61 protein-coding genes, 1 tRNA gene and 1 pseudogene are annotated in these 53,590 nt (G+C 62.0%); 28 read left to right on the plus strand and 35 right to left on the minus strand.

What is annotated here, in order from left to right; genetic code table 11:
- Nucleotides 1-277 (minus strand): ABC transporter permease subunit (locus NR193_RS30770; protein WP_256754434.1); only part of this gene is annotated, 277 nt, incomplete at its 3' end.
- A gap of 13 nt (nucleotides 278-290) precedes the next feature.
- Nucleotides 291-950 carry an ABC transporter permease gene (locus tag NR193_RS30775; RefSeq protein WP_256754435.1) on the minus strand — a complete coding sequence of 220 codons (660 nt, stop codon included), beginning with the start codon at nucleotides 948-950 and terminating at the stop codon, nucleotides 291-293.
- A gap of 272 nt (nucleotides 951-1,222) precedes the next feature.
- Here NR193_RS30775 and NR193_RS30780 point away from each other — a divergent pair, with 272 nt between their 5' ends.
- From NR193_RS30780 to NR193_RS30790, 3 genes are all read left to right on the plus strand, one after another.
- Nucleotides 1,223-2,143: a LysR family transcriptional regulator gene (locus NR193_RS30780; RefSeq protein WP_256754436.1), complete on the plus strand. Its 921-nt coding sequence runs from the start codon at nucleotides 1,223-1,225 to the stop codon at nucleotides 2,141-2,143.
- Nucleotides 2,144-2,338: 195 nt separating this feature from the next.
- Nucleotides 2,339-2,800 carry an Hsp20 family protein gene (locus NR193_RS30785; protein ID WP_256754437.1) on the plus strand — a complete coding sequence of 154 codons (462 nt, stop codon included), beginning with the start codon at nucleotides 2,339-2,341 and terminating at the stop codon, nucleotides 2,798-2,800.
- 634 nt (nucleotides 2,801-3,434) lie between these two features.
- On the plus strand, nucleotides 3,435-3,647 hold the full coding sequence (locus NR193_RS30790; protein ID WP_256754438.1) for a hypothetical protein: 213 nt from the start codon (nucleotides 3,435-3,437) through the stop codon (nucleotides 3,645-3,647).
- Between the two features lie 22 nt (nucleotides 3,648-3,669).
- Here NR193_RS30790 and NR193_RS30795 read toward each other — a convergent pair whose 3' ends face one another.
- Complete coding sequence (locus tag NR193_RS30795; RefSeq protein ID WP_256754439.1) at nucleotides 3,670-3,849, minus strand: hypothetical protein; 180 nt, start codon at nucleotides 3,847-3,849, stop codon at nucleotides 3,670-3,672.
- 287 nt (nucleotides 3,850-4,136) lie between these two features.
- Here NR193_RS30795 and NR193_RS30800 point away from each other — a divergent pair, with 287 nt between their 5' ends.
- Complete coding sequence (locus NR193_RS30800; protein WP_256754440.1) at nucleotides 4,137-4,352, plus strand: hypothetical protein; 216 nt, start codon at nucleotides 4,137-4,139, stop codon at nucleotides 4,350-4,352.
- Between the two features lie 27 nt (nucleotides 4,353-4,379).
- On the opposite strand, the gene NR193_RS30805 is transcribed toward NR193_RS30800, so the two are convergent.
- The 3 genes and pseudogenes from NR193_RS30805 to NR193_RS30820 form a co-directional block, all read right to left on the minus strand.
- Complete coding sequence (locus tag NR193_RS30805; RefSeq protein WP_256754441.1) at nucleotides 4,380-4,502, minus strand: hypothetical protein; 123 nt, start codon at nucleotides 4,500-4,502, stop codon at nucleotides 4,380-4,382.
- Nucleotides 4,503-5,016: 514 nt separating this feature from the next.
- Nucleotides 5,017-5,159: pseudogene (locus NR193_RS30815) on the minus strand (zinc-binding alcohol dehydrogenase family protein); the annotation flags it as partial.
- Nucleotides 5,125-6,213, minus strand: a complete 1,089-nt coding sequence (locus NR193_RS30820) for a site-specific integrase (RefSeq protein ID WP_256754443.1) — start codon at nucleotides 6,211-6,213, stop codon at nucleotides 5,125-5,127. The gene NR193_RS30820 and the pseudogene NR193_RS30815, both read right to left, overlap by 35 nt.
- A 128-nt stretch (nucleotides 6,214-6,341) precedes the next feature.
- Between NR193_RS30820 and dusA the strand changes: the two genes are divergently transcribed.
- Nucleotides 6,342-7,337: a tRNA dihydrouridine(20/20a) synthase DusA gene (gene dusA, locus NR193_RS30825; RefSeq protein WP_256754444.1), complete on the plus strand. Its 996-nt coding sequence runs from the start codon at nucleotides 6,342-6,344 to the stop codon at nucleotides 7,335-7,337.
- 16 nt (nucleotides 7,338-7,353) lie between these two features.
- On the opposite strand, the gene NR193_RS30830 is transcribed toward dusA, so the two are convergent.
- Nucleotides 7,354-8,058, minus strand: a complete 705-nt coding sequence (locus NR193_RS30830) for a TIGR02281 family clan AA aspartic protease (RefSeq protein ID WP_256754445.1) — start codon at nucleotides 8,056-8,058, stop codon at nucleotides 7,354-7,356.
- Nucleotides 8,059-8,071: 13 nt separating this feature from the next.
- Nucleotides 8,072-8,305: a DUF1289 domain-containing protein gene (locus NR193_RS30835; RefSeq protein WP_256754446.1), complete on the minus strand. Its 234-nt coding sequence runs from the start codon at nucleotides 8,303-8,305 to the stop codon at nucleotides 8,072-8,074.
- Nucleotides 8,306-8,504: 199 nt separating this feature from the next.
- On the opposite strand from NR193_RS30835, the gene NR193_RS30840 reads away from it, so the two are divergent.
- Nucleotides 8,505-9,503: a nicotinate-nucleotide--dimethylbenzimidazole phosphoribosyltransferase gene (locus NR193_RS30840; RefSeq protein ID WP_256754493.1), complete on the plus strand. Its 999-nt coding sequence runs from the start codon at nucleotides 8,505-8,507 to the stop codon at nucleotides 9,501-9,503.
- Nucleotides 9,504-9,535: 32 nt separating this feature from the next.
- Here NR193_RS30840 and NR193_RS30845 read toward each other — a convergent pair whose 3' ends face one another.
- A complete protein-coding gene (locus NR193_RS30845) occupies nucleotides 9,536-11,056 on the minus strand; it encodes a HAMP domain-containing sensor histidine kinase (RefSeq protein ID WP_256754447.1) in 1,521 nt (506 codons plus the stop codon).
- Between the two features lie 75 nt (nucleotides 11,057-11,131).
- Here NR193_RS30845 and NR193_RS30850 point away from each other — a divergent pair, with 75 nt between their 5' ends.
- The 4 genes from NR193_RS30850 (at nucleotide 11,132) to NR193_RS30865 (ending at nucleotide 13,675) form a co-directional block, all read left to right on the plus strand.
- Complete coding sequence (locus tag NR193_RS30850; protein WP_256754448.1) at nucleotides 11,132-11,755, plus strand: thermonuclease family protein; 624 nt, start codon at nucleotides 11,132-11,134, stop codon at nucleotides 11,753-11,755.
- A gap of 43 nt (nucleotides 11,756-11,798) precedes the next feature.
- On the plus strand, nucleotides 11,799-12,410 hold the full coding sequence (locus NR193_RS30855; RefSeq protein WP_256754449.1) for a glutathione S-transferase: 612 nt from the start codon (nucleotides 11,799-11,801) through the stop codon (nucleotides 12,408-12,410).
- Nucleotides 12,350-13,075, plus strand: a complete 726-nt coding sequence (locus NR193_RS30860) for a uracil-DNA glycosylase family protein (protein WP_256754450.1) — start codon at nucleotides 12,350-12,352, stop codon at nucleotides 13,073-13,075. The genes NR193_RS30855 and NR193_RS30860 overlap by 61 nt, the downstream gene beginning before the upstream one ends.
- Before the next feature lie 108 nt (nucleotides 13,076-13,183).
- Nucleotides 13,184-13,675 (plus strand): Lrp/AsnC family transcriptional regulator, encoded by a 492-nt coding sequence (locus NR193_RS30865; protein ID WP_006205209.1) that lies wholly within the window; start codon nucleotides 13,184-13,186, stop codon nucleotides 13,673-13,675.
- 27 nt (nucleotides 13,676-13,702) lie between these two features.
- Here the strand turns inward: NR193_RS30865 and NR193_RS30870 are convergent, their stop codons facing one another.
- The 13 genes from NR193_RS30870 to moaA form a co-directional block, all read right to left on the minus strand.
- The gene (locus tag NR193_RS30870) at nucleotides 13,703-14,275 is read right to left on the minus strand and encodes a DUF3299 domain-containing protein (RefSeq protein WP_256754451.1); all 573 of its coding nucleotides are present in this window, start codon (nucleotides 14,273-14,275) and stop codon (nucleotides 13,703-13,705) included.
- Nucleotides 14,276-14,337: 62 nt separating this feature from the next.
- Nucleotides 14,338-14,877: a GNAT family N-acetyltransferase gene (locus NR193_RS30875; RefSeq protein WP_256754452.1), complete on the minus strand. Its 540-nt coding sequence runs from the start codon at nucleotides 14,875-14,877 to the stop codon at nucleotides 14,338-14,340.
- Entirely contained in the window at nucleotides 14,874-15,587 is a 714-nt protein-coding gene (locus NR193_RS30880; protein ID WP_256754494.1) for a DNA alkylation repair protein, read from the minus strand. Before NR193_RS30880 ends, NR193_RS30875 begins: the two co-directional genes overlap by 4 nt.
- Nucleotides 15,588-15,599: 12 nt before the next feature.
- Nucleotides 15,600-16,469, minus strand: coding sequence for an NAD(P)-dependent oxidoreductase (locus tag NR193_RS30885; RefSeq protein WP_256754453.1), 870 nt, complete (start codon nucleotides 16,467-16,469; stop codon nucleotides 15,600-15,602).
- A 108-nt stretch (nucleotides 16,470-16,577) separates the two neighbouring features.
- The gene (locus NR193_RS30890; protein ID WP_256754454.1) at nucleotides 16,578-17,399 is read right to left on the minus strand and encodes an ABC transporter permease; all 822 of its coding nucleotides are present in this window, start codon (nucleotides 17,397-17,399) and stop codon (nucleotides 16,578-16,580) included.
- Nucleotides 17,396-18,115 (minus strand): ABC transporter permease, encoded by a 720-nt coding sequence (locus tag NR193_RS30895; protein ID WP_256754455.1) that lies wholly within the window; start codon nucleotides 18,113-18,115, stop codon nucleotides 17,396-17,398. Before NR193_RS30895 ends, NR193_RS30890 begins: the two co-directional genes overlap by 4 nt.
- An 80-nt stretch (nucleotides 18,116-18,195) precedes the next feature.
- Nucleotides 18,196-18,981 (minus strand): ABC transporter substrate-binding protein, encoded by a 786-nt coding sequence (locus NR193_RS30900; RefSeq protein ID WP_256754456.1) that lies wholly within the window; start codon nucleotides 18,979-18,981, stop codon nucleotides 18,196-18,198.
- 157 nt (nucleotides 18,982-19,138) lie between these two features.
- Entirely contained in the window at nucleotides 19,139-19,648 is a 510-nt protein-coding gene (mobB, locus tag NR193_RS30905; protein ID WP_256754457.1) for a molybdopterin-guanine dinucleotide biosynthesis protein B, read from the minus strand.
- The gene (mobA, locus tag NR193_RS30910; protein WP_256754458.1) at nucleotides 19,645-20,277 is read right to left on the minus strand and encodes a molybdenum cofactor guanylyltransferase MobA; all 633 of its coding nucleotides are present in this window, start codon (nucleotides 20,275-20,277) and stop codon (nucleotides 19,645-19,647) included. The genes mobB and mobA overlap by 4 nt, the downstream gene beginning before the upstream one ends.
- Before the next feature lie 56 nt (nucleotides 20,278-20,333).
- Nucleotides 20,334-21,254, minus strand: coding sequence for a DMT family transporter (locus NR193_RS30915; RefSeq protein ID WP_256754459.1), 921 nt, complete (start codon nucleotides 21,252-21,254; stop codon nucleotides 20,334-20,336).
- A 119-nt stretch (nucleotides 21,255-21,373) separates the two neighbouring features.
- The gene (locus tag NR193_RS30920) at nucleotides 21,374-21,733 is read right to left on the minus strand and encodes a hypothetical protein (RefSeq protein ID WP_256754460.1); all 360 of its coding nucleotides are present in this window, start codon (nucleotides 21,731-21,733) and stop codon (nucleotides 21,374-21,376) included.
- Between the two features lie 116 nt (nucleotides 21,734-21,849).
- Complete coding sequence (locus NR193_RS30925; RefSeq protein ID WP_256754461.1) at nucleotides 21,850-22,323, minus strand: hypothetical protein; 474 nt, start codon at nucleotides 22,321-22,323, stop codon at nucleotides 21,850-21,852.
- A 56-nt stretch (nucleotides 22,324-22,379) separates the two neighbouring features.
- On the minus strand, nucleotides 22,380-23,375 hold the full coding sequence (gene moaA, locus NR193_RS30930) for a GTP 3',8-cyclase MoaA (RefSeq protein WP_256754462.1): 996 nt from the start codon (nucleotides 23,373-23,375) through the stop codon (nucleotides 22,380-22,382).
- 200 nt (nucleotides 23,376-23,575) lie between these two features.
- Here moaA and NR193_RS30935 point away from each other — a divergent pair, with 200 nt between their 5' ends.
- Together NR193_RS30935 and NR193_RS30940 are read left to right on the plus strand one after the other, a co-directional pair.
- Nucleotides 23,576-23,929, plus strand: coding sequence for a gamma-butyrobetaine hydroxylase-like domain-containing protein (locus NR193_RS30935; RefSeq protein WP_256754463.1), 354 nt, complete (start codon nucleotides 23,576-23,578; stop codon nucleotides 23,927-23,929).
- 70 nt (nucleotides 23,930-23,999) lie between these two features.
- Nucleotides 24,000-24,611, plus strand: a complete 612-nt coding sequence (locus NR193_RS30940) for a pyridoxamine 5'-phosphate oxidase family protein (RefSeq protein WP_256754464.1) — start codon at nucleotides 24,000-24,002, stop codon at nucleotides 24,609-24,611.
- A gap of 25 nt (nucleotides 24,612-24,636) precedes the next feature.
- Here the strand turns inward: NR193_RS30940 and NR193_RS30945 are convergent, their stop codons facing one another.
- Nucleotides 24,637-25,089 (minus strand): MarR family winged helix-turn-helix transcriptional regulator, encoded by a 453-nt coding sequence (locus NR193_RS30945; protein WP_256754465.1) that lies wholly within the window; start codon nucleotides 25,087-25,089, stop codon nucleotides 24,637-24,639.
- A 47-nt stretch (nucleotides 25,090-25,136) separates the two neighbouring features.
- Between NR193_RS30945 and NR193_RS30950 the strand changes: the two genes are divergently transcribed.
- Nucleotides 25,137-26,048: an alpha/beta hydrolase gene (locus tag NR193_RS30950; protein WP_256754466.1), complete on the plus strand. Its 912-nt coding sequence runs from the start codon at nucleotides 25,137-25,139 to the stop codon at nucleotides 26,046-26,048.
- 12 nt (nucleotides 26,049-26,060) lie between these two features.
- Here the strand turns inward: NR193_RS30950 and NR193_RS30955 are convergent, their stop codons facing one another.
- A complete protein-coding gene (locus tag NR193_RS30955) occupies nucleotides 26,061-26,456 on the minus strand; it encodes a rhodanese-like domain-containing protein (protein ID WP_256754467.1) in 396 nt (131 codons plus the stop codon).
- A gap of 344 nt (nucleotides 26,457-26,800) precedes the next feature.
- On the opposite strand from NR193_RS30955, the gene NR193_RS30960 reads away from it, so the two are divergent.
- Complete coding sequence (locus tag NR193_RS30960) at nucleotides 26,801-28,681, plus strand: murein L,D-transpeptidase (protein WP_256754468.1); 1,881 nt, start codon at nucleotides 26,801-26,803, stop codon at nucleotides 28,679-28,681.
- A 63-nt stretch (nucleotides 28,682-28,744) separates the two neighbouring features.
- On the opposite strand, the gene NR193_RS30965 is transcribed toward NR193_RS30960, so the two are convergent.
- The 5 genes from NR193_RS30965 to NR193_RS30985 all read right to left on the minus strand — a co-directional run bounded on the left by NR193_RS30965 (nucleotide 28,745) and on the right by NR193_RS30985 (nucleotide 31,507).
- On the minus strand, nucleotides 28,745-29,230 hold the full coding sequence (locus tag NR193_RS30965) for a hypothetical protein (RefSeq protein ID WP_256754469.1): 486 nt from the start codon (nucleotides 29,228-29,230) through the stop codon (nucleotides 28,745-28,747).
- Between the two features lie 90 nt (nucleotides 29,231-29,320).
- Nucleotides 29,321-30,061 carry a lysozyme inhibitor LprI family protein gene (locus tag NR193_RS30970; protein WP_256754470.1) on the minus strand — a complete coding sequence of 247 codons (741 nt, stop codon included), beginning with the start codon at nucleotides 30,059-30,061 and terminating at the stop codon, nucleotides 29,321-29,323.
- Nucleotides 30,062-30,193: 132 nt separating this feature from the next.
- Nucleotides 30,194-30,451 (minus strand): PepSY domain-containing protein, encoded by a 258-nt coding sequence (locus NR193_RS30975; RefSeq protein ID WP_091585792.1) that lies wholly within the window; start codon nucleotides 30,449-30,451, stop codon nucleotides 30,194-30,196.
- Between the two features lie 158 nt (nucleotides 30,452-30,609).
- A tRNA-Val gene (locus NR193_RS30980) sits at nucleotides 30,610-30,684 on the minus strand.
- A gap of 136 nt (nucleotides 30,685-30,820) precedes the next feature.
- Nucleotides 30,821-31,507 carry a phosphoglycolate phosphatase gene (locus tag NR193_RS30985; RefSeq protein ID WP_256754471.1) on the minus strand — a complete coding sequence of 229 codons (687 nt, stop codon included), beginning with the start codon at nucleotides 31,505-31,507 and terminating at the stop codon, nucleotides 30,821-30,823.
- Nucleotides 31,508-31,657: 150 nt separating this feature from the next.
- On the opposite strand from NR193_RS30985, the gene rpiA reads away from it, so the two are divergent.
- The 4 genes from rpiA (at nucleotide 31,658) to NR193_RS31005 (ending at nucleotide 35,704) form a co-directional block, all read left to right on the plus strand.
- Nucleotides 31,658-32,389: a ribose-5-phosphate isomerase RpiA gene (gene rpiA, locus NR193_RS30990; RefSeq protein WP_256754472.1), complete on the plus strand. Its 732-nt coding sequence runs from the start codon at nucleotides 31,658-31,660 to the stop codon at nucleotides 32,387-32,389.
- Nucleotides 32,376-32,990, plus strand: a complete 615-nt coding sequence (locus NR193_RS30995; RefSeq protein ID WP_256754473.1) for a DUF2059 domain-containing protein — start codon at nucleotides 32,376-32,378, stop codon at nucleotides 32,988-32,990. Before rpiA ends, NR193_RS30995 begins: the two co-directional genes overlap by 14 nt.
- Nucleotides 32,991-33,108: 118 nt before the next feature.
- On the plus strand, nucleotides 33,109-34,497 hold the full coding sequence (gor, locus tag NR193_RS31000) for a glutathione-disulfide reductase (RefSeq protein WP_256754474.1): 1,389 nt from the start codon (nucleotides 33,109-33,111) through the stop codon (nucleotides 34,495-34,497).
- A gap of 43 nt (nucleotides 34,498-34,540) precedes the next feature.
- On the plus strand, nucleotides 34,541-35,704 hold the full coding sequence (locus NR193_RS31005) for a serine hydrolase (protein WP_256754475.1): 1,164 nt from the start codon (nucleotides 34,541-34,543) through the stop codon (nucleotides 35,702-35,704).
- Nucleotides 35,705-35,767: 63 nt separating this feature from the next.
- Here the strand turns inward: NR193_RS31005 and mgtE are convergent, their stop codons facing one another.
- Both mgtE and NR193_RS31015 read right to left on the minus strand, forming a co-directional pair.
- Nucleotides 35,768-37,132 (minus strand): magnesium transporter, encoded by a 1,365-nt coding sequence (gene mgtE / locus NR193_RS31010; RefSeq protein ID WP_256754476.1) that lies wholly within the window; start codon nucleotides 37,130-37,132, stop codon nucleotides 35,768-35,770.
- Between the two features lie 272 nt (nucleotides 37,133-37,404).
- A complete protein-coding gene (locus NR193_RS31015) occupies nucleotides 37,405-39,297 on the minus strand; it encodes an ABC transporter ATP-binding protein/permease (RefSeq protein ID WP_256754477.1) in 1,893 nt (630 codons plus the stop codon).
- Between the two features lie 66 nt (nucleotides 39,298-39,363).
- Between NR193_RS31015 and NR193_RS31020 the strand changes: the two genes are divergently transcribed.
- Nucleotides 39,364-39,714 (plus strand): hypothetical protein, encoded by a 351-nt coding sequence (locus tag NR193_RS31020; RefSeq protein ID WP_256754478.1) that lies wholly within the window; start codon nucleotides 39,364-39,366, stop codon nucleotides 39,712-39,714.
- 345 nt (nucleotides 39,715-40,059) lie between these two features.
- Here NR193_RS31020 and NR193_RS31025 read toward each other — a convergent pair whose 3' ends face one another.
- Nucleotides 40,060-40,737, minus strand: coding sequence for a DsbA family oxidoreductase (locus NR193_RS31025; RefSeq protein ID WP_256754479.1), 678 nt, complete (start codon nucleotides 40,735-40,737; stop codon nucleotides 40,060-40,062).
- Between the two features lie 16 nt (nucleotides 40,738-40,753).
- Complete coding sequence (locus tag NR193_RS31030; protein WP_256754480.1) at nucleotides 40,754-42,574, minus strand: extracellular solute-binding protein; 1,821 nt, start codon at nucleotides 42,572-42,574, stop codon at nucleotides 40,754-40,756.
- Nucleotides 42,575-42,806: 232 nt separating this feature from the next.
- On the opposite strand from NR193_RS31030, the gene NR193_RS31035 reads away from it, so the two are divergent.
- Nucleotides 42,807-43,436: an invasion associated locus B family protein gene (locus NR193_RS31035; RefSeq protein ID WP_091585775.1), complete on the plus strand. Its 630-nt coding sequence runs from the start codon at nucleotides 42,807-42,809 to the stop codon at nucleotides 43,434-43,436.
- Between the two features lie 92 nt (nucleotides 43,437-43,528).
- Here the strand turns inward: NR193_RS31035 and hspQ are convergent, their stop codons facing one another.
- Together hspQ and NR193_RS31045 are read right to left on the minus strand one after the other, a co-directional pair.
- Entirely contained in the window at nucleotides 43,529-43,852 is a 324-nt protein-coding gene (hspQ, locus tag NR193_RS31040) for a heat shock protein HspQ (protein WP_167392389.1), read from the minus strand.
- A 173-nt stretch (nucleotides 43,853-44,025) separates the two neighbouring features.
- Nucleotides 44,026-45,237 (minus strand): UbiH/UbiF family hydroxylase, encoded by a 1,212-nt coding sequence (locus NR193_RS31045; protein WP_256754495.1) that lies wholly within the window; start codon nucleotides 45,235-45,237, stop codon nucleotides 44,026-44,028.
- Nucleotides 45,238-45,348: 111 nt separating this feature from the next.
- Here NR193_RS31045 and NR193_RS31050 point away from each other — a divergent pair, with 111 nt between their 5' ends.
- The 8 genes from NR193_RS31050 (at nucleotide 45,349) to NR193_RS31085 (ending at nucleotide 53,563) form a co-directional block, all read left to right on the plus strand.
- A complete protein-coding gene (locus NR193_RS31050; RefSeq protein WP_256754481.1) occupies nucleotides 45,349-46,245 on the plus strand; it encodes a DUF2182 domain-containing protein in 897 nt (298 codons plus the stop codon).
- 14 nt (nucleotides 46,246-46,259) lie between these two features.
- Nucleotides 46,260-46,874 carry a DUF1326 domain-containing protein gene (locus NR193_RS31055; RefSeq protein ID WP_256754482.1) on the plus strand — a complete coding sequence of 205 codons (615 nt, stop codon included), beginning with the start codon at nucleotides 46,260-46,262 and terminating at the stop codon, nucleotides 46,872-46,874.
- Entirely contained in the window at nucleotides 46,871-47,689 is an 819-nt protein-coding gene (gene pcsA / locus NR193_RS31060) for a phosphatidylcholine synthase (RefSeq protein ID WP_309145406.1), read from the plus strand. The genes NR193_RS31055 and pcsA overlap by 4 nt, the downstream gene beginning before the upstream one ends.
- 22 nt (nucleotides 47,690-47,711) lie before the next feature.
- Nucleotides 47,712-48,689 carry a quinone oxidoreductase gene (locus NR193_RS31065; protein ID WP_256754484.1) on the plus strand — a complete coding sequence of 326 codons (978 nt, stop codon included), beginning with the start codon at nucleotides 47,712-47,714 and terminating at the stop codon, nucleotides 48,687-48,689.
- A 133-nt stretch (nucleotides 48,690-48,822) separates the two neighbouring features.
- Nucleotides 48,823-50,400, plus strand: a complete 1,578-nt coding sequence (locus NR193_RS31070) for an ABC transporter ATP-binding protein (protein WP_256754485.1) — start codon at nucleotides 48,823-48,825, stop codon at nucleotides 50,398-50,400.
- Complete coding sequence (locus NR193_RS31075; protein ID WP_256754486.1) at nucleotides 50,397-51,527, plus strand: ABC transporter permease; 1,131 nt, start codon at nucleotides 50,397-50,399, stop codon at nucleotides 51,525-51,527. Before NR193_RS31070 ends, NR193_RS31075 begins: the two co-directional genes overlap by 4 nt.
- Entirely contained in the window at nucleotides 51,527-52,447 is a 921-nt protein-coding gene (locus NR193_RS31080) for an ABC transporter permease (RefSeq protein WP_091585761.1), read from the plus strand. The genes NR193_RS31075 and NR193_RS31080 overlap by 1 nt, the downstream gene beginning before the upstream one ends.
- Before the next feature lie 48 nt (nucleotides 52,448-52,495).
- Complete coding sequence (locus NR193_RS31085) at nucleotides 52,496-53,563, plus strand: BMP family ABC transporter substrate-binding protein (protein WP_256754487.1); 1,068 nt, start codon at nucleotides 52,496-52,498, stop codon at nucleotides 53,561-53,563.
- The last annotated feature ends 27 nt before the right edge of the window (nucleotides 53,564-53,590 follow it).

Raw genomic sequence — 53,590 nt, forward strand, 5'->3', positions numbered from 1 at the left:
CGCGCAGGATGACCCAGAAGATGCTGGCTCGCACCGCCTCGATCTGAGCGAGGCCATAATAGAGCAGGAACAGTTGAACGAGCATCGGCGTGCCGCGTATGACATAGGTGTATGCCAGCACCGCGAGCGAGAGGCCGGGGCGTCCGAACGCGCGGATGAAAGCCAGCGGCACGGACAAAAGAAATCCGGCCGTCAGCGACAAGACCGTCAGGGTCAATGTGAGACCAACGCCCGAAGGCAGGACAACCATTGCGTCAAGCATCAAGCCGAGGTTCATGGGTCGCTCCCTCCTACCGGCCGAGTGCCGGATAGCGCCGCTCAGCCAGCCGGATCGACAGCAGCGTGACGGTGGTCAGCGAGAGATAGAGAGCGGAGGCCGCAAGGTAGAAGGTCAATGGCGCGCGCAAGGATCCGGCTCCCACATACGCAACGCGCATGATGTCGGTCAGGCCGACGATCGAGACCAGCGCGGTATCCTTGAAGAGCGAAATCCAGAGATTGCCGTAGGCAGGCAGCGCCAGCCGCAGCATCTGTGGTCCGATGACGAACATCCAGCGCTGCCAGGCGTTCAGGCCAAGCGACTTTGCCGCTTCGGTTTGACCCGCTGGCACTGCTGCAATCGCGCCGCGAAACACTTCGGTAGCATAACCGCTGAAAACAACCGAGAGCGCGACAACGCCTGCGGTGAACGCGTTCACTTCCACATACCGGCCGGCGATCTTGCTGGCGAGCGTGGTTCCGCCGAAGTACGTGAGCAGGATAATGAGAAGTTCTGGTACACCCCGGACAACCGTGGTGTAGGCCGTCACGACACGGTTGAGGCGCGGTTGTGCCGTGCCCTTCGAAATCGCCAAAAACAAACCAAATGCCGTACCCAGGCAGCCACTGACAAGGGCCAGGCCTATGGTCACGGTGAGGGCGACAACAAACTGAGTAGCAAAACCACCCATGGGGCGCGTTCCTCGACTCGCAATACCGCAAGATACGCCGGCCTTTGTCACTGAGACCGGGGCGTATAACCCAAGGTTGCGAATTGTTTTATTTGTAATTTGGAGTTAATTGGAGATATTGCCTAATTCTAGCGCTGGAAATTATACACTCAATCTATAATTTTTATTATTTTATCTATAACGCACCGTTATATACTGAGGCGGTTCGTTGCTCCCCAGGTTGGCGTTGTCTGCTTCCAGGGTGGGCGTTATCAGGGAAAGGAGCGCAGGGAATGGAGTTGCTGCAGAGCGACCTGAAGCTCCGTCAACTGAAGGTCTTCCGAGAAGTGTTGCGGGCCGGTTCGACAAGGCGAGCAGCGGTTGCGCTCGGGATAAGCCAGCCGGCCGTCAGTCAACATGTGAAGCAACTCGAGACCACGCTTGGCATCACACTCTTCAAGAGATCAGCCAACCGCATCGTCCCCTTGCAGGAAGCTTGGGAACTCCTGCGAAACGTAGAACTTGCCCTGACGTCGCTGGATCGCCTGGAAGCGTCGATCTTCGCGATGAAGAACGAGGAAAAGCAACGGATTGCGATTGCCGCGCCTTCTGTTTTCGGTTTCGTCACCTTGCCCAAGGTCGTGGCGATCATCCACTCAAAGACCGCTTCGAATGTCCGGTCAATTTCGGGAAGTTACGAGCAGATTGGCGAACACGTCCTGGCTGGCCGCGCAGATCTTGGAATCTCGAGACTGCCGCTGGACCCAAGTCTGTTTGAATGGGCGCCGCTTGGATCAGCGCGCAACGTATGCATTTTCCATCCCGATCATCGGTTCTCAAAACAGACCTGTATCGAGGCCCAAGACCTGGCAGGCGAAACGATCATCGATATCGATCCCCAGTTCGCCGCCCACCAAATGAACTTCAATGCCTTGCGCTTCGCCGGCGTTGAGCCGGACATCCTGGTGGAATTCGATTGCAATGGTCACGAAGCCGGATACGTTTCGGCTGGCCTAGGCATTTCGATAACCAATGAGATCATTGCGCGTGAATATGCTGCGTTTCACTTGGGAATAAAGCCAGTGGAGCCTTCCGCGCTCTATCACTACGTTGCGATTTGGCAGAAGGGCAGGACCTTTTCCAACGCATTAAATGTATCGCTCGAGGCGATCATCACTGCGTTTTCCACGGGGCCGTCAGGAGGGAGCGCGTAGCCTCAAGAAGCGTCGGCAAGAATGAGTAGAAATAGCGATTTCAGGATCCTCGAAATTTTTTGTAATTGGCCTCTTGAAGCCGTTTTAGTCGCCGCCTAACTCATTTGCCGTCGAGGCCGTATGGCTCGGCAAGATCGGCGGCGCCGCATGGGGCGGCGTCCCTTGTACCCATGTTGCTTCAAGGAGAATGTGGCTATGAGAACCTTTGACTCTCTGTATCGCACCACTGTTGGTTTCGACCGTCTGTTTGACATGCTCGACAGCGGCACGCGGACCGACTGGCCGCCCTACAACATCGAGAAGGTCGGTGAGAACGACTACCGCATCGCCATGGCGATCGCGGGGTTCAGCCCGGACGAGGTTGAGCTGACCCAGCATGGCCCGGAACTGGTTGTCGTGGGCCAGAAGGCCGATGACCAGAGTGGACGCCAGTTACTCCACCAGGGGATTGCCTACCGCAGCTTCAGGCAGTCGTTCAGGCTGGCCGACCACATGAAGATCAAGGCGGCGACCCTTGAGAACGGCCTCCTCGCCATCGACATCGTCCGGGAAATCCCCGAGGAACTGAAGCCGCGCCGCATCAGCATCGGGTCCGGCGAGGCTGCTGCGAGCAAGCAGATCTCGCAGGACACGGAACGCGCGCGCAAAGCCGCCTGATCATCGTAACCTCAATCAACTGCGGTCGCCTCCCGGTCTCGGCCGGGGGGCCCAGATTGCGGAGATCGGAGATGAACACACGATATCAGACACCGACACATTCCTCGCCAAAACTTGGCAAGCTCGAGGCTGTTTTCTGCCTGCTCGATGATCCCGCCAAGGTGGTCAACCATCCGCGTCTCTGCCATGCAGAGAAGCGGGCGTTGCTCGCGTCGTGGGCATCCGACGCTTACGCGGTTGAGAATCAGCCGGCTCTACGCCGGCTAGACAACGGGACTTTGGTCCCTGTCGAGCGCATTCTGAGCGCCTTAAAGGCTTTGGATGAGATGCCCGAGGCGGGGGAGACCCGAATCCACGCTTGGAGGTCCTCTTCGCGCCGTGGCGCGCCCTGGCGACGGAGCGGCCGGTTCTTCGGCCACGATGACGACAATGACCCGCCACCGTGTCCGGCATCAGTAGCGCCGCGTCCGCGCGCGCCAGGAGGAGTGGGCGCAATGGCCGGCGTCGAACTCGCGTATGCCTGAGTTTCTGTTTGCACATTTGCTCGGCTGCCTCGGCAGGGGCAGCCGAACTCGGCACACTCGCGGGTGAGCCCCGAGGTTAGGGAAGTCGCTAAAACTGCTAACGGGAGCGGATGACAATTTCAAAGCGCACATATCGTCTCCAGATCATGCTGAAGGCCGAAGAACTCGCGGTTCTCGACGCCTGGCGCTTCGACAGACGAATGCCGAGCCGGTCCGACGCGGTGCGGGAGTTGCTTCGCCTTGGTCGAGATACACCCGGCCAAGACAGGGATCGGCCTGAAAAATCCGTGGATTTTGGTGTTATCGATTCGCCGGTCGATTGAGCCGCACACGGCCTGCTGGCGCTTACCGAAGACGCTGGTCGTATATCAGGCGTGCTTCGCGCAGCAGTGAATTGCGGTCCGTGCCAAGCATTCCGATGAGGTCTCGTGCCTGCGCCTCCGAGATTCCGGTGTCCTTGGCAAGGTGAACTGCAAGCCTGCTCCGATCCGCCAGCCGAGCGCCTTCCTCTTTGTCGTCGCCCATGGTGAGACGTCCCTTCTCACGTTGTAGTGCAACCCTCATAGGCCGAACGTATCCCACACGCATTTCGTTCCGCCTGGTTGAAGAGAAGGTGCTGTGCAACCCTGCCTGACCGCCGATGGTCCGGAGAGCAACTGCAAGAGGGTGTAATGGCGCCGCAGGATTGCTGAGGCCCGGCCTCTTGCGGGAGCGGGCCGTCGCGCTAGATGACGCGCGGCGGTCCTCCGGTGAAGTTACTGGACCTCAGCCGTGGTGGGCGCTAAAGCGGGCTGACAGGAGGGCCAAGCCCAATGGACGCCAAGAGGCTCGACCACAAGCTCGACTGCAAGGCGTGCGGGACAGTCCAGTTGGACATCCCCGATAACGCCACTGACAATACGCCCATCCATTGCAGCAACTGCGGCCGCTACCTCGGCGACTGGGGGGAACTGCAGGACGACTTCCACAGGCAAGCCGGCGATGCGCAAGCTTTCGACCTGAACCATGGCAACATCATCAAAAAGTAGCGCTGAGAAGGCAAAGTCTCTTGTCGATCAATGCGGCTTCCTCGGCCCCGGTGACACCTCGGCCAAGTCGAGGAGCGCGTCCAGGGCACCGGTCATGTCGCGCACCACCTCCACGGAATTCCTTTGCAGCACCGTTACGTCAGTTTCCATGCCCTCGGTGGCATGCCGATAAAGTTGCTAGGCAATGCCGGACAGGCGCCCCATGTTATGGGCGATGGTCTTGCACAGTTGCATGGCGTCGTCGTGTGTCACGGGGATATCCTCTCCATGGGATTATTTCGGCCTGGGCAATTGGTGCGGAGCGGCCGCTGTCTCATCGCCTTGACAGGACGCTACGCTCGATAAGACATCTGAGCCGTTCGCGATCGAGAGCCGCGATGTTGCAATTGCCGAGATGTCTTTGGAGCATAACGAGTGCCGCGGCCTTGGAGCGGCGAGGGGACGTGATTGCGGATGTGATTGTTGAAAAAGCGGCCGTTAGCAAACGCAGACTGAAACGCGGCAACGGCCTCAAGTGGTACCTCCAAGAACTCGTAGTGCTTCCCGCCGGCTGCCCGCCAGGGTTGCTGACGCCGATCGTGGGCGACGGCCTGTTCGAGCATGGCGGCCACTTCCGTGCCACAGGTTGCGCAAGAAGCTGCCGGCGACGTCGGTGAGCCGCCAATACGTCGAAGCGATCGAACAGCATCTCCCAGGCCGTGAGCGCCGTCAGCGGTAGAGCCGCAGCGGCACCGCCGACAGCGACGCCGGGGCCGGTCCGACGATGCGTTCGTCAACCAGTTGCAGCTCGGCACTCGAGCGATGTCTGTTGAAGCCTCGCCGCGATCAGATGAAGTTGCTCCGGCCTCAAATGGGTATAGCGGCGTAGCATCTTCCAATCCTTGTGCCCGGTGACCATCGCGACCTGCTCAATGGTGAAGCCAGCTTCGAACAGGCGACTTGTGCCTTCGTGACGCAGGTCGTGGAAGTGCAGATCCTCGATCTTAAGTTCATGACAGGCACGTCGGAAGGCAGTTCCGGCCGATTTCCCATTGTAGGGGAAGATGCGTCCCTTTCCCTCAGTGGAAAAACGCTGCTCTTCGAGGATCGCGCGGGCGTCGTAACCACTCACATCGAGGAGCGGAATACGCATGTGATTGCCCTTCTTGTGGCGTGGGTCCTTGCGATCTCGTATCAGCAGGGTGTTGTTGCGGTCATTGAGGTCCTCCCACGTAGCGTTGCAGATTTCCCCGAGCCGCATTGCGGTTGCGATCGCAAAGCGGATGATCTTGTCGACGGGGATAATCTGGAAGTTGTTTCCTCTGAAGTATCGGATCAGGGCCTCTATCTCGTCAAGCGTCGGTCGCCGATCGCGCTCGTTACCCTTGCCAACAAGACCCAAGCGGGTGAGGGCGACACGACCAAGTTCCACCGGCTCCGCTGAATAAGGCAGTCCATGCACAGCCGCGCCGTGCACCAGCAATGTCCGGATGTATCCGATGTCTATTCCAACGGTGACAGGTCCGGCGCCTTCCTCGGCTCGTTCCTTGCCGAACTTTATGACCTGTTCGCGATTGAGATCCGCGATGTTGAGCCTTCCGAGCCTGGCTCGTAGCAGGTCCAGGCTGAATGCCTTCGAACGCCCGGTCGCCTTGCCAACTTCCGCCATATCGGCGATATGCAGGTCGATCAGGTCGGAGACCGTTTTGATCCCGTCCTTGTGCTTGGGAGCAGGCTTCTGACCCAGGTCGATTTCTCGCTCAATTCGGCGCGCCCACATCTCGGCGTCCTTGCGGAGCGAGAAGCTGGTGCTGAGGTAGTGACCCTTGCAGCGAACCTGCACACGCCACTTGCCGGAAGCCAACTTGTTGATGGATGCCATAGGTGGTCTCTTTTTCGTGCACGCTGTGTGCACAGGGAGGAGTACAAAATGCGAAAACTGACGGATATCGTGTCGTACAAACGGCGAACGTGTGCACGTTTTAAGGCCCTGAAAATACGAGAAAAAGCGTGATAAATCAAGCTCATAGGATTTCCGTTGCGCCTATGATGGACTGGACGGACCGGCATTGCCGGTTCTTCCATCGCCAGCTGACGAGCCGTGCGCTGCTCTACACCGAGATGGTGGTCGCCGACGCGATCATCCAGGGCGCGCGCGAGCGGCTGCTTGGCTTCGATGAGGCGGAACATCCGGTCGCGCTGCAGCTCGGCGGCTCGGATCCAGGCAAGCTTGCCGAGGCGGCGCGCATTGGCGAAGCCTTCGGTTATGACGAGATCAACCTCAATGTCGGCTGTCCGTCCGACCGCGTCCAGTCTGGTACGTTTGGCGCCTGCCTGATGAAGGTGCCTGATCTCGTCGCCGACTGCGTCGCGGCGATGAAAGCGGCGGTGACAATTCCCGTCACCGTCAAATGCCGGATCGGCGTCGACGAGCAGGATCCCGAGCCGGCGCTCGATGCGCTGGCGGATGGTGTTTTTGATGCCGGCGCCGATGCGTTGTGGGTGCATGCGCGCAAGGCGTGGCTGGAAGGGCTCAGCCCCAAGGAAAACCGTGACATCCCGCCGCTCGACTACGGCCGTGTTTACCGGTTGAAGTGCAGAAAACCGAACGAATTCATTGGCATCAATGGCGGCATTCAGTCGCTTGAAGAGGCGCGGGCGCACCTCGATCATGTCGACGGCGCCATGCTTGGCCGCGCCGCCTACCACACGCCCGGCATTCTGGCCGGCGTCGATGCCGCCTTCCATGGCGTCAAGTCCGATGCGTTCGATTTCGCCGCGCTGATCGACAGGATGGCGGACTATGCGGCACACCATATCGAGCAGGGCGGCCGGCTTGGCCATGTCACCCGCCATATGGTCGGGCTGTTCCACGGATTGCCCGGCGCGCGCCGCTATCGCCAGATCCTGTCCACCGACGCGAGCCGGCCCGGCGCCGGACCGGATGTGCTGAAGAGGGCTTTCGCCGCCGTTGAATTCAGTGGAGCGGCGGCCGAAGCGGCCTGACACGTCAAGGCTGGCTTCAATCCCTGAGGATCATGCGGTCGCCGCGCACGTCGAAGCCCGACAGCGAGCCGATGAAGTTCATACCGAGCAGGCTCTGGCTGAGCATGCCTGGTGCTGCGACCATCACCGACATGTCCTTGCGCACGATGCCGCCGATCGCCACCTCGTCGGTTTTTACGGCGGCGGCGCGCGCCATGCCGTTGGCGGTCGAGACCGGTATGGTGTAGTTGAGCACCGCTGGATTGAACCCGGCGGCTTGCGCGTCCTCCGACGTCAGCACGGTGCTGGTCGCGCCGGTATCGACAACGGCCCGCACCGGATTGCCGTTGACCAGGATTCTCGCTTCGAAGTGACCATTGTCGGCCTTGTCGAGCGTCACCGTGGCGTGGCCATCTTCAATGCCCAGGGCGAGCGGACTGCCGGGAACAAGACCCGCGGTCACCCGGCTGGCAATATCCTGCAGTTCGTAACGATACTGGTAGCCGGCGATCAGCACGAGCACGATTGCCGCCCAGGCGCCGAGGTTGCGGGCCATGGCGCCCAACGGTCGACCCGACCGGAGCAGACCGGCGCCGATAAGAGCGCCAAAGGCGCCAAGCCAGATCAGCCGGCCGAAATCGTAATTCTCGACCCCGAGCGTGCTGCCGCCGGAATCGTTGAACATCAGCAGGACCGTTCCCACCCCGATCGCCGCCATCAGTATCCAGAACAGCCGGTTCATCCGCGTGGGCGCCTCACGAAATCGCGTCGCGTTCGCGCGCCATGCGGGTGCGGCGCGTTTCGCGACGTGGCCGGCGCTCGACCGTCTCCAGGCGGGCAGGCAATTCGGCCATGACACTGCGGCGCGTTTCCGGCGTCATCCCCATCCAGGCGCCGATTTCCTCGCGCGTGCGGCCACAACCGAAACAGAAGCCGGTTTTCATGTCGATCGAACAGACCAGGATGCACGGGGATTCGATGGCCGTCATGACTTTCTCTTGAGGGCTTCCTGCCGGAATCCCTTGTTCCATCTCCACATGGTGCAACCGCAAAGCCAATGCAAGCCCTCGCGATTGCGCCTTCCGGGAACACCTTTGCGGCAAATGCAGGACGATGATCCGAGAGGTTGTGCCGACCACGCAACGCGGCTATGCCGCTCACCAACTCCATGGAATGATCGCCAACGACATGACCAGCACGCTGCCCTTCGATGATTTTCGCAACCTGCTGGCCAACTTGCCGGCGGCCGACACGACAGCCGAGGCCCGTGTGCGCACGCTGTTTGCCAAGGCCGACAAGCCCAGGAATTCACTTGGCCGCATCGAGGACATTGCCGCCTGGCTGGCCGCCTGGAGCGGCCGTGCTCCGCCCGCGGTGACGAGACCGTTGATGGCGGTCTTTGCCGGCAACCACGGCGTCACTCGCCACGGCATTTCGCCTCGGCCGGTGGCGGCGACCGCCAATGCGGTCGAGCTTTGCGCTGCGGGAGGTGCTGCGATCAACCAGATCTGCATCGCCAATGATCTCGGCTTGAAGGTTTTCGATCTTGCCCTGCACATCCCGACCGCTGACATCAGCGAGGATGCAGCGCTCGATGAGCGCGGCTGCGCCGCCACCATGGCCTTCGGCATGGAAGCGATCGCGGGCGGCACCGATCTGCTTTGCCTCGGCGATCTCGGCGTCGGTAACTCCACCATCGCCGCCGCCCTGTTTGCGGCGCTGTTCGGGGGCAGGGGCGTCGACTGGGTCGGTCCGGGGTCGGGTGCCGAGGCGGCTATGCTGGCACGCAAGGCTGACGTGGTCGATGCGGCGCTGGCCTTTCACGGCGGCCATCTCGGCGACCCGCTGGAGGCGCTGCGCCGGGTCGGCGGCCGCGAGTTCGCGGCGATAGCCGGCGCCATCCTCGCCGCGCGGATGCAGAAGATCCCGGTTCTGCTCGACGGGTTTGCGGCAACGGCCGCCGCGGCGGTGCTGCATGCCGCCAACTCCGCAGCCCTCGACCATTGTCTTCTCGCCAGCCTGTCGCCGGAGCCCGCGCATCGGCGCGCCGCTGAGCGTCTTGGTCTGCGCCCGTTGCTCGATCTTGGCATAAGCCATGGCGAAGGGGCAGGGGCCGCTCTTGCCGCAGGTCTGGTCAAGGCGGCGGCGCTGACCAGTTCGGGCATGGCCGCGGCTGTTCGTGGCTAGGCACCGGCAAGGCTACGTCGGGACGGCTTCCGTTACCGCCGGCGCGCCGCCACCGCCGCGGTCGGCAGCGCGGGCAGCTCTTCCATCACCCGGCTGAGCGGGAAGATGGCGATCGCTTCCGTGCCCTCGCGCAGCTTGGAGTGAAGTTCGAACTCGCCGCCATGCATGGCTAACAACCCTTGCACGATCGGCAGGCCAAGACCTGTGCCTTGCTCGGCACTCTTGATGGCGATCGAGCCCTGGCCGAAGGCCGAGAGCACAATCGGAATCTCGTCCTCGGGTATGCCGGGACCGTTGTCCTTGACCGAAATGTATTGACCGCCGCCAGCCGTCCAGCCGACGCGAACGCGAATTTCGCCGCCCGTGGCGGTGAACTTGATGGCGTTCGACAGAAGGTTGAGCGTGATCTGCCGCACCGCCCGCTCATCGGCGAACAGACGCGGCAACTCGTGCTCGAAATCCTGGACAATGCGGATATCCTTGTTGCGCGCCTTCAGTTCCATCATGTGGCAGCAATCCTCGACGATGTTGAGCAGCATCAACGGCTCCTCGTTGAGCTGGTAGCGGCCGGCCTCGATGCGAGACAGGTCGAGGATCTCGTTGATCAGGTCGAGCAGATGCTGGCCGGATTCATGCACGTCATGGGCGTAGTCGCGATAGGTGGGGTTGCTCATCGGCCCCAGCACCTCGTTCGACATCACCTCGGAAAAACCGAGAATGGCGTTGAGTGGCGTGCGCAGTTCGTGGCTCATCGAGGCGAGGAACCGCGACTTCGCCAGATTGGCATCCTCTGCCCGCCGCCGCGCCTCGTCCGACATCGATTTCGCCGTCTCCAGTTCGGCGATCAGCGCATCCTTTTCGGAGCGGAACGACAGCAGCATCAGGGAGGAGCGGTTGAGGTGGCGGGACACATGGGCGAAGAAGGGCAGCGACACGATCAGCAGCCCGGCCATGATCGCCTCGACCGGCATCCACAGCTTGACCACGGCATAGGCATAGAGCGCTACCGGAACCGCAAAGGTCGCCAACAACGCGCCGCGCAGGGATGAAGCCATGACCGCGGTCGCCGCCATGGTGAACAGCAGTACCACCGCCTTGACCACCTGGAACTGGTCGACCTGGCAGGCACCGCAGCCAAGCCAGACGAACCAGCCCCAGCCGAGGCCACACAGGAAATGGCCGATCAGGAATTCCCGTCGTGTTTGCAAGGGGTTGAGCTCGGATGCTTCCGCACGCTCAACGCGCCGCGCCATGAAGGCGACGATGGTATAGCAGGTCAGCGTGAACAGCGCCCAGGGGCCGATCTCGTTGCCGACGCCGGCAAGCCGACCGGCTGCCGCGATCGCCAGGACGAGAAGCGGGATGGCGATGGCACCGCTTGTCATGGCGCGGGCGTGGAGCTTCAGCAGTTCGCGATCGAAATCGGGATTGCCGGCCTGCTGCGAAAGACGGTCGCGCGTCTTGCGCACCGCGCGCGCGACATCGCTGTTGCGATGGCGTTTCCTGCGGTCCACAATGAACTTGTCCGCTGTGTTCGAGCGTTGCAAGGGCATCAAAACTTCAATTTATGCGAGCAGCGGTTTCCAAGTGTTAAGCTACGTTCGAATGATTAACCAACCGTTTGCCATATGAGCCGTTCATGGGCCCCAGGGCCGCGCCGGCGATACGCCGCGCCACGTCAAAGAAGCTTGTGGCGCCGGCTGGTGGACTACGGGCTTACCGTCGTCATTCTTGGATTGCTGATCCTGCTCGCGGCTCGCCTCGACCGGGTCGAAACCCGCAGGACGGAGGGGGCTGCAATCGTCAATGACGGCGATTCGATCACGCTCGGCACCGAGCGCATCCGCATGCGTGGAATCGATGCCCCGGAGTATTCGCAGACCTGCCGCAAGAATGGCGCCGACTATCCTTGCGGGACGCTTGCGCGCCAATCGCTGGTGCGGCTGATCGCCGGCAAGCCCGTTTCCTGCACCGGCTGGCAGCGTGACCGCTATGGCCGGCTGCTTGTCGACTGCACCGCCGGCGGCAAGGATCTCAACCGTGCGCAGGTCGAGGCGGGTTGGGCCGTTGCCTATGGCGACTACGAGAGCGAGGAAGCCAGCGCCCGCGCGGGAAAGGCCGGCATCTGGGCGGGCACATTCGACCAACCGCAGGACTGGCGCGACAGCCATCACGGCCAAGTCGTTGAAAGAAAGCACGGCACGCTGGCGTCGATCGGCGATGCCGTGCGCGAGATTTTCCGCTTCTGGTGATCGCGCATCCTGTAACTGGACCGAGAACGAACGGGAGGATGGAATGAAGCTCTTCGACGGCGGCCGGGCGCCCAATCCACGGCGAGTGCGCGTTTTCCTGGCCGAGAAAGGCATCACGGTGCCGCTGGTGCCCGTCGACATGGGCGCGCTGGAGCACAAAGGCCAAGCGGTCAGTTCGCGCAACCCCCTGCAACGCCTGCCGGTGCTGGAGCTCGACGACGGCACCGTCATCACCGAATCCATTGCTATCTGCCGCTATTTCGAGGAGCTGCATCCGGAGCCGGCCCTGTTCGGACGCGGCGCCCTCGGCAAGGCACAGGTCGAGATGTGGCAGAGACGGATGGAATTCAACCTGCTCAGCTGCGTCGCGCAGGCCTTTCGTCACATCCACCCGGCCATGAAGGAATGGGAAATCCCGCAGATTGCCGAATGGGGCGAGGCCAACAAGCCGAAGGCCGTGGAGTTCCTCAGGATCCTGGACAGTGAACTGGACAGCCGGGAGTTCATAGCCGGCGACAGCTATTCGATCGCCGACATCACAGGCCTGATCGCCGTCGACTTCATGAAACCGGCACGCATCAGGGTGCCGGAAGAATGCACCAATGTGTTGCGCTGGCATCAGGCGGTTTCGAGCCGGCCGAGCGCCGCCGCCTGACCATGATCTTGAAAAGTAGAAGCCGGTTTTCGGACAAGGCCATGGCCGACCAGGATGCGCTCGACAGTTTTGCAGCGACGGTTCGCGCCTGCCGGATCTGCGTCGAAGATCCGATCGGCAAGCCGTTGCCGCACGAGCCACGGCCAGTGCTGCGACCCTCGTCCAACGCCCGCATCCTGATTGCCAGCCAGGCGCCGGGAACCAAGGTGCATATCACGGGCATGCCGTTCACCGATGCCTCCGGCGACCGCCTGCGCAGCTGGCTCGGGGTGGCATGCGACGAATTCTACGACATCGAGAAATTCGCCATCGTGCCCATGGGCTTCTGCTTTCCCGGCCAGAACGCCAAGGGCGGGGACTTGCCGCCGAGGCGCGAATGCGCTCCCGCCTGGCGCGCGCCTTTGATGTCCTTGATGCCACGGATCGATCTGGTGCTGACGATCGGCATCTACGCGCAGTCCTGGCATATGGGTGCCGCGCGCCGACCCTCGCTGACGGAAACGGTGATGGACTGGCGTACCATCTGGGAGAGTTCCGCCGGTCCGAAAGTGCTGCCACTGCCACATCCATCATGGCGAAACACCGGCTGGTTGAAGAAGAACCCATGGTTTGAAATGGATTTGCTGCCTTTCCTGCGATCGGAAATCCGCTATCGCCTTGGTTGACCTTTCAGCAAGAAATCACTCGCTTTTCCACCAATCGGCAGAATTTCTTTCTTGTGAAAGGCCCTGACAAGGCGGAATATAGCCAATCTATTCCCTTGGGAGCACGAAATGGACCGCCTCGATAGAAAAATTCTCCGCCTCTTGCAGGAGGATGCGACACTCGCGGTCGCCGACGTCGCCAAGAAGGTCGGGCTGTCGACGACACCTTGCTGGCGGCGCATCCAGAAGCTCGAGGAGGAGGGCGTCATCAAGCGGCGCGTCGCTATCCTCGACCACGAAAAGGTCAATGTGCGGGTCACCGTCTTCGTGTCGATCCGCACCAACTCGCACAGCCATGAATGGCTGCGGCGCTTCTCCGAGGTCATCCAGGAATTCCCCGAGGTGGTCGAATTCTACCGCATGAGCGGCGACGTCGACTATCTCCTGCGCGTGGTGGTGCCCGATATCGCCGCCTATGACGCGTTCTACAAGCGTCTGATCGCCAAGATCGAGATCCGCGACGTGTCGTCGTCGTTTGCCATGGAGCAGATCAAGTACACGACCGAAATCCCGCTCGACTACATGGTGCTGGACAAGGAATCGGGCGCCAACGCCGCCTGAGCATGGCCTCACACAGGATCGTCCTGCTTAGTTCTTCTTTTTGTTGAGGAAACTCCACGGTGAGTTGACCGGTAGCGTGATCGTGTCCGGCACATTGTCGACGCTCACCACATCCGCCTTGCGTACCATATAGCCCGACTGGATGACACTGACGCCGTCGAGGATGAAAAGCTGGCTCTTCTCCATCCCGGGCGTCAGCGTGCCGGTGACGGCAACCGGCTGATAAGCCTCCGACATCTTGTAGGGATGGGCTGGTGTGACCAGCACAATCTGATTGGGCGGCGGGGTCGGCATATGGCTGCAGGCGCCCGTCCATGGCACCAGCAGGAACTGATAGACAAGGTCGCCGTCGCGATCGACCGGCAATGCATAGCCGGCCAACTGGATGGTCTTGTCCCGCAGGTCGACGGAGAGCGTTTCACCATGATCTGGCATCCTGGCCGCGATCATCGGCAGCCCGGCGTTTTCGGCTGCGGCTTGCGTCGCCGGGCGCAGATCCTTCCAGAAAATGTGCGCGGTCTCGGCCGAGGCATCGGCGGCGGCAACGGACACCAACAACGCGGTGGCGAGCGCCATGGTTGATTTGAGACGGTGGCTCATTGGCTGATCCGTTCCGGGGCCGCTCCCTTTGAAGTCAAGTAAAGCCGCCGCCACCAATGACGTCAACGGACGAGCCGCATCACATGTCGGCGAGAACCGGCCATGCCGGTCTCGTGGAACCCGCGCGCGGCAAACATCGACTTGAAGCCCATGAAGCGGAAGCTGGGCGAATCCGGATCGACCGGATAGGCCTCGACAGCGGCTGCGCCGCTCTTGAAGGCGTGATCGACGGCGGCCTCAAGCAAACGAGCGCCGATGCCGACAGCACGGTGAGGGCGAGCGACGAAGAAGCAGACGATGGACCAAATGTCCTTCTCATTGTCGTTCTGATCCGGCGACAACTTTCTGAATGAAAGGCGTGGCGCAACGGAGCACCAGCCGACGACTTCCTCACCGGCGCGCGCGATGATGCCCACTGGTGTTCCCGCCGCGATAGTCGATTTCATCGCCCGCTTCTTGTCGGCACCGCTGCTCGACTGACGGCCGGCAAGCTCCCGCCAACTCATGCACCAGCAGTATTTCGGGCCACCGGACTGTTCGAACAGCGTCTCGAAGTCCGGCCATGTCTGACTGGTGACAGGAACGAAATCCAGGTCGATCATGTTTTGGGCATCGTCCTTGCCGACAGCCGCTCGAGCGTTTTGCGGGCGGTGAGCTCCTTGACGGCATCCTTGCCGATCCAGCGCGCCGTCTTGTCCGCCGAGGCTGTCAGCTTTTGCGCCAGGGCAAGGGCAGGGCCGTACAGGTTCAAGGACCGCTTGCCGATCTGCCGCAGCGCCCAGTTCACCGCTTTCCTGACGAAGTTGCGCGGATCGCCGGCATGAGCCTCGATCAGCGGCAGATAATTCAAGAAGGTTGCGTCCGGCTCCTTCTTCAGATGCACCGTTGCCCATGCCAGCATGGCAAACGCGGTTCGGCGGACGAATTCGCGCTCATCCGTGGCGAACTCGTCGATAAGGTCGCGCCAGAAAGGCGTTGCGGCAAACAGGTCCGAGACGCTGTCTACGACCTCCCAGGAATCGAAGTCGCCCGCCCAGCGGCGGCATTCTTCGATGGTGATCTTTTTCGGCTCGCCGGTGAACGCCGCCATTAGCCGCGCCTCGCGAATGCCGCTGTCCCATAGCACCAGAGCCCGCTCGTGGTTGCGCTTCACCTTGCGCGCCAATGGCCGCAAATGCGAATTGCTGATGCCGAGCGCGGTCGCGATGTTGATGCCGAACCGCGCCATGCCGGGGAAATTTTCGGGAGCGCGCAATGCCTTTAGATGGGCAACGATGTCATCGGCCGTCCAATCTGGATCTGGCTGAGACATGGCAGCCAAGGGCTATTTCTCCAGCCGCGCCAGCAGCGAGGACGTATCCCAGCGCTTGCCGCCCATCGCCTGCACATCCTTGTAGAACTGATCGACAAGTGCGGTCACCGGCAGCTTGGCGCCGTTGCGGTCGGCCTCGTCCAGGCAGATACCGAGATCCTTGCGCATCCAGTCGACGGCGAAGCCGAAATCATACTTGCCGGCATTCATCGTCTTGTGGCGATTCTCCATCTGCCAGGACCCGGCAGCACCCTTGGAAAGCACCTCGATCACCTTCTCGATGTCGAGCCCGGCCTTCTTGCCGAAATGGATGCCTTCCGACAGGCCCTGCACCAGCCCGGCGATGCAGATCTGGTTGATCATCTTGGTAAGCTGGCCAGCGCCTGCGGAACCCATCAGGCCCACCATGCGGGCAAAGGCATCGATGACGGGCCTGGCCTTGTCGAAGGCTTCCTGGTCGCCGCCGACCATGACAGTGAGAACGCCGTTCTCGGCACCGGCCTGGCCGCCCGAGACCGGAGCATCGAGGAATGAAAAGCCGCGTGCTTCCGCCGCCGCCGCCAGTTCACGCGCCACCTCGGCCGAGGCGGTGGTGTTGTCGATGAAAACCGACCCTTTCTTCATCGATTTGAAGGCGCCGTCCGGACCTGTCGTCACCGAACGCAAATCATCGTCATTGCCGACGCAGGAAAAGACGAAATCCTTGCCCTCGGCCGCCTCCGCCGGCGTTACAGCGAAGCTGCCGCCGTGTTGGCCAACCCATTGCTCGGCTTTCGCTTTGGTGCGGTTGTAGACGGTGACGTCGTGGCCTCCCTTGTTCCTGAGGTGCCCGGCCATTGGATAGCCCATCACGCCAAGACCGAGAAATGCCACAGATGCCATAAGCTTGCCCTTCAATGAAAACGGAATTTGCTGCGAAAGCTCTAGGCTCTGCGCTCAATTCGTCAAGACGCGTACCGGCTGATCTACTGGTACAGCCGAATGAACCGGTCAGCGTTTCAAATGGATGGTGATCCGGCGCTCGATCCATTCGATCGCGTGGCGCAACAACTCGACCATGACAAGATACACCAAGGCCACCCAGATATAGGCCTGGATGTCAAAGCTGTTGGCGAAGGCGAGCTTTGCGTTACCCATCAGGTCGTAAACGGTGATGATGGCGACGATCGCCGAAGCCTTGACCATCAGGATCAGCTCGTTGCCATAGGGCCGCAAGGCGACGATCAAGGCCTGCGGCAGGATGATCTTGCGCAGCGTCTGCAGCTTGTGCAGGCCGAGCGAAGCAGCCCCTTCCCATTGCCCCCTGGGCACGCTCTCGATGGCCCCGCGCAGGATCTCGGCCTGGTAGGCGGCGGTGTTGAGCGCAAAAGCGAAGACGCCGCAGTTGAAGGCGTCTTTGAAAAAATCCCAGAGGCCGACCATTTGAAGTTGCGGTCTGAACGAGCCCAGCCCGTAGTAGACCAGAAAGGTCTGAACCAGCAGTGGCGTGCCGCGGAAGAAGTAGACGTAACAATAGGCAAGGCCGGACAGAATGCGGTTCCTGGACATACGCCCATAGGCAACGGGCATAGACAGAATCGCGCCAAGCACCATCGAAATGGCAACCAGCGACAGGGTGACGCCGAGGCCCTGCAGGTAGGCCGGCGCATATTTGGCAAAGAAGGCGGCGTTCCAGGCAAAGAAGAGGTAGCTGACGATACCGAGGCCGAAGGCTATCCACACGCCGACCAGCGCATAGCCGACGATGCGCCCGCGCTGCCATCCGCGCGCTCGTGGTGGTGGCCGTTCGACCATGGTGGCTGTGGAGCTCATCGTTGTGCCTCCCGTTTGCCGAGCGAGCGCAGAATCGCGCTGGTCGCGAACGATGACACGACAGCCAGACCTAGAAAGACCAGAGCCGCCAGGCTGTAAAACAGGAACGAATGCTTGGTGACGCGAGCAGCCACACCAGCGTTGCGCAGCGTCTCGGCAAGACCGACGACCGAAACCAGGGACGTGTCCTTGAGCAGGCTAAGCCAGCAGTTCTCCAGACCGGGGAACGCGATGCGAAGCAGTTGCGGCAAGATCACCTTGCGCATGGTCTGCCATTTGGACAGGCCAATGGAATAGCCACCCTCATATTGCCCTTTCGGGATGGCGCGAAAGGCCGACAGGAAAACCTCGCTGGCGTAGGATGAGAAGATCAGCGCGAGCACGATCATCCCGGCGAAGAAGCTGTTGACGTCTATGGTCGCTTCGGGACGGAAATATCGGATGAGGTGTTGCAGCAGGATCGGCATGCCGAAGAAGAACAGGAAGAGCGTCACCAGTTCCGGCAGGCCACGAAAGACCGTGGTGTAGATGTTGGCGGCCAGCCGCAGCGACGGCTCTTCGGACTGCTTGCCCATCGCGACAAAGAAGCCAATCGTCAAACCGATAGGAAGCGTCGCCAGTGCAAGAAGGACCGTCACAATGACGCCATAAGCAATATCATCAAGCCAGCCGTCAGGTCCCCAACTGAGAAGTGTCCATATGCTCTGAGCTGGCATTGACAGGTCTTATCCCCACGGCGTTACCAAGATGAATAGAAAGACGGCGGGGAATTTCCCCGCCGTCTTGATCCTGTCTATCAGGACTCGGCGCCGAAGACGTCGAACTTGAAGTACTTGTCGTTGATTTCCTTGTATTTTCCATTGGCGCGGATGGCGTCGATGGCGGCATTGAGCTTGTTGACCAGGTCGGTCTCGCCCTTGCGCACGGCAATGCCGGCGCCCGGCCCGAAGATATCGACCGGTTGCGGCGACGGCTGGCCGAGAATCTTGCAGCAGGCGCCATCAGGCGAATCCAGCCACTGCTGCAGCACGACGATATCGTCCTCGATGGCGTCGAGGCGACCATTGGCAAGATCTGCCTGCTCCTCGGGGCTGCTCGGATACCCCTTCACGGTGCTGTCGGTGAAGGTCTTCGTGGCATAGTTGAAATGCGTGGTCGTGGTGGCGACGCCGACGGTCTTGCCGGCGAGATCTTCCTTGGTCACGCCCTTCAGCGTGCTGTCCTTAGGCACGGCGAGCGCCGACGGCGTGTTGTAGTATTTGTGGGTGAAGTCGACCTTCTCCTTCCGCTCCGGCGTGATCGACATCGAGGCGACGATGGCATCGAACTTGCCGGCCTGAAGCGCCGGGATAATGCCGTCCCAATCCTGGGCGACGAAGGTGCACTTGACCTTCATTTCATCGCAAAGCGCCTTGGCGATGTCGATGTCAAAGCCGACAAGCTGGCCATCGGAAGTCAGGTTGTTGAATGGCGGGTAGGCGCCTTCGGTGCCGATCCTCAGGGTCTTCTCCTGGGCCTGGGCTACGCCGAGCGTCAGCAGCGCAGCCGATGCGGCAAGCGCGATACGCAGTGCAATACGCATGATAGTCCTCTCTTTATGTCCCGGCCGTCGTTCCGAAACGGCTCTGTGGGGCGGTGCTTTTGACCGCCCGCTGAGGCGATACTCCCACTCTTTCCAAGAAAAAAGCAACCGCAAAACCACAAAAATAGGCAATGCTATTCTGCCGCTGCGTTACCTCTCAAGCAACGAGCCCGGTGGCGCGCTCGATGAAGTCGGCTATCGACTTTGTATCGTCGAGATCGAACACCGGCAGGCTTTCGCCCTCGGTCGTGAAGTCGGCGGCTACGGCAACGATGGCCGGATCACTTGCCGAAAGCGGTGTCCGGTCCTTCGCTTCCCGCCGGCGGGTTTCTATCTTGCGGTGAGCCTCGCGCTTGTAGCCCTCGACCAGCACGATGTCGCAAGGCGCGAGCCGCGACAGAACCGCCTCCAGCGTCGGCTCATCCTCGCCGCGCAGTTCGTGCATCAGCGCCCAGCGAACACCGGAGACGATCGCGACTTCCATGGCACCGGCCTGCCGGTGACGAAAGCTGTCGGCCCCAGGCTTGTCGATGTCGAAGTCATGATGGGCATGTTTCACCGTGGAGACCTTCCAGCCGCGCCGGACAAGCTCGGTGACCAGTTTCTCGGTCAAAGTCGTCTTGCCGGAGTTCTTCCAGCCGGTGATGCCGAAAACGCGTCTGTTCATGGTTCCATGCTCTGCAACAGACGCTCGGCCCGGACAAGATCATCAGGCTCGTTGATATTGAAGAAAGGGTCGATCGGTTGGGCCGCGGATTGCGGAACGGGGAAGTCCACGTCGACAAAATCATGCCGCTCGATGAAGGCCGAAACCCGCCTGTTGTCCTCGTCGACCAGAAAGCGCCGCAAGGCGTCGCGACAATCGGTCGGCCAGAGCGTGAAGGTCGGGTGCCGCTTGCCGGCCGAGCAAGCAACGGCAATTGAACCGGAGCGCTGATCGATGGCTGCCGCCAGCCGTTCGACAAGATCCAGCGGCAGGAACGGCGTGTCGCCGGCAGCGGTGACGATTGCCTTGCAAGCGGTGTTGGCGATGGCCCATTCGAGGCCGGTCAGGATCCCGGCAAGCGGCCCGGCAAAGCCGGTGACCGTATCGGCAAGCACCGGCAGTCCAAAGCGGGAGAAACGCGCCGGGTCGCCATTGGCGCTGAGCGCCAGGGGCGCCACCTGCGGGGCAAGACGCAAGATGACATGGTCGAGCAGGCAGCCGCTGCCAAGCGGCAACAGGCACTTGTCGCCACCACCCATGCGTCTTGATCGGCCACCGGCCAGAATGATCCCCACAACATCTCGCTTCATGCCATCGAGCCTGTACGCCAGCCGCCGGGAATCACAAGAACCTTCCACGGAGCCAGCTAGATTCCGTCCGGTACCATCGTCGGCCCGGTGCTTTCGGCGACGATCTTTCGCCGTCCGACGATCCGCTCGCGGTAGAGCGCATAAAGGCCGGAGCCGATGATGATGGTGGCGCCGATGACCATCGGCAGGTCGGGAACGTCGGCGAAGATGAAGAGGCCAAGCAGGATCGACCAGATAAGGGCCGTATAGCGGAACGGTGCGATGAAGGAGATGTCGCCCACCCGCATCGCCATGATGATGGACTGGTAGCCGATGAGCACGAGCACCGCGGCGAGCGCCAGCAAGGCCGTGCTTTTCCCTGTCATCGGTGTCCAGCCGCCCATCGGCGACAACAGCAGCGCGCCGACGATGGTCATGGCAAATGCGGTGGCGGTCGAAACCAGAAGGGTCGGGATAGCCTTGGGAATCCTCTTGGTGGCGAGATCGCGCACCGCGCAACATGCCACGCAGGCCAACGCGACCAGGGAATAGACGCTGAACCCTTCGAAGCCCGGCCGCACGATGACCAGAACGCCGACAAATCCGATGGCGATGGCCAACCAGCGCCGCCAGCCGACACCTTCCCTGAAGACAAGCGCCGCGCCCATCGTCACCGCCAGCGGCAGCGCCTGCAGGACTGCCGAGACGGAGGCGATCGGTAAATGGGCGAGCGCGATCAGGAACGTCACCGTGCCTCCGGCTTCGCCGAGGACGCGCAGTGCCACCAGCGGGTCCAGCATCGAGCGCAGCCGGACAAGAGCACCGCGCTGCCAGGCAAGCGAGCCGACGAAAAGGGTGGCAAATACTCCTCTGACCAGCATGACTTGCGCCATGTTCATCGATTGCGACGAGTATTTGGTAATGGCGTCGTTGAGGGTGAAGCCGGCCATCGCCACCACCATGAGCAATGCGCCGCGAAGATTTGGAGAAAGGGGCAAGACAACTACCGGTTCTGCTCTGTAGCAAGCCTGTAGCAGCCGGGGCTGAAACAGCAATGGCAAAGGACTGGGCCACGGTCTTGCCGCGGCCCATAAAACCCCTGCTATAAGAATAGAATTTACTTCCTTGGCGTCAGCACCTCGGTGCCATTGCCGTCCTTGCCGGCGATCGTCCACAGACCGTGCAGCGAACCGTCTTCCATCACCTTGTAGACGACGAGGCCGATATCCTTGTCCATGACATAGCCGGCTGAGAAGGCATCGTCGTTGCGCATGCAGATTCCGTCAGAGGACGAGCCGCCCGTCTCCCAGTGGATCGTGCAGGTCGTCTGGCTGGTCAGCGTGATGGTGGCTTCACCGTCATAGGTCGAGCCGTCGAAGTTGGTACCGGCGACCGTGTAGGTGCCGCCAATCGACTGGGCAGCGGCTGGCATGACAGCCAAGCCAAGCAAGGCAAGAGAAAGAATGAGTTTGCGCATAGTGTATTCCCCCTGTGAGCGACGATTCCGCTGCGGGGAAAGCTAGGCCGGAACATGCTGGCGGTAAATCGACAACGGTTCGCGGATCTGACTTTTCCGGGATGTGACCGAAAATGTCACGGTCCCTTGAGGCTGCCGGCGATGGTGCCGACCAGCGGGTCGTACTTCGACTTCACGGCAGGCGGGTATTCGAGCCATACGGTGCGGATGACGCCGTCCTTGCCGAAGAGGCGACGCTCATAAAATATCTTTCCATCCTTCAAGCCCGACAGCACGGCCCAGTCCTTGCCCGCCTTGCTGTAGGTAATCTCGTAGCCCGGCTCCTTGCTGGCTTTCTCCGCCGCGACGAAACCCTTCGGCGTGTCGTCGTCGATGTTGAGGATGCCCGAGCAGATCAGGCTGGCGCCATCGGCACTGAGCCATTCCTGGCCGTCGCCATTGTCGGGCTCAGGCTGGCGATCGGTGAAGACATCATCGGGAAAGGTGCAGACGGTGCCGAAGCGCTCGTTGGTATAGGTGAAGGGAGCGGCACTTGCGGTGCTTGCCACAATGATCGCGAAAAACACCATGATCGAAAACAGCCGCCGCATGTCTTGCCCCAAAGCCGATGACCGGAAGGCAATCCTTGCACAGATCGGTGGGAAGGTCAGCCGCCGGTCACGCTCATATGCCGCGAAACGGAGGGGCGGCTGGTGCGGCGGTCGATGATGAAGTCATGGCCTTTCGGCTTGCGGCCGATGGCTTCGTCGATGGCGTCGGCAACCAGTTCGTTGCCTTCGGACGCGCGCAAGGGCGCGCGCAGGTCAGCCGCATCCTCCTGACCGAGGCACATATAGAGGGTACCCGTGCAGGTCAGCCGGACGCGGTTGCAGCTTTCGCAGAAATTGTGGGTCATCGGCGTGATGAAGCCCAGCCGGCCGCCGGTTTCGGCGACCTGGACATAGCGAGCCGGACCGCCTGTCTTGAAGGGAATGTCGGTCAGCGTGAACTGGCGTTCCAGCGAAGCACGCAGCAGCGACAGCGGCATATACTGGTCGGTGCGGTCGGCATCGATCTCGCCCATCGGCATGGTTTCGATGACCGTCAGGTCCATGCCGCGGCCATGCGCCCAGCGCATCATGCCGGGCAGTTCGGCGTCATTGAAATCCTTCAGCGCCACCGCGTTGAGCTTGACCTTCAGCCCGGCCGCCTGCGCGGCATCGATGCCTTCCATGACCTTGCCGAGATGGCCCCAGCGGGTGATCTTGTGGAATTTTTCGGCGTCAAGCGTGTCCAGCGAAACGTTGATGCGCTTGACCCCGCAATCGGCGAGTTCGGCTGCAAAACGCGAAAGCTGCGAGCCGTTGGTGGTCAGCGTCAGTTCTTCCAGCGCACCGCTTTCGAGATGTCGCGACAACTGACGCACGAGGTGCATGATGTTCTTGCGAACCAGCGGCTCACCACCGGTGAGGCGCAATTTCCTGACGCCCTTTTCGATGAAGACGCTGCACAGCCGGTCAAGTTCCTCCAGCGAAAGCAGGTCCTTCTTCGGCAGGAAGGCCATGTCCTCGGCCATGCAATAGGTGCAGCGGAAATCGCAGCGGTCGGTGACCGACACCCTGAGATAACTGATCGTGCGACCGAAAGGGTCGATCATGTCCATGCTTCAAGCGCTTCCCGTGGCCGTGAACGGCTTCGTTATATACCGCTATGTGATACGATCCGGCCCGCCATTCAAGATACCGTTTCTCGATCTTTGGTAACATTCCCTGGCCGACATCGCATGTCGGCTCACCGCAAACGGCCTTTTCCCGTTTGGCGAAGCAGCGTAGGGAAGGGTGGATTGCCGAGGGACCGAACACCATGACCGCACCCAGGGAACTCCGGGTCTCAAAAGACCGCCGACTGCTCTCGGTGACCTTTCCCGATCATCAACCGTTCGAACTGCCGGCGGAACTGTTGCGCGTCGCCTCGCCCTCGGCCGAGGTGCAGGGCCATTCGCCCGAACAGCGCGTTACGGTTCCCGGCAAGCGCAATGTGGCGATCCTCAAGATCGAACCGGTCGGCAACTACGCGGTGCGCATCACCTTCGATGATTTCCACGATACCGGCATCTTCACCTGGAACTACCTGCACACGCTCGGCCACGAGAAGGACGCGCGCTGGAACGCCTACCTCGCCGAGCTCGCGGAAAAAGGCTTGAGCCGGGATCGCTAGCTGCGGCAAGTCGGCGTCGTGAAAACGTCACCGATCGGGAGTATGGGGCGGCGGATTGGGAGACAAGAAGATGTCCGTCATCACCACGGTCGAACAGCTCGAAGCCCTTTACGGATTGCCCGGCGAAACCTCGCTGGTCAAGGAACTCGACCATGTGATTCCCGAGTACGCCGCCTTCATCGAGGCTTCGCCCTTCGTCGCCCTGGCGACCAGTGGGCCGGAGGGGCTGGACTGTTCGCCGCGCGGCGACCTCGCCGGCTTCGTGCGCATCCTCGATCCGAAAACGCTGATGATGCCGGATCGGCGCGGCAACAACCGCGCCGATTCGCTGAAGAACGTCATTCGCGATCCGCGCGTTGGCCTGCTGTTTCTGGTGCCGGGGTCGGGCACGACGCTGCGCATCAACGGCCGCGCCCATATCACCACGGATACAACGCTCTGCGCGTCGTTCTCGGTCGACGGCAAGCCGGCGCGCTCGGTGACCGTCATTAGCGTCGATTCGGTTTATTTCCAGTGTGCGCGCGCCGTCGTCCGTTCCGAGCTTTGGAACCCGGCGAGGCATGTCGATCCGAAGTCGTTGCCGACACCTGGGCAAATCCTCGAGATAACCAGTCGCCAGAACATCGACGGCGAGACCTACGACAGGGAATGGCCGGAGCGGGCGAAAAAGACGATGTGGTAGGCTGACGGCCTGGCCGAGACGGCGGTCACGCCTCCTTCAGCACCTCATAGATCTTGCGCATCTGGTCGCCGATCATGTCGCATTGTTCCGGTGTCGACTGGCTCATCGCCTTTTCGATCAGCGCCATGTGCACTTTCAGCGCCTGCATCAGCAGCGCCTCGCCGGCTTCCGTCAGGGCGAGCCGCAGGATGCGCTTGTCCTTCTCATCGCCTTCGCGAAGCAGCAGGCCACGCGCCTCCAACTGCGGCAGCAGCATGGTGATGTTGGAGCGGCCGACGAGCAGCTTGCGGGCAAGATCGTGCTGCGACATGCCGGGGTGGCGGTAGAGGTTCATCAGCACATCGAGCTGTGCCGGCTTCAGGTCGAGCGGCGCAAGCTTCACCGCCAGCGTGCGCTCCAGCACATGGCAGGCGCGCGCCACTGCGACCCAGTTGCGAAAACGCGGGTTGTCCCAGGGTAGCTCTTGTTTATTGTTCATCTTTGAACTATTATGTTCATGCTTGAACGTATGGATGGATTCTCACTATGGCATCAATCGGGCTGAAGGTCATCCGGGGGGTGTTTGGTGCGGCCGAACATATTGCGCCGCGCCTGACCGGCCGCGCGGCTTTCGAACTGTTCTGCCGCACGCCGAATGCCAAGGCGCTGACGGATGGCGAACGCCGCGCCGTGGACCGCGCGGCGGAGTTCATGGCCGAGGCGCGTCATCATCGGCTGAAGACCGCCACCGGCTGCGTCATGGTGCACGAGTTCCGGCCGGAACCGGGCAGAGCGGTTGCCGGCACCGTGCTTGTCGTCCACGGCTGGCGTTCGCGCACCGAATACATGCGTGCATTGATCGAGGGGTATCGCGCCGCCGGCTACAGGGTTGCTTCGCTTGATCTGCCGGGCCACGGCCAGTCGCGGGGCCGGCGGTTGAACATGGTCAATGCCGTGGAAGCCGTGCGCGTTGCCGGCGAATGGTTCGGTCCGTTCACGGCGGCGGTCGGCCATTCCTTCGGCGGCGCCGTCGCCGCCAACGCCATCGCTGGTTCGGTCAAGAACATCCCACCGCTGGCTGCCGGACGGCTGGTCCTGATCGCGGCGCCAAGTTCGCTGCCGGCAATCTTCGCCGACTTCAGCCGCATGCTCAATGTCGGGCCGCGTTCGCAGGCCGCCATGGCGGACCGCGTCGAACACCTTTCCGGCCGGCCACTGCATGAATTCACCGGCGACCGCCAGCTTGCCCATGCACCGGTGCCGACCCTGGTCATCCACGCGCCGGATGACCGCGAGGTCTCGGCCGATCATGCCAAGCGCTATGCCGGGGCCGGCGGCCATGTGCGGCTTTACTGGGCCGATGGGCTCGGCCACCGCCGCATCCTCGCCGACAGGGACGTCGTCGAACGCGCCGTCGGCTTCGTGGCTGCGCACCGCGAGCCGTCGCTGCTCCACTAGCGGCAATCGAGATTATTTCTTCTTGTCGCCGGGCTCGACTGGCAGTCCGGCCGCCTTCCAGGCCGTGTAGCCGCCAAGAATGTGCTTCACCGGCGAAAGCCCCATGTCCTGCGCCGTCTTGGTGGCCAGCGCCGAGCGCCAGCCGCCGGCGCAGAAGAAAACGAAACTCTTTCCCGAAGCGAAGAACGGCTTGTGGTAGGGGCTTTCGGGATCGATCCAGAACTCCAGCATGCCACGGGTGACATGCCTGGCGCCTGGAATCCTGCCGTCTCGCTCCACTTCGCGCGGGTCGCGCAGATCAATGAAGATGGTGCCTTCGTCCTCGAGCAATCCCGCTGCTTCCTCGGGCGACACCACTTCGATCTCGGCGTTGGCCTCGTCCAGCAGTTCGCGATAACCCTTTTTCACCCTGTCGTCCTCCCGGCCAGGTGGTTTGCTGGCAGGTCGAATTTCGAGCACAACAGCCGGCGTTTGTCACGGCCCGGAAGGCCGTTTCATAACCGGCGCCGCGCTGACCGTCGACGGTGGCACCAAGGCCTGGTCGCCAATGGATTTCCCGGCCGGAGCGGAACCGCATCCGTTCCGGCCGTCACGAGGTTGTGAAACCGTTCTGCAACAGGCGCTCCAAAATTTATGGAAGCTTAACGAAATCAGTATGAATCGGTATAGTCGCGTCTTACATCCGCCATGCGGTGAGCGAGATCGTCTAACGGTGCGGAACGGGAACCGGTTGCGACCGGAGCGGGTGATCCATGAAATTTCTCGGAAACAAAGCAGCCGTGATGCCGCTGGTGGCGATTACGGCAACGCTCACTCTCGGTGTGCCTCAGGCGGGAGCGCAAGGGCTTTTCGAGATGCTTTTCGGGGGCGGCATCAGACATGCGCCACAGGGTGAGTTTCCACCACCTCCTCCGAAGCACAAGCCGAAAGTACCTGGTGGTGGCGGCAGTGTGAAAATCAGCGGTCCGTCCTACTACACCTACAAGGCCGATCGCCTGGTCCGAATCGATTTCTCGGCGCTGACGACAGCGCCGCAGCCGGCGACACCGCAGGACGCCGCTTTCGTTCCCTCAGCCACCGGCGCTGCTTTTCGTGATGCGATTGCCAGCCTAAGCGACTACGAACTCTACGCCGAGCCCGACATCGCCAAGGCGCTGATCGCCTATTACTCGGCCAATCCGGATTTCATCTGGGTAAGCGGAACCAGCCTCAACAGCCGCGCGCAGGATGCGGTGCGGGTGCTCGGTGAGGCAGCGAGTTACGGCCTTACGCCCGCCGACTACGCCGTCGATGTGCCCGCCGCCGACTCGTCAACGGCCGATGCCGCTGCACGACTGAAAGACCTCGTCCGTTTCGAAATGGCCCTGTCGGCGCGCGTGCTGCGCTATGCCCAAGATGCCCAGAATGGCCGTGTCGAGCCCAACCGCATGACCGGCTACTATGATTTCCCGGCCAAGCCGCTCGACTTGCAAGGCGTGCTGAAAACACTGGCTCACACCCAGGAAGTGCGCACCTACCTCGAATCGCGACATCCGCAGAATCCGGAATACCAGGCGCTGCGCGTCGAGCTGGAAGCCCTGCAGGCAAGCGCCGAGAACGAAATCGTCGTCGATCCCAAGCTGTTGCTGAAGCCGGGCGAGACCAGCCCCGAACTGCCGAAGCTGCTGACGCTGATCGCGCGCAATCTCGATGACGAGATGGGCGGCGCCTATGGCGAGGTGCTGTCCAGGCTGGCGACCAGTGAAGTCTACGTTCCGGATCTGGTTCCGGTCATCAAGGCCATGCAGCAGAAGGCAGGCATGAAGGGCGACGGCGTCATCGGGCCGCGCACCGTCGCGTCGCTGGCCGGGACATCCAAGGCCGACAAGCTTCTGAAGGTGGAAGTGGCGCTGGAGGAACTGCGCTGGCTGCCTTCCGACCTCGGCAGTCCTCGCGTCTTCATCAACCAGCCGGCCTTTACCGCGAGCTACATCGACAATGGCGAGGAAAAGCTGAAGACACGTGTGGTCGTCGGTCGAACCACCAACCAGACCGCTTTCTTCTACGATCAGATCAAGCAGGTCGACTTTCATCCCTATTGGGGGGTGCCGCAGTCGATCATCGTCAACGAAATGCTGCCCAGATTGCGCAGCGATCCAGGCTATCTCGACCGGGCCGGCTACGAAGTGACCGACTCGCGCGGCAACCGCATCCCGTCGTCGGCGGTCAACTGGGGCGCCTATGGCGCTAACATTCCCTACAGCGTGCGCCAGCAGCCGAGCGAGGCCAATGCGCTGGGCGAGTTGAAGATCCTGTTCCCCAACAAGCATGCGATCTACATGCACGACACGCCGCAGAAGTCATTCTTCAAGCAGGACATGCGCGCGCTGAGTCATGGCTGCGTGCGGCTGCAGGATCCGCGCGGCATGGCGGCGGCGGTGCTCGGCACCTCGGTGGACTATATCGCGGAAAAGCTGAAGCATGGGCATTCGACGGAAAACGTGACTCGCAAGATTCCGGTCTATGTCGCCTATTTCACCGCATGGCCAGACATGTCCGGCAAGGTCGAGTATTTCGGCGACGTCTACGACCGCGACTCGCGGCTGAAGCAGGCACTGGACGCAACCGAGGCAGTGCGCTCACCGTCGAGTTGAGCAAAAGCAGTTTCCGGCAGTCAGAGGCGGCGCAACGTTCGAACGTTTAGCCGCCTCAACTCTTTATTGACCTGGTGACAGCGGTCGCCGGAAGCCGGCGTCCCGCCCGGCGATCAGCCAGTAGACCAGTCCGGCGACCAGGCCGGCGGCAGCAATGATGCCGATGTCGGCCCAGCGCTCGGCGTCCATCTCCTCCGCCGTACTCGGCCAGATCAGGAAGAAGCCGCCCGCCGCGGCCGCGGCCGCGAAGAACATGTGCAACAGGGCATTGCGTAACGCGAAGAACTCGGCGATCAGCGCGAAGACAAGCGTCTGCGCTCCGGTCACGACAATCGTCAGGAAATAGATGAACATGCCAAGCGGCGGCACCGCCAGGGCCGCGATCGGCGAGACGCCCATGACATCGAAATACGCCGGCGCATTGGGCAAGGAACTGAGCGCGGCATAGATCGCCGTCACTGCTACCAGGCCGACCAGCACGGCGACGAGATAACCGGCAAGCACCATCAGGATACGCTTCAATATGTACTTCGCCGTCACCATGCCCATCCCCCATGCGGCGCAGTCAACCGGTCCAGTCAGCCATCAAAGCGGGGCTGATGCAAGCGGGAGGAAAGGAACCTCGGTCGTGGCGGCAGCTCAGGCGCCGCCGCACAGATGCTGTGAATCGGGCAGCGCCCATGAACCTTTGATGGCGAGATCGATGCCATAATAGAATCGGCCGCGATCGTCGCCCGCGGGGCAATCTCGCGGAATTGAGATCAGGCACATGATCGCCGCGTCGCCGACCTTAGAGGCAGCCAAGCCAGGCTCACGATCATAGGAGACGGCCGTGCCGCCATTCGTGAATGTCGCCGCGCTGCCGGCCTCAGGACTGGCTGATTCCAGCGGATCGTCGCCAAGCCGCGCAGTAAGCGTCTTGATATGCGTGGAGGCGCATTGTCCGATTGCCGAGGGCAGGGGCTGATCCATCCCTTCAGGGTTCCGCGAGGCGGCTTCCAGCGCCTTTTTGCCGATCAGCGCGATGTTGTAGTCCTGCACCCATGACGGGGCATTGCCATAGGTCTGCAATGCGTTGTTCTGCGCGCTGACGATGCAGGCGGTATCGCCCTTGCAGGCATTGCGGTCGGCGATCAGCTCGCGGGCGATCTTGCGCTTGTCGCCACCGAACGCCGGCTCGAAACCCTTGAAGGCCTTGGAGACCAGCAAATCGATGGCCGATAGCTGCGGATCGGCGCAGATCGCCTTTTCCGCCGGCAGGCTTGCCTTGGCGCAGTCGAAGGACGGTCCGTCGGCCCGCGCCGGGGCGGCCCCAAGCACGCCGCCGGCCAGGATGATGGCGAGCACGAGCAAGACATTGGTTCGAACGGAAGATCGCATGCGTGCCCCCAAGCCGCCAGGATTGCACACATATCATATCCCAGGATGGACGTTTTGGGCGAGACGGCTGGTCATTGAGAACGCCCCGAGAAACGGGGCAGCTCTTCGAACCGTGGATGTCTCCGGAAAACCCTATTTCGGCTCGGCCGTCACGGGATCATAGGTGATTTCGACCTTGGCCTTGTCCGACGTGTAGTAGGTGACGGTGTAGGCGCCGCTGTCCCAGTCGATCTCCTTGATGTAACGGAAGCCGTCGCGCTGCTCGACCTTGGCGATGATCTCCGACAGTTTCTTGGCATTGGGCGGCGGCAGCGGCTTCTCGTCCGCGGCCAAGGCCGGCCCGGTGGCGAGAAGAACGGCGACGCTGGTCGCCAGCAGAAATCTGGACATGGTTTTCCCTCAAGTTTCGACGGAGGGAAACTCGCTGCCGTGCCGGTTTGTTCCACCATGCTGCAACACGTGCCCGACCCGGCTTGCACAGGCTGCGATTCGCAGGGCCGTCACCAACAGGACAGCAAGGTGGAGGTGGGGCCGAAAAAGGGGGAAAATGGTGGGCGATGCAGGGATTGAACCTGCGACCCCACCCGTGTGAAGGGTGTGCTCTCCCGCTGAGCTAATCGCCCGCTCGTTGCCCGAAGGCCAAGCGAGCCGCGATATAAGGGAGGCCGGCCGGTTAAGTCAAGGCAGTGTCGGACGTTCTGACAAGGATCGGATTACTGTGCTTTCGAGCCTCTATCCGGCGCAGTCGGTGCCTTCCGGTCAGCGTCCGGCAGCGGCGGCGATCAGTCTTTGCGCCAGGTCCAGCGTCAGCGCGTCGAAATGCGAAATCACCGCAGAGGGTTCGAATTCGCGCACATGACGGTCGGTATAGCCGAAATCGACCGCCACCACCGGAATGCCGGCGGCCTTCGCGGTGTCGATGTCGGTTTGCGAATCGCCCACCATCAGGGCGCGGTGCGGGTCGCCGCCGGCCCGCGCGATGGTCTCGGTCAGGTGGCGAGGGTCGGGTTTGCGGAACGCGAACGTGTCCTGTCCGGCGATTGCGGCGAAATGTCTGGTCAGGCCGAGCGCATCGATCAGCGCCAGCGAATTGGCTTCGTACTTGTTGGTGCAGATGGCCAGCAGATAGCCGGCGTTCTCGAAGCGCGCGATCGCCTCAACGACGCCGGGGTAGGGGCGCGATTTGCCGGGAATGTTGTCGGTGTAGTGATCGAGGAACAGTTTCAGCAGCCGGTCATGCTCGGCGACGTCAAGCGATCGCTGCTGGGCAGCATGGGCTCGTTCGATCATCACGCGGCCGCCATGGCCGACGAAGCGCTTGAAGCCTGCTTCATCGACGGCCGCGAGCTCGCTGGCGGCCAGGCTGTGGTTCAGGCTGTCCAGCAGGTCCGGCGCTGTATCGACCAGCGTACCGTCGAGGTCGAACACGATGATCGGGCGGGTCATGGTCTGTCCTGCGCAGTTTTATGCAACTGGCTGGCGATAGCGGCTGCGGCGCGCCAAGGCAAGCAGGCCGGTGGATAGCGGTCAAGGGCTTTGACCCGACCGTCAAAAATGCTAGGAGCCCAGCCAGCAGGTTCCGGGGCAGCAAGCGGCATGGATGCAAGACAATTGAAGGTCGAGGCCGCGCGGGCGGCTCTTGCCCATGTTACGGACGGCATGCGGCTCGGCATTGGCACCGGCACCACCGCCGAAGAGTTCGTGCGGCTGCTTGCCGACAAGGTTGCCACCGGCATGACCGTCATCGGCGTACCAACTTCGGAGCGGACCGCGTTGCTGTGCCGCGAGCTTGGCGTGCCGCTGTCGACCCTGGAGGAAACGCCCGAGCTCGACCTCACCGTCGATGGCGCCGACGAAGTCGACCCGGAGCTGACCTTGATCAAGGGCGGTGGCGGGGCGCTGCTGCGCGAGAAGATCGTCGCCGCTGCTTCCCAGCGCATGATCGTCATTGCCGATCGCTCGAAGATGGTCGAGACGCTTGGCCGTTTTCCGCTGCCGATCGAAGTCAATCAGTTCGGCCTGCGCGCAACCGAAATCGCGATTGCCGCCGCGGCACGAAAACTCGGCCTTTCCGGTCCGGTTACATTGAGGATGACGGGGGGCCGGGCTTTTGTTACAGACGGCGGCCATTTTATCCTCGATGCATCTTTTGGCCGCATTCCGGATACAAGAGCGCTTTCGAATGCTCTCCACGCCATTCCGGGCGTGGTCGAGCATGGTCTTTTCATCGGGCTGGCGTCAGCGGCCATCATCGCCGGTGGCGACGGCATCCAAACCGTCCATGCCGCCCGAAAAACAGGGAGTTCTACCGATCATGATGTTGCATAACCGGGTCCGCAGCCTTTGCGCCGTTCTGGCGGCTTCGGCCGTTTTCGCGTTCTCTTCGCCGGCGTTTTCGCAGGATGTCACGGAATCGCACCTGAAGGCCGCCCGCGCGGCGGTCGCGGCGATCCACGCGACCGACCCGTTCGACAACATCCTGCCGCAGGCGGCAGCCGCGCTCGAGTCGCAGCTCATCCAGAAGAACCCGGACATGCAGGAGCTGATCGGCAAGACGATCAACGAGAAGGCATTGGCGCTGGCCTCGCGCCGCGCCGACCTGGAAAAGGAAGCGGCGCTCGCCTATGCGAAAGTGTTTTCCGAGAAGGAACTGACCGATATCGCGGCCTTCTACAGCTCGGACTCGGGCAAGAAGCTGCTCGACAGCGGCCCGACCGTGACGCGTGAACTGGTCAAGGCAGCCGACATCTGGCAGAACGGCCTCGCCCGCGATCTCGCCCAGCAGGTTGGCGAGACATTGGCCGCAGCCGCCAAGGCAAAGGCGCCGGCGGCACCGGCCGATGCCACCGCTCCCGCGGATGGAGCCGCTCCGGCGGATGGGGCAGCGCCCGCCGATGGTTCGGCTCCCGCGGACGACACGCAGAACTGATCCTGCGTTTCCAACCGGCCTTGCGGCCATCTGTGAAGCCCGGCTTGTCCGGGCTTTTCTTTTGATGGTTTGCAGCCTACCTGTCTCTGGATTTTCCAAAGCTCGAGGAGCCCGCGTCATGGCCGGTTACGACTACGATCTTTTCGTCATCGGCGGCGGTTCGGGTGGGGTGAGGGCGGCGCGCGTCGCCGCCGCGCTCGGCAAGCGCGTCGGCATCGCCGAAGAATTCCGCTATGGCGGCACCTGCGTCATTCGCGGCTGCGTGCCGAAAAAACTCTATGTCTATGCATCGCAATTTCCCGAGCATTTCGCCGATGCCGCGGGCTACGGCTGGACGGTGCCGGAAGCCAGTTTCGACTGGCAGACACTGGTCGCCAACAAGGATCGCGAGATCAGCCGGCTGGAGGCGATCTACGAGAAGAATGTACAAGGCGCCGGCGGCGAGACGTTCCATTCGCGCGCCATGATCGTCGATCCGCATGTCGTGCATCTTCTGGGCGATGATCGCACCGTCACCGCCGACCAGATCCTGATCGCCACCGGCGGCCGTCCGGCCGCGCATCCGGCGTTGCCCGGCCATGAACTTTGCATCTTTTCCAACGAAGCGTTCGACCTCAAGCAACTGCCAAGAGCGATCATGATCGAAGGCGGCGGCTATATCGCCGTCGAGTTCGCCAACATCTTCCATGGCCTCGGCGTCGACACCACGCTGGTCTACCGGGGCAAGGAGATTCTCAGCCGCTTCGACATGGATCTGCGGCGCATGCTGCATGAGACGATGGAAAAGAAGGGGATAAAGATCCTTTGTCATTCCGTGTCCGAATGGATCCGCAAGCGTCCTGACGGCCGGCTCGACGCAGTGGTCACGGGCGGCAAGGTGCTGACGGTCGACCAGGTCATGCTCGCCATCGGCCGCATTCCCAACACCGAGAACATGGGCCTTGAAGGCATCGGGCTGGAGATGACCAAGACCGGTGCCATCGCCGTCGACAAATACTCCCGCACCAACATCGACAACATCTGGGCGATCGGCGACGTCACCAATCGCGTTCAGTTGACGCCGGTGGCGATCCATGAGGCGATGTGTTTCATCGAAACCGCCTTCAAGGGAAATCCGACCGCGCCCGACCATGAGACGATCGCGACCGCCGTCTTTTCGCAGCCCGAGATCGGCACGGTCGGTCTGTCGGAGGATGATGCCGTCAAAAGCTTCTCCGACATCGAAATCTACCGCGCCACATTCCGGCCGATGCGAAACACGCTGTCCGGGCGCGACGAGAAGATGCTGATGAAGCTGGTGGTCGACGGCGCGTCGAAGAAGGTGCTCGGCGCCCACATCCTGGGACCAGATGCCGGCGAGATGGCGCAGCTTCTCGGCATTCCGCTGAAAGCCGGCCTGACCAAGGACGATTTCGACCGCACGATGGCGGTGCATCCGACGGCGGCGGAAGAACTCGTCACCATGTACAAACCGACCTACCGCGTGAAGGATGGCCAGCGCGTCTGACCTTTCGCCTGTCGCCAGCTCGCTCGTCGTCAAGGGGCAATCAATGACCGCACCCATCGGTTCCGCGCCGCTTGACCGTGACTTTGGCGGACGCGTCGATCAAGTTGTCGACAGGGCCATCGAGGAGGAGCGCATTGTCGGCGCCATGATCCTCGTCGCCCGACGGGGTGAAATCCTCTACAGCCGCGCCGCCGGCCTTGCCGACCGCGAGTCGAAAAAACCGATCACGGCGGACGCGATCTTCCGGCTCGCGTCGGTGACCAAGCCCGTCGTCGCGACCGCGGCTCTTGCTCTTGTCGAAGCAGGCGTGATCGGCCTCGATGATCCCGTGGCGAAGTTCATCCCTGAATTCCGGCCGAGGCTGGCGGACGGCAGCGAGCCCGTCATGACCATCCGACAGTTGCTGACGCACACCGCGGGCCTGTCCTACGGTTTCCGCCAGACGTCCGACGGGCCCTATCATCGCGCCGGGATCTCCGACGGTCTCGACCAGCCCGGCCTTTCCATGGCCGAGAACCTCAGACGCATCGCCTCGGTGCCGCTGTCCTACGTGCCGGGGACAGGCTGGAGCTATTCGGTGGCGATGGACGTGCTGGGCGAGGCCATGGCGAGAGCCGCCGGAGCCTCCCTGCCGGAGCTGATCGACCGCCTGGTCGTCCAGCCACTCGGCATGCACGACGCGGCCTTTGTCGTATGCGATCGATCGCGGCTGGTGACGCCTTACGCCGATGGACCTGGCAAGGCCATCGCGATGGGCGAGCATCATCGCGTCCCCTTCGGCGACGGCGCCATCTCATTCTCGCCCGGGCGCGTCTTCGACCCCGAATCCTTCGCCTCAGGCGGCACCGGCATGAACGGCACAGCCGGCGATGTCCTCAAGCTTCTCGAGGCGCTGCGCTCCGGGGGCGGACCCGTTATCAGGCCCGAGACGGCGGAGGCAATGACCACGGACGCGATATCGGGCCTGGAAACCACCATGCCCGGCTGGGGTTGGGGTCTTGGGTTCGGCATCCTGCGCGACCCGCTGGCCGCGTCGACGCCTCAGGCCGCAGGCACCTGGCGCTGGGGTGGCGTCTACGGGCATTCCTGGTTCGTGGATCCGACATTGGACCTGACGGTGGTGGCGCTGACAAACACGGCGATCGCCGGCATGGTGGGCGCCTTCCCCGATGCACTCCGCGACGCGGTCTATGGCAGGCAAGCCTAGGACGGGAAGGGCGGAACCCACCGCCGGCCATCTGCCGGCGGCGGAGACAATTGACGCTGCCAGTTAGAGCAGCGTGCCGCGCAGGATCACCAGCGCCACCGAGAAATAAATCACCAGCCCGGTGACATCGACCAACGTGGCGACGAACGGGGCCGATGCGCTGGCCGGATCGAAGCCGATGCGTTTCAAGGCAAAGGGCAGCATCGACCCTGACAGCGAGCCGAAGGTGACGATGCCGACCAGTGCCGCGCCCACCGTCATGGCGACCAGCGGCCAGTGCGGCCCATAGTCGTAGAAGCCCATATATTGCCAAAGCGCGATGCGGCCGATACCGACCACGCCCAGCATGGCGCCCAGCACGACGCCAGTGGGCAACTCGCGCAACGCCACCCGCCACCAGTCGCCAAGACCGATCTCGCGCAGGGCCAGCGCCCGGATGACGAGCGACGTCGCCTGTGAGCCGGAATTGCCGCCGGAGCTCATGATCAGCGGGATGAACAGCGTCAGCACGATCGCCTTTTGCAGCTCGCCCTCGTAGCTCTGCATGGCGTTTGCCGTGAGCATCTCGCTGAGGAAGAGCGCACACAGCCAGCCGCCCCGCTTCCTGATCATGGCGAGAAAACTCATCTTCATATACGGCTCGTCGAGAGCCTCCATGCCGCCGAATCGATGCACGTCTTCCGTCGTCTCCTCGATCATCGTGTCGATGATGTCGTCGATGGTGACGATGCCCAGGATCTTGCCATGGTCGACGACCGGGACGGCGAGCAAATCGTATTTGGAAATGAGTTGAGCGACTTTCTCGCTGTCGGTAAGCGGTGAAACCGTCACCGGCACGCGGTCCGGCGCCACCGTCATGATCAGATCGTCCGGCTCGCCGGTGATGAGCCGACGCAGACCGGTCGACCGCACCAGGAGATGCGTCTGCGGGTCAACGATATAGATCGCGTAGACGGTTTCGCGTGTCCGCTCGACCTTGCGGATATGGTCGAGCGTGCGGCCAATGGTCCAGTCCGAGGGAACGCTGACAAACTCCGTCGTCATGATCGACGCGGCGCTGCCTTCGGGATAGCCAAGAATGGAAAGCAGTGTCGCGCGCAGCGGCGGCGCCAGGGCTCCGAGCAGTTCGGAGCGCGCCGGCTCATCGAGATCGCGCAGGATGTCGGCGGCGCGGTCGACCGACATGGCGGTGAGCAGCTTGCCAGCCCTGGCACGCGGCAGCGTCTCCATGAGTTCGGACGCACCAGCAAGTTCCGGCTGGTCGAAGATATCGACCAGACGCTCGAACTGCACTTCACAGAGCAGCTCCGTCGCGGTTTCTCGCGGCTCCCTGTTCAGCGCCTCGACAATGTCGGCGACGTGATCATTGGCCAGGATACGAGCAATTGCGACGGCATCGTCGCTCGCTATCGGGGTAAATTCGTTCATGGTTCACTCCTTGCCGTCCGGCAAGGCATGAACCATTCAAGGTCACGTCTAGGCGGACGGCGGTTGCGTTCGACTGTGACTGTCGCCAGGCATGGCGCGGTGACCTTTCCGCTTGCGGGTTCGCGTTTGAATGTCTGCAAGCCGGCGCAACATAGGGATGCGCCTTGCCGAGTCAATCGTGTTGAGAAGGGAAAATGCCGGCGAGCGAGCAGGATCGCGAGACTGTGATCACCGGCCGCCGCATGACGCGGCCGGCTCGCTTCACAGCCTCATTATTTCTGCTTCAGCCGGCGCGAGAAACGCAGCCATTTGTCCTCGACCGGCCTCGGCTGCGCGAGAATGGTGGTGAGTTCGACGGGCAGGGTCGGAACCAAAGGCTTCTTGGTGGCGACACCGTCGGCGATCGCGACGATGCTGTGATAGAATTCGCTGCCGGTCATCGATCGCGGCGCCACCGCCTCGTGCATGACGCTGATCACCGTAACATCGGGGCAGTTGTCCTTGATCGCCTGGTGGAAGGCAACCTTGCCGTGCGGGTCGAGTGCGCCGGTGGCCTCATCCAGGAACAGCAGCCCCGGCTGCTGCAGCACGATGCGAGCCACCACCAGCTTCTGTTTCTGGCCACCCGACAGAACCTGATCCCAGCTTTTGCCTTCACGGCTGTTGTCGGCCATATGCTCGATGAAATCGCCGAGACCGGCCTTGTGCAATGCCGAGGCGACCTGCGCGTCGCCATGGTCATGTTCGGAACCCGGCAGGCAGACCAACTGCTTCAGCGACACTTGCTGCAGCTTGACCTCCTGGGCGGCATAGAAACTCTTCACTCCCTCGGGGAAAACGATGGTGCCATGGCCATAGGGCCACAGTCCGTTGATCGCCTTGATCAGCGAAGTCTTGCCGCAACCGGATTCGCCTTTCAGGAACGTCCATTCGCCGCGCCGGAAGCGCAGATTGGCGGCACTAAGGAACGGCGTGGCGTCTTCGCCCTGATGCGCCAGCTCGAGCTTCTGGATGGTCAGGCCGAAAACCGGGTTCTGGCTCGCGTAACGGAATTCGGAGCGACCGGTCTGGCTGTAGAACTCCTGTGGATGCTGGACATTCTCGATCGCCACCGCCAGTTCGGTCACGCGCTGGCTGTTGGCCCGCAGCGTGGCAATGGCTGGCATGACATGGATGAACCACGAACATTGGCCGATCAGCGCATTGACCAGTTCGGAGCCGGTAATGTAGCCCTTGAGGTCGAGACCGTTGTGGATGAACGGCACGAGGCCAGGCCCATAGGCGACAATGCGGGCGCCGATAAAATTGTAGATCAGCTCGAACGACATGTAGACGGTGTTGACGATGTTCAGCCGCGTCCAGGTGCCGTCGATGTCGACATAGAGCTTGCCATGCATGGTCTTCTGCACGCCTTCGCCCTGAGAGGCGGCGACATGGAAACTGCGGCGCAGGAACGTCGTCAGCTCACCGCGATAGCTGCCTTCAGCCTGCTGCATCCTGATGTTGAGACGCTCGAGCAGGCCACCGAGCTTGACCGCTATCCAGGTGTTCAGCGGCACATAGGTGGCAACCGCCAGGAAGGCCAGGACGGCACTGCCATAGCTGCCGAGGAACTCCAGCCCCTTCACCTCGACAGAGGTTTCGAGCAGCTTCTGGCCGACAAAATAGAGCGAGGTGGCAACCCCCAGAACGCCCATGGCGAGGCCGATGGCGCCGCCGGTCATGTCCTTGATGGATTCCTGGACGCGCTGATCGATGTTGTCGGGAGCGGGCGCGCCCGTGCCGGTCGACGCGTGCTGGGCATGGAAATGCGTATGATTGGTGTCCAGCAGCGCTTCGTTGAAGCGGCTGTCCAGCCAGCCGCGCCATTTGCGGTGCAACGTCGCCGAGACAAGATTGCGGATGCCGGTAAAGCCGGCGTCCTTGAGCACGACCAAGAGAACGAGGATGCCGGCATTGACCAGCAGGGTGCGAAGCGGCGTGGTGTTGGCGGCGTCATGGAAGAAGGCGATCGAGTTTACGAGTTCTCCGGACGCTTCGGCGAACCAGACACCGGCCTTGCTGGACAGCGCCGTGAGCAGCGCGATGACCAATGTAAGCGTCCAGGCTTCTTTCCAGCGATCCGAGACCCAGTAGGCCCGCATCAGGCCCCAGAAGCTGCGCATCGACGACACCGGCGTCAGAAGCGACCGCCTCGCGGCGTCGCGGTGTAGTTCATCCGGTGCTGACTCTTGCGATCGTTTGCCGATCCGAATCACGATCCCGCCCAAACCTTTTTTGTTTTGTTACGGATGGTAACACCAATTGATCATTTTCCATTAATTTTTAAACTTGGCCGAACGGATTACTCCCAGCGGGCGTTGCCAGGACGCAACAGATCGCATGGCCGGAACGCCACCGATACCGTCAGTAAAAATCAGGATATCGCCATTGATTTCAAACTCTTGATCGACGCAGGCACGCCTTCGTCGAAGCTTCCCTTGGGGAAGCCTTTCACACGGTTTTGTGAACTCGAAAATCGTGCGGAGAGATGGATTTTCTTACCGCGGACTGACCTGAACGCCCGAAAATATCGTTCGTGATTCCGACAGGCTTGCTTTCTTCGTCCTTGGCGGAGCCGCAAAAAATGCCCGGTAACGGCCCCGCGGCACGTCGTATTTGCCAATGACAACGTCTCAATTTGCAGGTGGAACCGAGCTGCGTATCCGCAATTCTTGGACCTAAAGGCCAGCCACGCCGATCAAGAACCCGGGCGAGGAGGGCTGCTGCAGCGACGCCGACCAGCTCGACTACTCGACTGCTGCAGGGTCCATTCACTTGCCAGCCGTCGACCAAGGGCTGAGCTGCACCGGCAGCTACGGGTCACGGCTTCTTCGTTGGCAAGGCAAAGGTGATGGCGCAATAGCCAGCGTTGCCGAGATCGTGCCTCAGCCGGCTCTTTCCAATTCGCCGCGCGCCTTCGCCGCCGCAACCTGGCCAATGGCGTCGGCCAGCGTGTCGACATCCTGCGCACCCATGACCGCGTATTTGCCTTCGAGCAGGAAGCACGGCACGCCCGATATTCCCATGCGCGACGCGGTGGCGATCTCGGTGCGAACCGCCTCGACATCGGCGTCGGTAGGCAAGAGTGTGGCGACCACGGATGCGTCCATGCCAGCCTCGCGCGCGGCTTCGGCCAGCACCGCATGGTCGCCGATATTGGCGCCTTCCTCGAAATTCAGCTGGAACAGGCGGCGCACCAGCCGGTTCTGGACATCCTCGCCAACAGCTCCGGCCCAGCGGATCAGCCGGTGCGCATCCAGCGTGTTCGCCGCCACCTTGATGGCCCCGAAGGCGAAGGAAATGCCTTCGGCTTCGCCCAGCGGCTCGATGCGGGCATGAATCTCGCGGATGCGCTCGTCGCTTCCGAACTTGGCCAGCATGTATTCGCGGCGATCCTTGCCTTGCGGCGGAATGGTCGGATCGAGCTGGAACGGCCGCCATCGAACATGCACTTCACCGCCGACAGCGGCTATCGCCTTGTCGAGCCGCTTCTGACCGATGAAACACCAGGGGCAAACGACATCGGACACCACATCGACGGTGATGGAGTTGAGTACGCTCATCTCGATCTCCTGATCTTCAGTTCGCCTTGCGCCACCAGGTCGGCAGTTGATAGCCGAATATGGGCGTCTTCTGCGGATGTTCCAAGTAGTTCCAATAGGCGATCCATTGCTGCGTGTTGTGCTGCATCGGCACCATGTAGTTGCCTGAGATCAGCAGCCGGTCGAGAACGCGAACGGCAGCGACATAGTCTTCCTTCGAGCGGGCGTGCAGCATCGCCTCGATCGCCGCGTCCACCGCCGGATCGGCAACGCCGGCGAGATTGAACGAGCCCTCCGCCCTGGCCGCGGCCGAACTCCAGCGTCCGGTCTGTTCGATGCCGGGCGACAGCGAATTGTTGAAGCCGCTCGAGCCGACCAGTACCTCGAAATCGAACCGCTGCTTGCGCGACTGGATCTGATCGCCATCGAGGCTGCGAATGCTGACATTGATGCCGATCTTTTCCAGCGTGCGCTGGTAGATGCCGGCAAGACGCTCCTCGTCCTGCGAGGCAGTCAGGATCTCGAAGCCGAAGGGTTTGCCCTCGGGATCGAGCATTGTCCCTTCCTGCACGTGGTAACCGACGCTTTTCAGCAGGTCGAAGGCAGCCTTCAGCACCTTTCGATCCTGGCCTGAACCGTCAGTGACCGGCGGCCGGTAAGTGCCGTCCATGACATCGGCCGGCACGCGACCGGGGTAGGGCGCCAGCAGTGCTTTCTCCCTGTCGTCGGCCGGATGGCCGAGCGCGGAAAGCTCCGAATTCTGCCAATAGCTCATCGTGCGTGTGTATTTGCCGCCGAACAGGTTCTTGTTGGCCCATTCGAAGTCGTAGAGCATGCCGAGCGCGCGCCGCACGACGGGGTTGGAGAACTTCTGCAGCCGGGTGTTGAACAGGAAGCCGGTCACCACAGGCGGAATGCCGGTGTCGAAGGTCTCGGCAATCACTTCGCCCTTGTGGAAGGCCGGGAAATCCAGATCGCGCTCGCGCTTCACCGGGTCGCTGTCGTCGTCGATGGCGCAAAGGCCTTTCTTGAACGCTTCCAGCTTGGCATTGGCGTTGAGGAAGTACTCGATGGTGATCTGGTCGTAATTGTCGAAACCGCGCTTGGCCGGAACGTCCTTGCCCCAGTAGTCAGGATTGCGCTTGAAGACGATGCGTTGGCCGGGCTGGACCTGCGCTATGGTGTAGGGGCCACTGCCGATCAGCGGCTTCAGCGTGGTCTTGTCGAAGGTTTCCTTGTCGAAAGCATGCTTGGGAATGATCGGCGTCAGCGCGATGATCAGCGGAAATTCGCGATCTGCCTTGTCATTGAAGGTGAACCGCACACTGTGGTCGCCGGTCTTTTCGAGCTTGGCGACCCTGGCCATGCGGTCGCTATAGGGGGGGCGGCCCTTCTCCGTATAGACGTCATAGCTGAACAGCACATCCTCGGGCGTCACCGGCTGACCGTCCGACCATTTGGCCTTCGGGTTGAGATGGAATTCGATGCTCTTGCGCTCAGGGTCCATGTCGGCGGTGTCTGCCAGCAGCCCGTAGATGGTAAAAGCCTCGTCGGCACTACGCTGCATCAACGGCTCGAAAACCAGATTGCCGAAGATCGTGTCCATCATGCCGCGCGCCGTCGTGCGCAGGCTCTTGAGGATGAAGGGGTTGAGGTTGTCGAAGCTGCCGACGACGCAATAGGTGATGCTGCCACCCTTCGGCGCGTCGGAATTGACGTAGTCGAAATGCGTGTAGTCGGGCGGCAGCGCCGGTTCGCCCTGCATGGCGATCGCGTGCTTCGGCTCCGACACCGCCGGCTGATGCGAAAGGGCGAGAAACGATATCGCGGTGATCAGCCAAACAAGAACGCGGCCCATGACCGTCTCCTTACTGGGTCGGCTTGATGATTCGGTGCGCACCCTAGCATGAGGCAGCGGCATGCCGGCCAATGGCGTGGTCAAGAATTACAAGTGGCGGGCTGGATTCGGCATCACTTGCAGTGTAACACGCCGACCGAAGTCATTCTGTTGCCTCATTTCGGCAACAGGTAGCTGGACCACACGGCGCGAAGAAGCCGGTCCCGGGATCATTTGAGAGGAAGTGCACGACATGACGAGCCTGAACAGCAACGCGTACCGCCTGTCGGTCATGGCCGCTGGCGTGATCGGCTTTCTAGGCGCAGGGCTTCCCGCTGCTTCCGCACAGCAGCAACAGCAGATTCCGCAAGGCTGGTTCAAGGCTTGCACCAAGCAGGAAGATGTCGACATCTGCAACGTTCAGAACATCACCACCGCCGGCAACGGCCAATTGATCACCGGCGTCAGCCTGATCGAATTGAAGGGCAAGGTGAACCGCAAGGTGTTCCAGGTGACGGTGCCGACCGGTCGTCTGGTGCCTCCCGGCATCGGCCTGCAGATCGATACCGGCAAGGCGCAGAAGCTCGACTATGTGATCTGCTTCCCGGATCGTTGCGTGGCGGAAGTGCCGTTGACCGACCAGCTCGTCGCCTCGTTCAAGAAGGGCCAGGCGATCACGCTGACCTCGGTCAATTTCCAGAACCAGCCCAATCCGATCAAGATTGCCCTGCAGGGCTTCAGCGGCGCCTATGACGGCCCGCCGCTGCAGCAGTCGGACATCGAGGACCGCCAAAAGAAGCTGCAGGACTTCGTCGCCAAGAACAATCAGGACTTCGCCAAGAAGCTCAAGGAAGAGCAGGACAAGGCGAAGACCGCCAACTGATCACCCGTCATCGGGTCGTTCTCAAGCCAAGGAAAAAGCGGGGTCATGCCCCGCTTTTTTCGTTCCTGACCATACCGGCAATTCCGGGGCAATCAGTGTCTGGACTGCCGTTTGGGCTCGTAGCGCCCGTCGGGCCTCTTGTCGAACATCTCCTTGATCTGCGGGTGCCTGACCGGCTCACCCGACTGGTCCTCGAGCAGATTCTGCTCGGACACATAGGCGATGTATTCGGTTTCCGAATTCTCGGCGAGCAGGTGGTAGAAAGGTTGATCCTTGCGCGGCCGCACATCGGCGGGGATGGCTTCGTACCATTCGTCGGTGTTGGCGAACTGCGGATCGACGTCGAAAATGATGCCCCTGAACGGAAACAGCCGGTGGCGAACCACTTGCCCGATTGCGAATTTGGCTGTTTTCATCGTACTCACCACTGAATTCCTTAGCTTTATTTGGCGCAGACCGCGTGTCAATTCAATCCTGCTGTGCTTGACGCGCCGTCAAGCACCGCTGGACGCGGGGCACGGATCCGCTGCATGAGGGCGATATCGACGATCGTCGATGGCGCAGATCGGCAAGAATGTCCGGAAGGTCGTTACCGGCGCACCGGCCTTCGCAGGCCGCCCGCGAGCGCCGCGAAGCCGCTGCCGGGACGAAGTCCCTCGCGCATGAAGAAGGCGCGAAGCGGTGCGAAGCCGCCGAGCACGCCGAGCCCGGCAACGCGGGCAATCTGGGCCGGCAGCATGTCGGAGAGGAGCGACATGTTGAGCAGGTTGACCGCGCTGCTGCGTGCAAGAATATCGGGGCGGCGCTTAAAGTCGTAGGCCGCAAGCGCCGTCGGGGAACCCGGATCGCGACGATTTTCACAAGCAATCCCAATAAGATCTTCGATATCCCTGATGCCGAGATTGAGGCCCTGTGCGCCGATAGGTGGAAACACGTGGGCGGCTTCGCCGACCAGCGCTATCCGGTCTCGCGCGAAGCGCAACGGAGTCACCGCCGAAAGCGGATAGATCTGGCGGCCCGGCTCGACCGTCACCCGGCCCAGCATCGACTGCATCTGTTGTTCGACCCGTAGCGAAAGCGTTGCATCGTCCAATGCGGCAAGTTCTGTCGCGGTCTCCGGTTTCACCACCCAGACGAGGCTCGAGCGATTGCCGGGCAGGGGAACCTGCGTGAACGGCCCGGTCTCGGTGTGGAATTCGGTCGAGGTGTTGGCATGGTCGCCAGTGTGACGGAAATTGAGGACAAGCGCTGCCTGCGGGTAGGAGCGAGCCGAGGTCGAGATGCCGGCCGCCTGGCGAGCCGGCGACAACCGTCCATCGGCGGCGACCGCCAGCGATGCGTCCACCCTGGTGCCGTCGGTCAGAATGGCACCGGCGTGCTCGGCATCGAGATGCCAGCTCGCCACCATCGACCTTCGCCACTCGATGCCGGCATGCGCTGCTGCCGCGCCGGCGAGCGTCGGAATGAGGGCACTGTTGGGCAAGTTCAACCCGAACTGTTCCTCGTCGATCTCGCTGGCGCGGAAGGTGACGACCGGACTCCGGATCAGCCGGCTGGTCGCATCCACGATGCGCATCACTTTCAAGGCCGCAGCCTTGGGTCTGATGTCTTCGAGAACGCCCAGCCGCTCGAGCACTTTCAAGGCAGGATTCATCAGGGCCGTCGTGCGGCTATCGGGAGCAGAAGCCTCGGGCCCGACGAGCGTCACCGGGAAACCGGCACCGGCGAAACCGAGCGCCGCGATCAGTCCTGCCGGCCCCGTGCCAGCAACCAATATCCGCGCAGTTCCCTGATGCTCCAAGATCGGCTTCCGGCTTGCAATGCGAGGCGGTCCACCTGACTGCCAGTCGATGAGCATATAGGTCAGATCATGTCGCTTGATCAACGCGGCGATTCGGCTCATTCGAATGTCATGACCGGCCAGCAAGAAGACTTCAGCCATCTCGACCGCGCGGGCCGCGCCATGGCGAACATCGCGCGCAGCCCTCGTGTCACGGTCAATGTGGTCATTGGCGCCGGTATCCTGCTTGCCTGGCTGTTCTTTGCGGCGACGGCAATCCGCGGCGCTGAAGGTCGGGTTGCAGGGGGCGGCGCTCCTGGTGACACTGTCCTGCAAAACCTGCCGCGACTGCCACTGCCGGCCTTCCTGGAACGGTTCTTCGCGCTTTGCCTCTCGCCGGCGCCGCTGGACGGAAGTGTCGGCCTGCAGGCCGGCGCGCTCGTTGCGATGTGGTTCCTGATGGCGATCGCGACGATGCTGCCGTCCGCCGCACCGATGATCCGCACCTATTGCGAGATCGCCGATACGGCACGAATCAAGGGCGAACCGGTCGTCCATCCGCTGGTGCTGGTCGCCGGTTACCTCAGCGTCTGGCTCGCCGCCTCGGCGATGTTCGCGGCGCTGACCTTTGCCAGCCACGCATTCGCCTCGTCCGATGGGCTGCTTGACCCGGCCATCGGGATTCCAGGCGCGCTCGCCCTGCTGATTGCCGGCCTCTACCAGTTCAGCGGCCTGAAGGAAGCCTGCCTGAAAAAATGCCGAAACCCGTTCTCGATCCTGTTTTCGAACTGGGGCGCGAGGCCCGCCCGCATCTTCCGGCTTGGCCTCGCGCAAGGCATATGGTGCCTCGGCTGCTGCTGGGCAATGATGCTGGTGATGTTCGCCGTCGGCGTGATGAACGTCTTCTGGATGGCCTTGATCGGGTTGTTCACCCTGATCGAAAAACAAACAGCGAGCAGGGTTCCAACCCGGCTGGCCGGTGCGATACTGCTTGTCTGGGCAGTCGCCCTGCTAGTAGTCTCACTATAGTGGGGGAAATTTCGATGGCAGATCAGGGCTGGGCGATGAAGGGAGAGCTCGTACTCTCCTGCAATTGCACGGTTTTCTGTCCTTGCGTGCTGTCTCTCGGCAATCATCCGCCAACCGAAGGCTATTGCCAGACCTGGGCGGGGTTTCGCATCGATGCCGGCCATTTCGGCGACGTCGACCTGTCTGGTCTCAATCTCGGGCTGGTCATGGAAATCCCCGGCTACATGAGCCGCGGCAACTGGACCGCCGGCCTGTTCATCGACAAGCGCGCCTCTGTCTACGCGGTGAAGGCGCTGACAAGGATTTTCACCGGCAAGGCGGGCGGCACCACCTCGTTGCTCTCCATCCTTGTCGGCAAATTCCTCGGCGTCGAGCAGGTCCCGATCACCTATGAGACGCGCGACAAGACGCGCATCTTCCAGATACCGAAAATCATCGACGGGGCGGTGACGCCCATTCCCGGCAAGGACCGCGACAAGGATACGGTGATCAGCAATTCGGAATACTGGATCGCGCCGGAGATCATCGTGGCGAGGTCCGACAAGAGCAAGATGCGAGCTTTCGGCCGCAACTGGAATTTCGCTGGCCGTTCGGCCGAAATCTGCAAGCTGGATTGGCGGGGCCCGTGAGCAAAAACACAACGGCCAGGAAAGCCGCCAAGAAGATCACCGACCGGATTCCGCGGCCGAAGAAGAAAGTTACCTGGCCGCAGGCGAGGGCTTTTTCCGTCCATCTGCTCACGGCGTCGGGCTCGTTCCTGGCTTTCCTGTCGCTGGTGGCGGCGAGCGAAGAGCGCTGGACGGCGATGTTCTGGTGGCTCGGGCTGGCGCTGTTCGTCGATGGTATCGATGGGCCGATCGCCAGAAAGCTCGAGGTGAAGGAAATCCTGCCGACATGGTCGGGCGAACTCCTCGACAACATCATCGACTACGTGACTTACGTCCTGATCCCGGCCTTCGCACTCTATCAGCGCGGCTTCATGGGCGAGGGTCTGTCATTCCTGTCGGCTGCGATCATCGTCGTCTCCAGCGCCATCTATTATGCCGACACCGGCATGAAGACGAAGGAGAACTTCTTCAAGGGATTCCCCGTGGTCTGGAACATGGTGGTGTTCACACTGTTTGTCATTGAGCCGGGACCGTGGGTCTCGTTCGCGGTGGTGGTGGTGGCCGGCATTTTGACTTTCGTGCCGATCAACTTCATCCATCCGGTTCGGGTGGTGCGGCTGCGGCGCATCAATCTTTCGATGACCCTTTTGTGGTGCGCCTTCGGCGCGCTTGCTCTGGCGCAAGCGGCACTCGCCGCTTTCTACGATCAAATCGGCGTGCTGGGCGAGCAGGTCAGCACCTTCACCAAGATCGGCATCACCATTACCGGACTCTACCTTGCCTGTATCGGCGGCATCATGCAGTTCTTTCCAAATCTCGGTGCCAAAAAGGCCTGATCAGCCAGAGGAAGCTTAGTCCATGTCCAAAGCGATCCGTATCCACGCCAATGGTGGTCCGGAAGTCCTGACCTATGAGGATGCCAATCCCGGCCGGCCGGGATCCGAGCAGATCCTGATCAGGCACACGGCGATCGGCCTCAATTTCATTGATGTCTATCATCGTTCGGGCCTCTATCCGCCGCCTGGCGGTTTTCCGCTTGTCCCCGGCAGTGAAGCCGCCGGCGTGGTGCTGGAAGTCGGCCAGGGCGTCGACTGGCTGAAGCCAGGCGACCGGATCGCCTATGCCGTGACGACAGGCGCTTATGCGCAAGAGCGGGTTATCGATGCCAGCCGCGTCGTCAGGGTTCCGGACGGCATCAGCGACGAACAGGCGGCCGCGATGATGCTGAAAGGCATGACGGCCGAGTACCTGCTGCGCCGCACCTTCAAGGTGAAGGCAGGCGACGCCATCCTGTTTCACGCCGCGGCCGGCGGCGTCGGCTTGATCCTCGGCCAATGGGCGAAACATCTCGGTGCGACTGTTATCGGCACGGCCAGTTCGACCGACAAGATCGAACTCGCCAAGGCGCATGGCTTCGACCATGTCATCAACTACAAGGAGCAGGATTTCGTCGCCGGCGTCGCCGCCATCACAGGCGGCGGAAAATGCGATGTCGTCTACGATTCGGTCGGCAACGACACGTTTCCGGCGTCGCTGGACTGCCTGAAGCCGCTCGGCATGTTCGTCAGCTTCGGCCAGTCCTCGGGGCCGATCCCGCCATTCAGCATGTCATTGCTGGCCCAGAAGGGCTCCTTGTTCGCCACAAGGCCAACGCTGTTCGTCTACAATGCAAAACGTGAGGCCCTCGAAGCCTCCGCCGCAGCCTTGTTCGAGGTCGTGCTCAGCGGCGCGGTGAAGATCAAGATCAACCAGCGCTACGCGCTGAAGGATGCCGGCAAGGCGCATTCCGATCTCGAAGGCCGCAGGACAACCGGGACCACCATTCTCATCCCTTAGTCCCTTCCGGCTTGCTATCCCTTGAATTTCCGCTGAAATTCTTGAAGCTCTTTCAAGACGCGTGCCGCTTTCCGATGGGAGCCGGCCGCGCCTACCATGCTTGCGGGAACACAGAACATATCTGGCTAACCAGATGGGAGGCACTGTGAGTGCAAATCAGGATGGCACGAACTTGCTCGAGGTTCGTGGCCTTACCAAGATATTCGGCACGCTGACGGCGTGCGATCATATCGATCTCGACATCGCAAGGGGTGAAATCCACGCTTTGCTCGGCGAGAACGGCGCCGGCAAATCGACGCTGGTCAAGATGCTGTTCGGATCCCTGGAGCCCAATTCCGGGGAGATTTTCTGGAACGGCCAGGCGGTCAGGATCACCAGCCCCGGCGTGGCGAAAAAGCTCGGCATCGGCATGGTGTTCCAGCATTTCTCGCTGTTCGAGGCGCTGACCGCGGCGGAGAACATCGCCCTGTCGCTGGATGATGGTTCGCCGATCAGCAGCATCGCGGCCAAGGCGAGGGCGCTTTCCTACAGCTATGGCCTGCCGCTCGATCCTGAATCGATGGTCGGCGACCTGTCGGTCGGCGAGCGTCAGCGCATCGAGATCATCCGCTGCCTGCTGCAGACGCCGCAGCTCATCATCCTCGACGAGCCGACCTCGGTGCTGACGCCGCAGGAAGCCGACAAGCTGTTCGAGACGCTGGAGCGGCTACGCTCGGAAGGCAAATCGATCCTCTACATTTCGCACCGGCTCGAAGAGGTCAAACGCATCTGCGACCGCGCAACCGTGCTGCGGCATGGCAAGGTGGTCGGCCATTGCAATCCACGCGAGGAAACAGCGGCCTCGCTGGCCCGCATGATGGTCGGCAACGAAGTGCAAGCCGTGGTGCGTGCGCCGGTCGAGGGGATCGAGACGGCGCAGCCGCTGCTCGAAATCCGGGGCCTCACCCGCAAACCGGCAACGCCGTTCTCTATCCCGCTCAGGAACATCAGCCTGAATGTCCGCGCCGGCGAGGTGATCGGCATCGCAGGCGTCGCCGGCAACGGCCAGGGCGAGTTCTTCGAATCCGTCTCGGGCGAGGTGTTGCAGCAGGATGCCGCGTCCGTACGCATTCGCGGCAAGGACGCCGGTGGCCTCACCATCACCGGACGGCGTTTGCTGGGCGCCGCTTTCGTCCCCGAAGAACGCCTCGGCCACGGTGCGGCGCCACGCATGAAGCTCTCGGAAAACCTGTTGTTGTCGCGCCATGCCACCGACGGCAAGGCCTTTGTCGGCACCGGCGGGATGGTGAAGAGCGGCGCTATCTACGCCGCGTCCCAACGCATCATCGCGGCGATGGACGTGCGCAAGAGCGCCCCGGATCCGGAAGCTGCGGCACTTTCGGGCGGTAATCTGCAGAAATTCATCGTCGGCCGCGAACTCGACCGCCGGCCCAGCGTCATGGTGGTGAACCAGCCGACCTGGGGCGTCGACGCCGGTGCCGCCGCCCGCATCCGACAGGCCTTGATCGAGCTGTCGCGCAGCGGATCGGCGGTGCTGGTGATCAGCCAGGATCTCGACGAACTGTTCGAGATATCGGATGCCATCGCGGTCATGCACAATGGCGAGCTGTCCAAGCCCATGCCGATCGCCGAAGCGACCTTCGAGAAAGTCGGCTTGCTGATGGGCGGCGCCGAACCCGGGCACGCCGAACACACGCTGGAGACGGCATGATGCGCCTCGAACTCGTCAAACGTCCGCAGCGCTCGGCGCTGTTTTCGGCACTGTCGCCGTTCATGGCCTTCGTGCTGACCATCATCGCCGGCGCCATCATGTTCGCGCTGCTCGGCGTCAACCCGTTGACCGCGTTCCGGATCTATTTCATCGAACCGGTCAGCCAGGTCTGGCAACTGCATGAGCTGGCGATCAAGGCGGCGCCGCTGATCCTGATCGCTGTCGGCCTGTCGGTCTGCTACAAGGCCAACATCTGGAATATCGGCGCCGAGGGCCAGTTCATCTTCGGCGCCATCTTCGGCTCGGCCATTCCGGTGCTGTTTCCGCAGTTCGAAGGCCCGCTGGTGTTGCCGCTGATGCTTTTGCTCGGCATGGTCGGCGGCGCGGCCTATGCGGCGATCCCGGCCCTTCTCAAGACGCGCTTCGGCACCAACGAGATCCTGACCAGCCTGATGCTGGTCTATGTCGCCCAGCTCTTCCTCGACTGGCTGGTGCGCGGGCCATGGCGCGATCCGCAGGGCCATGGTTTCCCGCAGACGATCCAGTTCGGCGACTCGGCCGTATTGCCGGAGCTGATGCCGGACGCCGGGCGGGCAAACTGGGGCTTCGTCTTCGCCCTGATCGCCGCGGTGCTGATCTGGATCCTGATGAGCCGCATGCTGAAGGGCTTCGAGGTGCGCGTTCTGGGGTCGAGCCCGCGGGCAGGGCGCTTTGCGGGCTTCGGTCTCAACCGCATGGTGTTCTTTGCCTTCCTGCTGTCGGGTGCACTGGCCGGTCTTGCCGGCATCTCGGAAGTCTCCGGCGCCATCGGCCAACTGCAGCCGGTGATTTCTCCCGGCTATGGCTTCACCGCCATCATCGTGGCCTTCCTTGGCCGGCTCAACCCGCTCGGCATCGTCGCCGCCGGCCTGGTGCTGGCGCTGACCTATCTCGGTGGCGAAGCCGTGCAAAGCGCGCTCGGCATTTCCGACAAGGTGGCGCGGGTGTTCCAGGGCATGCTGCTGTTCTTCGTGCTCGGCTGCGACACGCTCATCCACTACCGCATCCGTGTGATCGGCCTGGCGCTGACGAAACCGGACGGCGCGGCCAAACTCGAAGCCGCGCCAAAGTTGAAGGAAGCCCGCTGATGGACATCACCGTCAACATCCTTTTGACCATCGCCACGGCGGCAACGCCGTTGCTGATCGCCGCGATCGGCGAACTGGTGGTCGAGCGCTCCGGCGTGCTCAATCTCGGTGTCGAGGGCATGATGATCATGGGCGCGGTCGGCGGCTTCGGCGCCGGCTATCTGACCGGATCGCCGTGGATCGGCCTTTTGGCGGCGATCGCCATGGGGGCGCTGTTCTCGCTGCTGTTTGCCGTCATGACGCTGTCGCTGGCCACCAACCAGGTGGCGACCGGCCTGTCGCTCACGCTGCTCGGTCTTGGCCTTTCCGGGATGATGGGGACGAGCTTCGTCGGTCAGCCGGGCGAAAGACTGCCCAATCTCGACATTCCCGGCCTGACCTCTCTTCCCGTGATCGGCAGGCTGTTGTTCGGCCAGGACCCGATCTTCTACATCTCGATCGCGCTGACGGCGGCCGTCATGTGGTTCCTGTTCAAGACGCGTACCGGGCTGACGCTGCGCTCGATCGGCGATAGCCACGCATCGGCGCATGCACTCGGTATCAAGGTCATCCGCTACAGGTATCTCTCGGTCATATTCGGCGGCGCCTGCGCCGGCCTCGCCGGTGGCCATCTGTCGCTCGTCTACACGCCGCAATGGGTCGAGAACATGACCGCCGGCCGTGGCTGGATCGCGCTGGCGCTGGTGGTGTTCGCGTCATGGCGGCCGTGGCGCGTGCTGGCCGGCGCCTATATCTTCGGCGCGGTGTGGATCGGCCAGCTTCATGCACAGGCTTTTGGCATTCCAGTGCCATCGCAGATGCTTTCTTCTCTGCCCTATCTGGCAACCATCGTGGTTCTCGTTCTAATCTCGCGCAACAAGCGTCTGACGATGATGAACACGCCGGCTTCCTTGGGGCAGCCATTCGTTCCGGATCGTTGACAACAAAAAAACGGGAAGCTCCAAGGCTTAACACAGAGAGGTAACACAATGAAAAAACTGCTTATTGCCCTGATGACCACGACAGCGGCGTTTTCGCTGGCGGCGTCCGCGGAGGCAGCCGACAAATTGAAAGCCTGCTGGGTCTATACCGGCCCGATCGGCGACTTCGGCTATTCCTACCAACACGACCAGGGCCGGCTCGAGGTCGAGAAGGCGCTCGGCGACAAGGTCGAGACCGCCTATCTGGAAAACGTGTCCGAGGGGCCCGATGCCGACCGCGCCTTCGAGCGTCTGGCGCGCGAAGGCTGCAAGCTGATCTTCGGCACCTCGTTCGGCTTCATGGACGCCGAAGTGAAGGTCGCCAAGAAATTCCCCAAGGTGATGTTCGAGCACGCGACCGGCTACAAGTCCGGCGACAATCTTGGCCTCTACAATGCGCGTTTCTATGAAGGCCGCTATGTGCTTGGCCAGATCGCCGCCAAGGAATCGAAGGCAGGTGTTGCCGGCTACATCGTTTCCTTCCCGATCCCCGAAGTGGTGATGGGTATCAACTCCTTCATGCTCGGCGCACAGTCGATCAACCCGAACTTCAAGGCCAAGATCGTCTGGGTGAACTCGTGGTTCGATCCGGGCAAGGAAGCCGATGCCGCCAAGGCGCTGTTCGACCAAGGCGCTGACATCATCGTCCAGCACACCGATTCGACCGCTGCCCTGCAGGTGGCCGAGGAGCGCAAGTTGCACGGCTTTGGCCAGTCGTCCGACATGATCAAGTTCGCGCCGAACGCGCAGCTGACGTCGCTGACCGACGAATGGGGCCCCTACTATATCAGCCGGGTCCAAGCGGCGCTGGACGGCACCTGGAAGCCGGACAATGTCTGGCTTGGCATCAAGGACGGCGCGGTCAAGCTCGCGCCCTTCACCAACATGCCCGACGACGTGAAGGCGATGGCCGAGGCAACCTCGAAGAAGATTGCCGGCGGCTGGAACCCCTTCACCGGGCCGATCGCCAAGCAGGACGGCACGCCGTGGCTGAAGGACGGCGAGGTCGCCGACGACGGCACGCTGCTGGGCATGAACTTCTATGTGAAGGGTGTCGACGACAAGCTGCCGCAATAAGCGGCGCGGATATTGAAATGAAGAGGG

Origin of the sequence: Mesorhizobium sp. Mes31 (assembly GCF_024519675.1) — a bacterium.
GTDB lineage: Bacteria > Pseudomonadota > Alphaproteobacteria > Rhizobiales > Rhizobiaceae > Mesorhizobium.

Excerpts from the sequence above, each read along its gene's own strand:
- NR193_RS30985 (WP_256754471.1), bottom strand. The coding sequence starts at position 31,507 with ATGACCCGCCCGATCATCGTGTTCGACCTCGACGGTACGCTGGTCGAT.
- NR193_RS30785 (WP_256754437.1), top strand. The coding sequence starts at position 2,339 with ATGAGAACCTTTGACTCTCTGTATCGCACCACTGTTGGTTTCGACCGT.
- NR193_RS30885 (WP_256754453.1), bottom strand. The coding sequence starts at position 16,469 with ATGGCATCTGTGGCATTTCTCGGTCTTGGCGTGATGGGCTATCCAATG.
- NR193_RS30945 (WP_256754465.1), bottom strand. The coding sequence starts at position 25,089 with ATGAACAATAAACAAGAGCTACCCTGGGACAACCCGCGTTTTCGCAAC.
- NR193_RS31085 (WP_256754487.1), top strand. The coding sequence starts at position 52,496 with ATGAAAAAACTGCTTATTGCCCTGATGACCACGACAGCGGCGTTTTCG.
- moaA (WP_256754462.1), bottom strand. The coding sequence starts at position 23,375 with ATGGACATGATCGACCCTTTCGGTCGCACGATCAGTTATCTCAGGGTG.
- NR193_RS31035 (WP_091585775.1), top strand. The coding sequence starts at position 42,807 with ATGACGAGCCTGAACAGCAACGCGTACCGCCTGTCGGTCATGGCCGCT.
- hspQ (WP_167392389.1), bottom strand. The coding sequence starts at position 43,852 with ATGAAAACAGCCAAATTCGCAATCGGGCAAGTGGTTCGCCACCGGCTG.
- NR193_RS30840 (WP_256754493.1), top strand. The coding sequence starts at position 8,505 with ATGACCAGCACGCTGCCCTTCGATGATTTTCGCAACCTGCTGGCCAAC.
- NR193_RS31065 (WP_256754484.1), top strand. The coding sequence starts at position 47,712 with ATGTCCAAAGCGATCCGTATCCACGCCAATGGTGGTCCGGAAGTCCTG.
- NR193_RS30780 (WP_256754436.1), top strand. The coding sequence starts at position 1,223 with ATGGAGTTGCTGCAGAGCGACCTGAAGCTCCGTCAACTGAAGGTCTTC.
- NR193_RS30920 (WP_256754460.1), bottom strand. The coding sequence starts at position 21,733 with ATGCGCAAACTCATTCTTTCTCTTGCCTTGCTTGGCTTGGCTGTCATG.
- NR193_RS31080 (WP_091585761.1), top strand. The coding sequence starts at position 51,527 with ATGGACATCACCGTCAACATCCTTTTGACCATCGCCACGGCGGCAACG.
- NR193_RS30850 (WP_256754448.1), top strand. The coding sequence starts at position 11,132 with ATGAGCCGTTCATGGGCCCCAGGGCCGCGCCGGCGATACGCCGCGCCA.
- NR193_RS30870 (WP_256754451.1), bottom strand. The coding sequence starts at position 14,275 with ATGAGCCACCGTCTCAAATCAACCATGGCGCTCGCCACCGCGTTGTTG.
- NR193_RS30820 (WP_256754443.1), bottom strand. The coding sequence starts at position 6,213 with ATGGCATCCATCAACAAGTTGGCTTCCGGCAAGTGGCGTGTGCAGGTT.
- NR193_RS30790 (WP_256754438.1), top strand. The coding sequence starts at position 3,435 with ATGACAATTTCAAAGCGCACATATCGTCTCCAGATCATGCTGAAGGCC.
- NR193_RS31030 (WP_256754480.1), bottom strand. The coding sequence starts at position 42,574 with ATGGGCCGCGTTCTTGTTTGGCTGATCACCGCGATATCGTTTCTCGCC.
- rpiA (WP_256754472.1), top strand. The coding sequence starts at position 31,658 with ATGGATGCAAGACAATTGAAGGTCGAGGCCGCGCGGGCGGCTCTTGCC.
- NR193_RS30855 (WP_256754449.1), top strand. The coding sequence starts at position 11,799 with ATGAAGCTCTTCGACGGCGGCCGGGCGCCCAATCCACGGCGAGTGCGC.
- NR193_RS31025 (WP_256754479.1), bottom strand. The coding sequence starts at position 40,737 with ATGAGCGTACTCAACTCCATCACCGTCGATGTGGTGTCCGATGTCGTT.
- NR193_RS30880 (WP_256754494.1), bottom strand. The coding sequence starts at position 15,587 with ATGTCTCAGCCAGATCCAGATTGGACGGCCGATGACATCGTTGCCCAT.
- NR193_RS30960 (WP_256754468.1), top strand. The coding sequence starts at position 26,801 with ATGAAATTTCTCGGAAACAAAGCAGCCGTGATGCCGCTGGTGGCGATT.
- NR193_RS30995 (WP_256754473.1), top strand. The coding sequence starts at position 32,376 with ATGATGTTGCATAACCGGGTCCGCAGCCTTTGCGCCGTTCTGGCGGCT.
- NR193_RS30975 (WP_091585792.1), bottom strand. The coding sequence starts at position 30,451 with ATGTCCAGATTTCTGCTGGCGACCAGCGTCGCCGTTCTTCTCGCCACC.
- NR193_RS31050 (WP_256754481.1), top strand. The coding sequence starts at position 45,349 with ATGACCGGCCAGCAAGAAGACTTCAGCCATCTCGACCGCGCGGGCCGC.
- NR193_RS30965 (WP_256754469.1), bottom strand. The coding sequence starts at position 29,230 with ATGGGCATGGTGACGGCGAAGTACATATTGAAGCGTATCCTGATGGTG.
- mgtE (WP_256754476.1), bottom strand. The coding sequence starts at position 37,132 with ATGAACGAATTTACCCCGATAGCGAGCGACGATGCCGTCGCAATTGCT.
- NR193_RS30860 (WP_256754450.1), top strand. The coding sequence starts at position 12,350 with ATGCACCAATGTGTTGCGCTGGCATCAGGCGGTTTCGAGCCGGCCGAG.
- NR193_RS31070 (WP_256754485.1), top strand. The coding sequence starts at position 48,823 with ATGGGAGGCACTGTGAGTGCAAATCAGGATGGCACGAACTTGCTCGAG.
- NR193_RS31015 (WP_256754477.1), bottom strand. The coding sequence starts at position 39,297 with ATGCGCAGCTTCTGGGGCCTGATGCGGGCCTACTGGGTCTCGGATCGC.
- mobA (WP_256754458.1), bottom strand. The coding sequence starts at position 20,277 with ATGAAGCGAGATGTTGTGGGGATCATTCTGGCCGGTGGCCGATCAAGA.
- NR193_RS30795 (WP_256754439.1), bottom strand. The coding sequence starts at position 3,849 with ATGGGCGACGACAAAGAGGAAGGCGCTCGGCTGGCGGATCGGAGCAGG.
- NR193_RS30805 (WP_256754441.1), bottom strand. The coding sequence starts at position 4,502 with ATGGAAACTGACGTAACGGTGCTGCAAAGGAATTCCGTGGAGGTGGTG.
- NR193_RS30940 (WP_256754464.1), top strand. The coding sequence starts at position 24,000 with ATGTCCGTCATCACCACGGTCGAACAGCTCGAAGCCCTTTACGGATTG.
- NR193_RS30875 (WP_256754452.1), bottom strand. The coding sequence starts at position 14,877 with ATGATCGACCTGGATTTCGTTCCTGTCACCAGTCAGACATGGCCGGAC.
- NR193_RS31005 (WP_256754475.1), top strand. The coding sequence starts at position 34,541 with ATGACCGCACCCATCGGTTCCGCGCCGCTTGACCGTGACTTTGGCGGA.
- NR193_RS30845 (WP_256754447.1), bottom strand. The coding sequence starts at position 11,056 with ATGCCCTTGCAACGCTCGAACACAGCGGACAAGTTCATTGTGGACCGC.
- NR193_RS30950 (WP_256754466.1), top strand. The coding sequence starts at position 25,137 with ATGGCATCAATCGGGCTGAAGGTCATCCGGGGGGTGTTTGGTGCGGCC.
- NR193_RS30895 (WP_256754455.1), bottom strand. The coding sequence starts at position 18,115 with ATGCCAGCTCAGAGCATATGGACACTTCTCAGTTGGGGACCTGACGGC.
- NR193_RS30970 (WP_256754470.1), bottom strand. The coding sequence starts at position 30,061 with ATGCGATCTTCCGTTCGAACCAATGTCTTGCTCGTGCTCGCCATCATC.
- mobB (WP_256754457.1), bottom strand. The coding sequence starts at position 19,648 with ATGAACAGACGCGTTTTCGGCATCACCGGCTGGAAGAACTCCGGCAAG.
- NR193_RS31055 (WP_256754482.1), top strand. The coding sequence starts at position 46,260 with ATGGCAGATCAGGGCTGGGCGATGAAGGGAGAGCTCGTACTCTCCTGC.
- NR193_RS30900 (WP_256754456.1), bottom strand. The coding sequence starts at position 18,981 with ATGCGTATTGCACTGCGTATCGCGCTTGCCGCATCGGCTGCGCTGCTG.
- NR193_RS30865 (WP_006205209.1), top strand. The coding sequence starts at position 13,184 with ATGGACCGCCTCGATAGAAAAATTCTCCGCCTCTTGCAGGAGGATGCG.
- NR193_RS30800 (WP_256754440.1), top strand. The coding sequence starts at position 4,137 with ATGGACGCCAAGAGGCTCGACCACAAGCTCGACTGCAAGGCGTGCGGG.
- NR193_RS30935 (WP_256754463.1), top strand. The coding sequence starts at position 23,576 with ATGACCGCACCCAGGGAACTCCGGGTCTCAAAAGACCGCCGACTGCTC.
- NR193_RS30835 (WP_256754446.1), bottom strand. The coding sequence starts at position 8,305 with ATGACGGCCATCGAATCCCCGTGCATCCTGGTCTGTTCGATCGACATG.
- NR193_RS30830 (WP_256754445.1), bottom strand. The coding sequence starts at position 8,058 with ATGAACCGGCTGTTCTGGATACTGATGGCGGCGATCGGGGTGGGAACG.
- gor (WP_256754474.1), top strand. The coding sequence starts at position 33,109 with ATGGCCGGTTACGACTACGATCTTTTCGTCATCGGCGGCGGTTCGGGT.
- NR193_RS30890 (WP_256754454.1), bottom strand. The coding sequence starts at position 17,399 with ATGAGCTCCACAGCCACCATGGTCGAACGGCCACCACCACGAGCGCGC.
- NR193_RS31075 (WP_256754486.1), top strand. The coding sequence starts at position 50,397 with ATGATGCGCCTCGAACTCGTCAAACGTCCGCAGCGCTCGGCGCTGTTT.
- NR193_RS30925 (WP_256754461.1), bottom strand. The coding sequence starts at position 22,323 with ATGCGGCGGCTGTTTTCGATCATGGTGTTTTTCGCGATCATTGTGGCA.
- NR193_RS30775 (WP_256754435.1), bottom strand. The coding sequence starts at position 950 with ATGGGTGGTTTTGCTACTCAGTTTGTTGTCGCCCTCACCGTGACCATA.